General features: G+C 63.6%; 45 protein-coding genes, 2 tRNA genes and 1 pseudogene (1 of these 48 running past the window's edge). 24 read left to right on the plus strand and 24 right to left on the minus strand.

Annotation, left to right across the window (positions count from 1 at the left end; all coding sequences use genetic code 11):
• Positions 1–260: 260 nt before the first annotated feature.
• Complete coding sequence (locus tag GO986_RS14415) at positions 261–1,424, minus strand: FAD-dependent oxidoreductase (RefSeq protein WP_157460014.1); 1,164 nt, start codon at positions 1,422–1,424, stop codon at positions 261–263.
• 158 nt (positions 1,425–1,582) lie between these two features.
• Between GO986_RS14415 and GO986_RS14420 the strand changes: the two genes are divergently transcribed.
• From GO986_RS14420 to GO986_RS14430, 3 genes are all read left to right on the plus strand, one after another.
• Positions 1,583–2,794 carry a SpoIID/LytB domain-containing protein gene (locus GO986_RS14420; protein WP_157460015.1) on the plus strand — a complete coding sequence of 404 codons (1,212 nt, stop codon included), beginning with the start codon at positions 1,583–1,585 and terminating at the stop codon, positions 2,792–2,794.
• Positions 2,791–5,535 (plus strand): LPS-assembly protein LptD, encoded by a 2,745-nt coding sequence (locus GO986_RS14425; protein WP_369409387.1) that lies wholly within the window; start codon positions 2,791–2,793, stop codon positions 5,533–5,535. The genes GO986_RS14420 and GO986_RS14425 overlap by 4 nt, the downstream gene beginning before the upstream one ends.
• A gap of 153 nt (positions 5,536–5,688) precedes the next feature.
• On the plus strand, positions 5,689–6,771 hold the full coding sequence (locus tag GO986_RS14430; protein ID WP_157460016.1) for a hypothetical protein: 1,083 nt from the start codon (positions 5,689–5,691) through the stop codon (positions 6,769–6,771).
• A gap of 516 nt (positions 6,772–7,287) precedes the next feature.
• On the opposite strand, the gene GO986_RS14435 is transcribed toward GO986_RS14430, so the two are convergent.
• A complete protein-coding gene (locus GO986_RS14435; RefSeq protein WP_157460017.1) occupies positions 7,288–8,286 on the minus strand; it encodes a serine hydrolase domain-containing protein in 999 nt (332 codons plus the stop codon).
• A gap of 77 nt (positions 8,287–8,363) precedes the next feature.
• On the opposite strand from GO986_RS14435, the gene GO986_RS14440 reads away from it, so the two are divergent.
• Positions 8,364–8,439: transfer RNA gene (locus GO986_RS14440), tRNA-Asp, on the plus strand.
• Positions 8,440–8,648: 209 nt separating this feature from the next.
• On the plus strand, positions 8,649–10,556 hold the full coding sequence (gene speA, locus GO986_RS14445; RefSeq protein ID WP_157460018.1) for a biosynthetic arginine decarboxylase: 1,908 nt from the start codon (positions 8,649–8,651) through the stop codon (positions 10,554–10,556).
• 45 nt (positions 10,557–10,601) lie between these two features.
• Here the strand turns inward: speA and GO986_RS14450 are convergent, their stop codons facing one another.
• A complete protein-coding gene (locus tag GO986_RS14450; RefSeq protein ID WP_157460019.1) occupies positions 10,602–11,381 on the minus strand; it encodes a hypothetical protein in 780 nt (259 codons plus the stop codon).
• A 189-nt stretch (positions 11,382–11,570) separates the two neighbouring features.
• On the opposite strand from GO986_RS14450, the gene GO986_RS14455 reads away from it, so the two are divergent.
• The 3 genes from GO986_RS14455 to GO986_RS14465 all read left to right on the plus strand — a co-directional run bounded on the left by GO986_RS14455 (position 11,571) and on the right by GO986_RS14465 (position 13,875).
• The gene (locus tag GO986_RS14455) at positions 11,571–11,747 is read left to right on the plus strand and encodes a DUF1540 domain-containing protein (RefSeq protein WP_157460020.1); all 177 of its coding nucleotides are present in this window, start codon (positions 11,571–11,573) and stop codon (positions 11,745–11,747) included.
• Between the two features lie 239 nt (positions 11,748–11,986).
• Positions 11,987–13,219 (plus strand): class I SAM-dependent RNA methyltransferase, encoded by a 1,233-nt coding sequence (locus GO986_RS14460; protein ID WP_157460021.1) that lies wholly within the window; start codon positions 11,987–11,989, stop codon positions 13,217–13,219.
• 257 nt (positions 13,220–13,476) lie between these two features.
• The gene (locus tag GO986_RS14465) at positions 13,477–13,875 is read left to right on the plus strand and encodes a hypothetical protein (RefSeq protein ID WP_369409388.1); all 399 of its coding nucleotides are present in this window, start codon (positions 13,477–13,479) and stop codon (positions 13,873–13,875) included.
• On the opposite strand, the gene GO986_RS14470 is transcribed toward GO986_RS14465, so the two are convergent.
• Genes GO986_RS14470 through GO986_RS14485 form a run of 4 tightly spaced genes read right to left on the minus strand, consistent with a single transcriptional unit; the run spans position 13,860 to position 17,145 of the window.
• The gene (locus tag GO986_RS14470) at positions 13,860–14,324 is read right to left on the minus strand and encodes a hypothetical protein (protein WP_157460023.1); all 465 of its coding nucleotides are present in this window, start codon (positions 14,322–14,324) and stop codon (positions 13,860–13,862) included. The two genes, GO986_RS14465 and GO986_RS14470, sit on opposite strands and share 16 nt — an antisense overlap.
• A 36-nt stretch (positions 14,325–14,360) precedes the next feature.
• Complete coding sequence (locus GO986_RS14475) at positions 14,361–15,182, minus strand: Cof-type HAD-IIB family hydrolase (RefSeq protein ID WP_157460024.1); 822 nt, start codon at positions 15,180–15,182, stop codon at positions 14,361–14,363.
• Positions 15,183–15,193: 11 nt separating this feature from the next.
• A complete protein-coding gene (locus tag GO986_RS14480) occupies positions 15,194–16,720 on the minus strand; it encodes a M48 family metalloprotease (RefSeq protein ID WP_157460025.1) in 1,527 nt (508 codons plus the stop codon).
• Positions 16,717–17,145, minus strand: a complete 429-nt coding sequence (locus tag GO986_RS14485; protein WP_369409389.1) for a 4'-phosphopantetheinyl transferase superfamily protein — start codon at positions 17,143–17,145, stop codon at positions 16,717–16,719. Before GO986_RS14485 ends, GO986_RS14480 begins: the two co-directional genes overlap by 4 nt.
• Before the next feature lie 32 nt (positions 17,146–17,177).
• On the opposite strand from GO986_RS14485, the gene GO986_RS14490 reads away from it, so the two are divergent.
• From GO986_RS14490 to GO986_RS14500, 3 genes are all read left to right on the plus strand, one after another.
• On the plus strand, positions 17,178–17,882 hold the full coding sequence (locus tag GO986_RS14490) for a HepT-like ribonuclease domain-containing protein (protein ID WP_369409390.1): 705 nt from the start codon (positions 17,178–17,180) through the stop codon (positions 17,880–17,882).
• A gap of 576 nt (positions 17,883–18,458) precedes the next feature.
• Positions 18,459–19,592, plus strand: coding sequence for a carbohydrate kinase (locus GO986_RS14495; RefSeq protein WP_157460027.1), 1,134 nt, complete (start codon positions 18,459–18,461; stop codon positions 19,590–19,592).
• Entirely contained in the window at positions 19,589–20,548 is a 960-nt protein-coding gene (locus tag GO986_RS14500) for a pseudouridine-5'-phosphate glycosidase (protein WP_157460028.1), read from the plus strand. The genes GO986_RS14495 and GO986_RS14500 overlap by 4 nt, the downstream gene beginning before the upstream one ends.
• Positions 20,549–20,606: 58 nt before the next feature.
• Here GO986_RS14500 and GO986_RS14505 read toward each other — a convergent pair whose 3' ends face one another.
• Positions 20,607–21,377: a DUF2167 domain-containing protein gene (locus GO986_RS14505; RefSeq protein ID WP_157460029.1), complete on the minus strand. Its 771-nt coding sequence runs from the start codon at positions 21,375–21,377 to the stop codon at positions 20,607–20,609.
• A 220-nt stretch (positions 21,378–21,597) separates the two neighbouring features.
• On the opposite strand from GO986_RS14505, the gene lpdA reads away from it, so the two are divergent.
• Positions 21,598–23,004: a dihydrolipoyl dehydrogenase gene (gene lpdA, locus GO986_RS14510; RefSeq protein ID WP_157460030.1), complete on the plus strand. Its 1,407-nt coding sequence runs from the start codon at positions 21,598–21,600 to the stop codon at positions 23,002–23,004.
• Between the two features lie 149 nt (positions 23,005–23,153).
• Positions 23,154–23,228 (plus strand) — tRNA-Glu (locus GO986_RS14515).
• Positions 23,229–23,299: 71 nt separating this feature from the next.
• On the opposite strand, the gene GO986_RS14520 is transcribed toward GO986_RS14515, so the two are convergent.
• From GO986_RS14520 to GO986_RS14535, 4 genes are all read right to left on the minus strand, one after another.
• A complete protein-coding gene (locus tag GO986_RS14520; RefSeq protein ID WP_157460031.1) occupies positions 23,300–24,166 on the minus strand; it encodes a hypothetical protein in 867 nt (288 codons plus the stop codon).
• On the minus strand, positions 24,112–25,476 hold the full coding sequence (locus GO986_RS23485) for an O-antigen ligase family protein (RefSeq protein WP_369409397.1): 1,365 nt from the start codon (positions 25,474–25,476) through the stop codon (positions 24,112–24,114). Before GO986_RS23485 ends, GO986_RS14520 begins: the two co-directional genes overlap by 55 nt.
• 234 nt (positions 25,477–25,710) lie before the next feature.
• The gene (locus tag GO986_RS14530) at positions 25,711–26,604 is read right to left on the minus strand and encodes a dTDP-4-dehydrorhamnose reductase family protein (RefSeq protein ID WP_157460033.1); all 894 of its coding nucleotides are present in this window, start codon (positions 26,602–26,604) and stop codon (positions 25,711–25,713) included.
• Positions 26,601–27,845: a glycosyltransferase family 4 protein gene (locus GO986_RS14535; protein WP_157460034.1), complete on the minus strand. Its 1,245-nt coding sequence runs from the start codon at positions 27,843–27,845 to the stop codon at positions 26,601–26,603. The genes GO986_RS14530 and GO986_RS14535 overlap by 4 nt, the downstream gene beginning before the upstream one ends.
• A gap of 412 nt (positions 27,846–28,257) precedes the next feature.
• Here GO986_RS14535 and GO986_RS14540 point away from each other — a divergent pair, with 412 nt between their 5' ends.
• On the plus strand, positions 28,258–30,057 hold the full coding sequence (locus GO986_RS14540; RefSeq protein ID WP_369409391.1) for a polysaccharide biosynthesis protein: 1,800 nt from the start codon (positions 28,258–28,260) through the stop codon (positions 30,055–30,057).
• A gap of 196 nt (positions 30,058–30,253) precedes the next feature.
• On the opposite strand, the gene GO986_RS23000 is transcribed toward GO986_RS14540, so the two are convergent.
• Both GO986_RS23000 and GO986_RS23005 read right to left on the minus strand, forming a co-directional pair.
• Positions 30,254–30,640 carry a transposase family protein gene (locus GO986_RS23000; RefSeq protein WP_369409392.1) on the minus strand — a complete coding sequence of 129 codons (387 nt, stop codon included), beginning with the start codon at positions 30,638–30,640 and terminating at the stop codon, positions 30,254–30,256.
• Between the two features lie 8 nt (positions 30,641–30,648).
• Entirely contained in the window at positions 30,649–31,092 is a 444-nt protein-coding gene (locus GO986_RS23005) for a transposase family protein (RefSeq protein WP_369409393.1), read from the minus strand.
• An 83-nt stretch (positions 31,093–31,175) separates the two neighbouring features.
• Between GO986_RS23005 and GO986_RS22620 the strand changes: the two are divergent.
• Positions 31,176–32,146: pseudogene (locus tag GO986_RS22620) on the plus strand (IS630 family transposase); the annotation flags it as partial.
• A gap of 347 nt (positions 32,147–32,493) precedes the next feature.
• On the opposite strand, the gene GO986_RS14555 reads toward GO986_RS22620, so the two are convergent.
• The 8 genes from GO986_RS14555 to GO986_RS14590 form a co-directional block, all read right to left on the minus strand.
• On the minus strand, positions 32,494–34,056 hold the full coding sequence (locus tag GO986_RS14555) for a hybrid nucleoside-diphosphate sugar epimerase/sugar transferase (protein ID WP_157460036.1): 1,563 nt from the start codon (positions 34,054–34,056) through the stop codon (positions 32,494–32,496).
• Between the two features lie 5 nt (positions 34,057–34,061).
• Complete coding sequence (gene wecB, locus GO986_RS14560; protein ID WP_232337820.1) at positions 34,062–35,183, minus strand: non-hydrolyzing UDP-N-acetylglucosamine 2-epimerase; 1,122 nt, start codon at positions 35,181–35,183, stop codon at positions 34,062–34,064.
• 5 nt (positions 35,184–35,188) lie between these two features.
• On the minus strand, positions 35,189–36,223 hold the full coding sequence (locus tag GO986_RS14565) for a polysaccharide biosynthesis protein (RefSeq protein WP_157460037.1): 1,035 nt from the start codon (positions 36,221–36,223) through the stop codon (positions 35,189–35,191).
• Positions 36,224–36,225: 2 nt separating this feature from the next.
• Positions 36,226–37,269, minus strand: a complete 1,044-nt coding sequence (locus GO986_RS14570) for a glycosyltransferase (protein ID WP_157460038.1) — start codon at positions 37,267–37,269, stop codon at positions 36,226–36,228.
• Between the two features lie 98 nt (positions 37,270–37,367).
• Positions 37,368–38,546 (minus strand): glycosyltransferase, encoded by a 1,179-nt coding sequence (locus GO986_RS14575; RefSeq protein WP_157460039.1) that lies wholly within the window; start codon positions 38,544–38,546, stop codon positions 37,368–37,370.
• Entirely contained in the window at positions 38,543–39,853 is a 1,311-nt protein-coding gene (locus GO986_RS14580) for a hypothetical protein (RefSeq protein ID WP_157460040.1), read from the minus strand. Before GO986_RS14580 ends, GO986_RS14575 begins: the two co-directional genes overlap by 4 nt.
• Positions 39,837–41,285: a lipopolysaccharide biosynthesis protein gene (locus GO986_RS14585; RefSeq protein WP_157460041.1), complete on the minus strand. Its 1,449-nt coding sequence runs from the start codon at positions 41,283–41,285 to the stop codon at positions 39,837–39,839. The genes GO986_RS14580 and GO986_RS14585 overlap by 17 nt, the downstream gene beginning before the upstream one ends.
• A gap of 27 nt (positions 41,286–41,312) precedes the next feature.
• Positions 41,313–42,941, minus strand: coding sequence for a polysaccharide biosynthesis tyrosine autokinase (locus tag GO986_RS14590; RefSeq protein ID WP_157460042.1), 1,629 nt, complete (start codon positions 42,939–42,941; stop codon positions 41,313–41,315).
• A 248-nt stretch (positions 42,942–43,189) separates the two neighbouring features.
• Between GO986_RS14590 and GO986_RS14595 the strand changes: the two genes are divergently transcribed.
• The 7 genes from GO986_RS14595 to GO986_RS14625 all read left to right on the plus strand — a co-directional run bounded on the left by GO986_RS14595 (position 43,190) and on the right by GO986_RS14625 (position 49,383).
• A complete protein-coding gene (locus GO986_RS14595; RefSeq protein ID WP_157460043.1) occupies positions 43,190–44,248 on the plus strand; it encodes a glucose-1-phosphate thymidylyltransferase in 1,059 nt (352 codons plus the stop codon).
• Between the two features lie 179 nt (positions 44,249–44,427).
• Positions 44,428–45,033: a DUF177 domain-containing protein gene (locus GO986_RS14600; protein WP_157460044.1), complete on the plus strand. Its 606-nt coding sequence runs from the start codon at positions 44,428–44,430 to the stop codon at positions 45,031–45,033.
• Positions 45,030–45,506 carry a cyclic pyranopterin monophosphate synthase MoaC gene (gene moaC / locus GO986_RS14605; protein ID WP_439648714.1) on the plus strand — a complete coding sequence of 159 codons (477 nt, stop codon included), beginning with the start codon at positions 45,030–45,032 and terminating at the stop codon, positions 45,504–45,506. Before GO986_RS14600 ends, moaC begins: the two co-directional genes overlap by 4 nt.
• 65 nt (positions 45,507–45,571) lie before the next feature.
• Positions 45,572–47,215, plus strand: coding sequence for a polymer-forming cytoskeletal protein (locus tag GO986_RS14610; RefSeq protein WP_232337815.1), 1,644 nt, complete (start codon positions 45,572–45,574; stop codon positions 47,213–47,215).
• 163 nt (positions 47,216–47,378) lie between these two features.
• On the plus strand, positions 47,379–47,990 hold the full coding sequence (locus GO986_RS14615; protein ID WP_157460045.1) for a deoxynucleoside kinase: 612 nt from the start codon (positions 47,379–47,381) through the stop codon (positions 47,988–47,990).
• A 97-nt stretch (positions 47,991–48,087) separates the two neighbouring features.
• Positions 48,088–48,711 (plus strand): deoxynucleoside kinase, encoded by a 624-nt coding sequence (locus GO986_RS14620; protein WP_157460046.1) that lies wholly within the window; start codon positions 48,088–48,090, stop codon positions 48,709–48,711.
• A 54-nt stretch (positions 48,712–48,765) separates the two neighbouring features.
• Positions 48,766–49,383 (plus strand): hypothetical protein, encoded by a 618-nt coding sequence (locus tag GO986_RS14625; protein ID WP_157460047.1) that lies wholly within the window; start codon positions 48,766–48,768, stop codon positions 49,381–49,383.
• 531 nt (positions 49,384–49,914) lie between these two features.
• Here the strand turns inward: GO986_RS14625 and GO986_RS14630 are convergent.
• Positions 49,915–53,232: an ATP-binding protein gene (locus GO986_RS14630; RefSeq protein WP_157460048.1), complete on the minus strand. Its 3,318-nt coding sequence runs from the start codon at positions 53,230–53,232 to the stop codon at positions 49,915–49,917.
• Between the two features lie 41 nt (positions 53,233–53,273).
• Here GO986_RS14630 and GO986_RS14635 point away from each other — a divergent pair, with 41 nt between their 5' ends.
• Positions 53,274–54,731: a UDP-N-acetylmuramoyl-L-alanyl-D-glutamate--2,6-diaminopimelate ligase gene (locus GO986_RS14635; protein ID WP_157460049.1), complete on the plus strand. Its 1,458-nt coding sequence runs from the start codon at positions 53,274–53,276 to the stop codon at positions 54,729–54,731.
• A gap of 11 nt (positions 54,732–54,742) precedes the next feature.
• Here the strand turns inward: GO986_RS14635 and GO986_RS14640 are convergent, their stop codons facing one another.
• The gene (locus tag GO986_RS14640) at positions 54,743–56,098 is read right to left on the minus strand and encodes a phosphotransferase (protein WP_157460050.1); all 1,356 of its coding nucleotides are present in this window, start codon (positions 56,096–56,098) and stop codon (positions 54,743–54,745) included.
• Positions 56,099–56,364: 266 nt separating this feature from the next.
• On the opposite strand from GO986_RS14640, the gene GO986_RS14645 reads away from it, so the two are divergent.
• A protein-coding gene (locus GO986_RS14645; protein WP_157460051.1) for a DUF3160 domain-containing protein crosses the window boundary here: on the plus strand, positions 56,365–57,671 show its 5' portion. The gene runs 730 nt beyond the window's last position; 1,307 of the gene's 2,037 nt are visible here — the first part of the coding sequence; the start codon lies at positions 56,365–56,367; its stop codon lies off the right edge, out of view.

A 57,671-nucleotide genomic window follows, 5' to 3' on the forward strand; every position in this document is an offset into this window, starting at 1 on the left:
TAGGTCAGGCAGACACCAACGGCCTTCTCTTCCGCTGAGACGGACGCCGATTGAATCGGGCAGAATGCCGGGCGGAATCTGAGCAGACTTGGAAAGCGCCGCAGGAGAGCGAGAAGGAAAAGATGCGGATTCCGCGATATGGAAGTGCAGACAGTGCCTGTCTCTGCTGTGCTGCACTGACTTCGTCTAAAGCGTCCTCAAGACCAGTCATCCATCCAGGCCTTGCCCTCTCCAGCCTGGGTTCTTCGTGCCAAATAAAGTCAAAGCGCTGCGGTCTGGCCGCCCAGCGTCTGCGCGAGGGTGCTGGCCAACTTATACGCCGTGTGTAGGCCCAGGGTATCAGCCTGTGGGCCGCCCAGCAGCAGCCAGGTGTGGTCGTCCAGCGGCTCGAAGGTGGGCCGCCCCGCTGGGGTGCCGCCTGGCAGGGCCAGCCACGCGCCGGGAACATCGGACAGGCTGCGGCCCATGTGCAGGGCCTCCGAGGCCAGGACCGGCAGCTCGTCCATCTGCGCCACCAGGTCTTCCAGCGTCTCGCGGCGCAGGCCGGTGGGCACGCCAGTCAGCTGCCCCCCGGCCGGCTGGTAGCCGTGGGGGTCGCGCCAGTGCAGCGGCGGAATCAGGGTGTAGGCCCCGTGCTGGGGGCGCAGGGTCAGGCCGGCGGCGCGCAGCACGGGGCTGGTGTCGTTACTGGGCGCGGCCAGGTGAGGCATCTGCCGGTAGGCGCGGGCGTGGCGGGTATGCACCCCCAGGGCATGTTCGGCGTGGTGCGGCGCGTCGGCCCCGGTGGCCAGGATGACGGTGGGGGCGCCCTGGCGGTGCGTCTCGTGGGTAACGATCTGGTGGGTGTTGGTCACGGTCAGGCGCTCCAGTTGCACCTCACCGCCCCCACACAGCGCCGCGCGGGTGTTCAGCAGCAGGTCGGCCCCCAGCGCCACGGCCTGCTGCGCGGTGCGCAGGGCCAGGCTGCCGGGACGGTAGGTCGCCGCTTGCGGGTCCACTTCAGCCCAGGGCAGAGCGGCTGGGTCCAGCAGGGCCAGGCTCTGCGGGTGCTCCCTGAGCGCCTCCTCAACGGGGAGGCGGCCCAGCCCCGGTGTGGGGTGCAGGGTGACGTGCGGCCGGGCCTGCCACGACACGTCGCCCAGGGTCTGCGCCGCCTCGCGCGTCCAGTGGGCGGCGGCGTGGTGGGCTTCAGGCAGGCCCGCCAGCGTCCAGACCCCCGGCGCCAGGATGGTCGCGCCGTCCTCGTTGGGCAGGCCACCCTCCTCGATCAGCAGCAGGCGAGCCTCCGGGGCCAGCTGGCGCAGGAACAGAGCGGCGGCGCTGCCCATCCGCCCGGCGCCGATTACCAGCACGTCGTAGGCGGCCGGCTCAAATGGCTGGCCCACATGTGCCCACACGCGGCCAGGTGGGGCGGGCGGGGTCATGGTCGCCCTGGCATCATGGCCAGCCTGCCGCAGTTCGGTGTCATGCTGGCCATGATGCCGCGCCTACAGGGCTGGGCGCGCCCTGTCCAGCGGCGCGACACTTCTCACGCGGCTGTCAGGCGGCGCGCAGGCACACGCACGTATACTCGGGCTTAATCATGCGTTTCCTGGTGCGCTGCGGCGCTGTAATGGGCAGTCTGTGGCTGCTGAGCGCCGGAGGGGCGGCGCTGAATGTGCGGGTGCTGGTGGCCAGCGCGCCGCAGCTGACTGTGCGCCTGCCGGTGGCGCCCGCCGCGCCCGCAGGGCCGCTGAGCGCGCCGCTGCCTTCCACTCTGGCGCCTGCGCCGCTGCCCACCCAGACCTGGACGGTAGGCGCAGCGGGCGGCGGGCTGACCCTGAACGGCCAGCCCACCGGCAACGCCAGCCTGTACCTGCCCCCTGCGCCGGGCCAAACGGTCGAGATTGCAGGCAAAACCTACCGGGGCGGCGTGCAGGTGCGCGTACAATCCGGCGGCGTGCAGGGCATCAACGTGGTGGATGTCGAGGACTATCTGCGCGCCGTCGTGCCGGCCGAGATGCCCGCGTCCTGGCCCCCCGCCGCCCTGGCCGCGCAGGCCGTGGTGGCCCGCACCTACGTCGCCGCGCGCCTGAACCCGGCCGCGCCGTACGACACCTGCGCCACCGAAAGTTGTCAGGTTTACCCCGGCCTGAGCGCCGAAAAGCCGCAGACCGACGCCGCCGTGAACGCCACCCGCGCCCAGGTCGTGGCCTACGGCGGGCGCGCGGCCAGCACCTACTTCAGCAGCGATTCAGGCGGCTTTACGGCATCGAGCGCCGAGGTCTGGGGCACCGACCTGCCGTATCTGGGCGCCAAGACCGATCCCTTTTCGGCCGGTGGGCCGCGCGCGCGCTGGCGGCTGGAGGTGCCGCTGAGCCGCGTGCAGGCCGCAGCCGAGCAGTACGGCGCGCGCGGCGCCCTGCGCGGCGTGACGATCAGCAAACTCAGTGCGTCGGGGCGGCCCACCGAACTCACGCTGACGGCGGCGGGCGGCACCTTGAAACTGGGCGGGGCCAAAGCGGGCGGCTTTGTGCGGGCGCTGGGGGCGCCGGGCACCCGCCTGACCCTGGGTGGCCTGTCCCCGCTGGTCATGGAAGGCAGCGGCTCGGGGCACGGGGTGGGCCTGTCGCAGTACGGCGCGCTGGGGATGGCCAAGGCCGGCTATACCCACCTGCATGTGCTGGGCTTTTACTACCCCAGCACCAGCCTGGGCACCCTGACGGCCAGTGACCGGGCGGCGCCCGTGCTGGCACAGGGCCCGGCGCTGCCTGGGCTAGACCTGCTGGCTGCCACCCCCGGAGCCCCGCAGTGACCCGCCCCCAGCGCCGCGCCCGCCGCCGGCTGGTGGGCGCGCTCCTGGCCCTGGGGCTGCTGGGGGGTGCCCAGGCCCGCACCGTCAAAATCATCAGCGCCGACACCCTGGAACTGCGTCAGGTGGACGGCCAGGAACTCGTCATCATCGCCGGCGAGAACGTGGAGTTGCGTGTTGACGAGGACATCGTCAAGGCCAAACGGGTCGAATTTAACCGCACCCGCCGCACCCTGACCCTGGTGGGCGCGGCCAGTTACCGCAGTGCCAAAGACGCCCAGGACCTGCGCGGCGAGAATCTGGTGGTCGAACTGGGCCAGGAACAGGTGACCGGCGAGGACGTGCTGATCAGCGACGCGGCCCTGGAAATCCGGGGGGCCGAGGTGGAGCGCATTCCGGGCCAGCTGCGCGCCACAGGCGGGTATTTCACCACCTGTGCGCGCTGCGGGCGCACGCCCAACGACTACGCCTTCCGCGCCGAGCGCCTGATCGTGTATCCCGGTGACCGCCTGGTGGCCTACAACGCCCAGGTGCTGCTGGCCGATATCCCGGTGTTTTTTCTGCCGGTGCTGGTCCTCCCCCTGAACGATAAAGAGCGCCAGCCGCGCCTGGAAATCGGCCGGGACGCCACAGATGGCTACACCGCCGAAGCCGACCTGCCCTTTTCCATCGGCAGCAGCACGCTGGGGACCACGCTGCTGCGTTACTACCAGAACCGCAGCCCCAGCCTGGGCGCCGGGGTGGCGCTGCGCTCGGTGGCGCCGCTGCCCTTCGTGGACCGGGCGACCCTCTACACCCTGGCCAACCCCAGACCCGTGGGCCAGAGCGGCTACGACCTCGACCTCGATTTCAGCGTGCGCGGGCGCGTCCCGCTGGTGACGGCCACCCGCGACTTGGACTACACCTTCACCGTTAACCAGCGCGATATCGGCAGGGCCGCCGATGACCCCGGACGCGGCGTGACCAACGTCACCTTCGGCGCCAAGGCCGAGTACCCCCTCTTCAGCGCCGAATTCAACTACGTCGGCCGCTTTGGCCCCGAGCCCACCACCGCCCTCGACAGCCCCCTGAAGACGCCCGAGGTCATCATTGACCCCAAGGTCTACACGAACGGGGGCTTCAGCGCCGACTTCCGGGTCTCGGCGGGGCGCTACACCGGGCGCCGCAATTTCTTTTCCCGGAATGCCCCCGGCGAGGGCCCCAACACCACCACCAGCCGCCTGGAAGAAAGCCACACCCTGGCCTACACGGCCCAGCCCTGGCGGGACGCTGACCTGAGCCTGAGCAACTCCTTTACTGGACGCTACTACGGCAACGGGGCCAGGACCGTGGACCTGAAGCTGAGCGCGCAGTTGACCCAGCGCTTCAACACCACCAACACGCTGACCCTGCGCAGCGAGTACAACCGCCTGGAAGGCACCAGCCCCTTTGCCTTTGACGCCCTGTATGGCCGCAGCCTCACAGCGCCGGTCAGCCTGAGTCTCAACACGGTGCCCGTCAAGGACGTGACGTTTGGGGTGAGTTACACCCGCGACCTGTTCAAGAAGCCCGAGGAGCAGGGGCCGCTGGGGCTGACCCTGGGGGTGAGCCGCGTGCCGCTGAACCTCTCGGCCTCGGCCAGCGTCAACCTGTACACGAAAGAACTCGACAGCCTGAACTTCAGCGCCACCCTGAGTGACCCCAATTCGGGCACGGTGACGGTCACGCCGGCCCAGCCGGCCACGGCGACCACCCCCGCACGCCCCGCCGTCACCACCCGCAGCAGCCGCTGGCCCGCGCCGGGCCTGGCCCTGAGCGCCTCGGGCGGGTACACCAAGGCGGGTGGCCTCAGCCCCCTGACGGTGACGGCCACGGTGACGGGCAGCGACCGCACCAACACCTTCTCGGTGTCAGCGGCGCACAACATCCGCACCCCCGACATCAACTCAGTGGCCGTCACCTATAACCTGACCAGCACCCGTGACAGCGTGCTGAACAGCCTGCGCCTGAGTGGCCGTGAAACCCTGCTGCCGCCCACCGGGCAAATCAGCGGGGACGCCACCCTGACCTGGCGGGGCCAGTACGAACTCAAAACAGCCCACAGCCTCTTTCTTCAGCGCCCGGCAGGAGCCACGGACAACGGCCCCATCACCTTCAGCGTGGGCACCGTGGGCGGCGCGGCGACCAACTGGAACGTCACCTACGGCGGGCCCTACGACCTGGTGCGGGGCGACTGGACCCGGCCCACCCTCAGCGCCAACTTTGCGACCACCCGCCCCGGCCAGACCCTGCGCCTGGGCGCCACCGCCAACGTGCCGGGCCTGGACCAGCCGCGCCTGGAACTCACGCGCGCCGAGCTGGACGCCGCCTGGAACGCCGAGCGGGTGGCGCTGGCGGGCCGCGCGCTGTACACCCGCACGCGGGTGGGCACGTTTCCGGACGACAAACCGCTGGACACCCTGACCCTGGACCCGCTGCGGTTCAGCCTGGGGCTGGGGCGGGCGGGGCAGCCGCCGGGCGCTTACGTCACCGCCGGGCTGCGCCAGACCTTTACCTGGCTGGACGGCGTGCGGCAGAACCCACAGCCGCTGTCGCCCGTTCTGGGCCTGACCATTGACCGCTGCTGCTGGGCGCTGCAGGCCGAAGCCGACCTGGGCCAGCGCCGCTTCCGGGTGGCGGTGGGCCTGCCGGGCCAGACCGCCTATCCCCTCTTTGACCTGGAGCGCGAGCGCGTGAACGTGCCGCTGCTGCCGACCCTGCCCTGATACGGATTCCGTCTGTTGCGCCGACACATCGGAAAAGAACCGATATGCCAGCTCCACGCCCGGAACCCGTTTTTCTCCCCCCCCGCCCCGCTCCGATTAAATCGCTTTTGCAAGCGATTCAATCGGAGTCCGTATGACCCCCGGAGGTTCTCCATGCGCCGCTTGCCCTTTCTCTCTCTGGCCCTGACGGGCCTCCTGGCCGCCTGCACCGGCACCGAGGAAACCACGCCGGCCCTGCGCCTGATCGTGCTTGAAGGCGCGGCAACCCTGCGCGGTATCACGGTGACGAACGCCACCACCTCGACCTCGCCGGCGGCCACACCCAGCAGCCCCGTCAGTGTGACGGGCGGCGTCAGTGTGCACCCAGGCGCCGACGCCCGGCGCTTCGTGCTGGTGCGCACCGAGGCCGCCGAGACCCGCACCCCGGAGCTGGCGCTGGAGAGCACGTTCCCGGCCCCAGGCTTTACGCCTGTGTGTTACGTGCGCGCGGCCCAGAATCCAGGCCTGAGCCGCCTGCTGGTCCTCAGCGACTGTAACGGCGTGCAGCGCCTGGCCCTGTACCGGGACGCCGCGCTGCTGTGGCAGGTCACGCTGCCCACCTTCCTGCCGCCGGCACCGGGCAGCGATACCCCCCCGGTGCGCCTGGCGGTCCAGGGCGAGGTCGGCCTGGTCACGCGGCCCCGGCTGGGCGGCGGCAGCGAGGTGCTGCGCGTGGCCATTCCGGTGGGCGGCAGCGCGGCGCAGGTCAGCGAGCCGCTGCCTATCCCTGCGGTCTACGACCTGGCCGCCTATGGCACCGAGGTTTACGCGGCCACCGACAGCGGCGTGCAGCGCCTGAACGGCGCTGGAGCACCCGAAGCCACCTCGACCGTGGCGGCCCTGGGCACCGGCCGCTACGACCGCCTGTGGGCTGGTCCTCTGAACCAGCGCCTGCTGGCCGCGTGGCGCAGCAACGTGCTCTCCGGGCAGGCGAGTACGCCACTGCGCGTCTGGAACGGCAGCAGCACGACTGCTGGCAGCGCCGCCACGGTGACCACGTTCAGCGACCTGCGAGACCTGACCTTTACACCCGACGGCTACCTCTACACCATCACGGGGACGGCCCTGGCCCAGCACGACACCCAGCGCGGCCTGCAAAGCGGCACCTGGAACAGCGTCACCCTGCCGGTGGCCCTGAACGACGCCCGCAGTCTGACCTGGACCCTGGCGCCCGAGCAGGTGCCCACAGCGCCCTAAGGCCAGCGTTCAGGAGGCTTCTTCACACGAAGCGAACACTGAGAGCCTGTTGAGGTGCCGGATGCTGAGCGGCGCCCAGAGCAGTTAGAGGCGTGACTCTCCTCCGCGCTGAGGCCCATGAATCGCGTGTCGGCATCAGCCTGGTCCGAAACTCATACGGACTCCGAGCTGACTTGAAAAGCTGCGCCGTAGTGCGAGTAGGAGCACAGCGGGTTTCGGGCGTTGAGGGTGCAAACAGGTGCTCCCCCGGTTTGAAAACAAAACAGACGGAATCCGTATCAGGTAAGCCGGAAGCGAGCGGAGCAACCACGACAACAGACGGGGCTACAGCAATGGAAAAGCGGAGTCGCCCCGTCTGGGGCATAGGCAGAGGAGGACCGTCCTTTGCGCCCAGACTGCAGCGGGCCGCCGCTGCCTCGCGCCCCTCATCTGGCTGTTCCATGCCCAACTCGGTTCCGGCTCAATGTGAACCTTCTGCCCTCGTCTCACCTGCACAGCATCCTTTGCACCAACGCTTCAGTTCGCATCACCTTCCAGCAGCGCCAGCAGCAGCGCAGACACGGCGCTGCGTGGCCCCAGAAGTGGCAGCCCGCCACGGGCCAGCACCGTGACCACCGCGCCCGTCTGCGCATGAAAGCCCAGGGCAGTGCGGGTGCCGCGCGCCGCGCCGTCATGCCAGCGCACGGCGCCGCGCGCAAACCAGCCGGGCGCCACGCCGCTCAGGGCTGGGGGTAGCCCCGCTGGCCGCTGGGGCACGGGCCAAGGCGTGACCACCCCGCCACTCAGATGCGCCGCCCCGAACGTCAGCAGATCGCCCGCCGTGCCGAAAAGGCCGCCTGCCCCCGCCAGCGGGCCAAAGCCGGTGGTCTGGCCTTCCCAGCCACCAGGGCGCACCAGGGCGCTGGTCGGCATCAACGTGACCTCTACACCTAATCTCCCGGTGACCCAGACCTGCAAGGCCCCCCCATAGCCGGCTGCGCTGAAAGCTTCGCCCGCCGCATACGCCGAGGCGAGGGCCAGCAGCCCCGCGCCCAGGTTGGAATACTGGAAACGCCCACCCGGCCGGGCCCAGCGCCGGGCACTGGCGACCACGGCGGCTGGGCTCATGCCGCCGTAAGGGTCGTGAAAGCGCGTGAAGGTCGTGACCCCCACCCGCGCCGGGTGCAGGGGCAGCCCCGCTGTGTGCGTGGCCAGGGCGCGCGGCGTGACGAAGGCCGGCACCCCCCGCAGCGGTCCCCCCAGGGCAGCCAGCGGCGCGTCCCAGTCCAGCCGCGCGGCCTGCACCAGCGACGCGGCCAACGCGGCAGTGAAGGGTTTGGTCACGCTGGCCAGTTCAAAGACGCCCTCGGCGGGCACGCCCCCGAGGGGCCGCAGCACCCGCTCCTCACCCCGCGCGGCTCCGACGACCCCACCGTGGGCCAGGGCGCGCCGCAGTGGCCCCCGCAGTGGCCGCAGGTCACGGCCCAGCACCTCGCCGAGGGCAGTCAGAGCCGCAGAGGCCGGGTCACGAAACATGCCTATGAGCGTACCTTTCGGCGCGGACCGGCCGGGCGCTTGACATGGCCCCCGTCTGCCCTTAACCTGCTGGCGCTGGTCCGGTAGTGTAGCGGTTAGCATATCTGCCTGTCACGCAGAAGGTCGCGGGTTCAAATCCCGTCCGGACCGCCAGCAAAAAGAGGGAGCCTGAGAAGGCTCCTTCTTTTGTCTTGATGTTCCCGGTCAGAGAGCAGCCCAATGCAGCCCGCGTGACACCTGGCCGGCCGCGCTTGCCGTATCATGCGCCCCGGTTTCGCACGGCGTCCGTGAGCTTCTCCCGCACAGCTCCGAACCCCGCGCACGGCGAGCCTATCCCCATATCCGGAGGAGGACGCCCCTCAATGACGACCGCGAACACGTTTTCTACCACTGACGCCGCCGAACTGTACCAGGTGCCCAACTGGTCGGGCGGCTGGTTCCGCGTTTCAGATAAGGGCCAGGTGGACGTGACCCCCACGCCAGGCCTGCACGCGCCGCTGCGCGCCATCGTGGACGAGATTGTGGACCGGGGCGAGAGCCTGCCGGTCATCCTGCGCTTTCCCCAGGTGATTACCGGCCGGGTCAAGCACCTGAACGAGGCCTTTGGCAAGGCGATTGCCGAATACGGCTACACCGGCCACTACCAGGGCGTCTTTCCCATCAAGGTCAACCAGCGCCGGGTCGTCGTGGAATCGGTGGCCGCCGCTGGCTACGACTACGCGCACGGCCTGGAAGCCGGCAGCAAGGCCGAACTGGCCCTGTGCCTGGCCCAGAAGATGCACCCCGACGCCCTGCTGTGCTGCAACGGCTTTAAAGACGACGGCTTTATCAAGCTCGCACTCTGGGGCCGCACACTGGGCAAGAACGTGGTCATCACCATCGAGAAGTACAGCGAGCTGGACCGCATCCTCAAGCAGGCCAAGGCGCTGGGCGTCAAGCCCGCCATGGGCGTGAGGTTCAAGCTCCATGCACGCGGCTCGGGGCAGTGGGAGGAGTCCGGCGGCGACCAGGCCAAATTCGGCCTGAACGCCTACGAACTGCTGCGAGTGGTCGAGCGCCTGAAAGAAGAGGACATGCTCGACAGCCTGGTGATGCTCCACACGCACATCGGGTCACAGATCACCGATATCCGCCGCGTCAAGGTCGCCGTGCGCGAGGCCACCCAGACCTACGCAGGCCTGATTGCCGCTGGCGCGCAGCTGAAGTACCTCAACGTCGGCGGCGGCCTGGGCGTGGACTACGACGGGTCCAAGACCACCTTCTACGCCTCCATGAACTACACCGTGGGCGAGTACGCCGCCGACGTGGTGTACACCGTGCAGGAGGTTTGCAAGACCCGCCAGGTTCCCGAGCCCGTCATCGTCTCCGAGTCAGGCCGGGCGCTCACCGCCCACCACGCCGTGCTGATTCTGCCGGTGGTGGACGTGACCGGCCCCACCCGTGACCTTGAGGACCTGCCACCGGCCAACGAGGACAGCCACCAGATCGTCAAGGACATGGAAGAGATTCTGGGCAACATCACAGGGCGCAACTACCGCGAGATGTACAACGACGCGGTGGGCGACAAGCAGACGCTGCACAACCTGTTCGACCTGGGCTACGTCACTCTGGGCGACCGGGCCCGCGGCGAGGCGCTGTTTAATGCCATCCTGCGGCGCATCGCCAAACTGATTCAGAACGAGAAGTACGTGCCCGACGAACTGGAAGACTTGCAAAAGGTGCTGGCCGACAAGTACATCTGCAACTTCTCGCTGTTTCAGAGCCTGCCGGACAACTGGGCCATTCAGGCGCTGTTTCCGATTGTGCCGCTGGACCGCCTGGGTGAGAAGCCCACGCGGCAAGCGACGCTGGTGGACATCACCTGTGACAGTGACGGCAAAATCGAGAAGTTCATTGACCTGCGTGACGTGAAGGCCACGCTGCCCCTGCACGAGCCGGGAGGCAAGCCCTACTACCTGGGCGTGTTCCTGATGGGCGCTTATCAGGACGTGCTGGGCAGCGCGCACAACCTCTTTGGCAAGGTCAGCGAGGCGCACGTCACGGTGCGGCCCGGCGGGCGCTTCAACATCGACCTCTTCGTGCGCGGTCAGAAAGCGCGGCGCATGATTGAGAGCATGGGCTACGAGGAACCCATGCTGCGCGACGCCATTGAGGATCAGGCCGACGCCGCCCTGAAGGTCGGGAGCCTGGCCTCCGGTCAGGAGCAGGAACTGCTGGACGATTACGGCGAGGAACTGCTGGGGTACACGTACCTGGAATACGAGAACTGAAGCCAGAGACTAGAGGGGCCGGGCAAAGATTAGCCCGGCCTTCTTTCAATGCCCCTCTTCTAAAGGCCAATCCCAGCTTTCTGCCTCATGTGACCAAATCGGCAGTCTTTGGGCGCTGAGACCAAGTCGTTTGCTCGGCTCCTGCCACTGCTGAATACCGCCCTCAGCGTCCACCGCCCAGACCTGCGCTTCATACCGCTGTCCAAAGGCCACCGTCCGCAATCCTTCAGTCGTCAAGAGGTCAAAGTCGCCCAGGCCAACTCGCGTGACATGTCCCCGGAGTATTTGCTGCGGGGTTAACCAGTTCATTTCCATCACCCTGTCCCGCGCGCAAAGCAAGAAGGCCACCCAGGCGCGCCGAATCAAGCTGTAGTGCGCGGGCGTTTCTCTTGACCATTCCTCGTTGGCAAATTCATGCGGACAATCCACCCGGTCAGGGTGCCGGGCAAACTCAGGACGGTCAATAAACAGGGCGAAGAACCGCTCCACTTCGCCCAAATCGTCTGAGAGGAAAGAGGAGAAAGCGCTCAGCATCAGCAGGTCCCAAGGCTCAATATCCAACTGCTGCTCCTCATAGACTTTCAACGTCCAGAACGAGTCCAGCGTGACCTCCAGATGCTGCACTTCGTAAGCCCATTTGGCTGGCCGCCACTCCGGCAACCACACCTGCCGGACAGAGACCCAGCCCACCCGGTCTTTCGGTGGGCGCTGAACGTAGGCGGCCAGCCCAGAACGGTTAAGGGTATTGACCTGCTGAATACTCAATTTGAATCGAGGAGCAGAACTCATATCTTCACCGTAACGAGCGAAAGAAACGGCCTGCATCGGCAAAGTGGCTCACACTAGAAAGCAGCTCAGGCAGGGCTCTGTGAAGTTGTCCTTTCAAGAGGACTAAGCCCCAAGATCTGCATGAACATCAATTCCGACTAAACCACTCCGATTGATAAAAGTGATGGGTTTACATGACGCAGCAGCCTACTTTCAAAGGAAAGCACTTCATTTACAGTCAATGGCATGAACGACTCGACCACCATTGTCAGCCGCTGCGACGCCACGACCTGCCGCTTTAACAGCGATATGGCCTGCACCGCCGGCCAGATTGAAGTGAGCCTGAGCGCCCAGCAGGCCCAGTGCCTGACCTTCAGCCCGGCCAGCGACGCCCAGAGCGACCAGCCCAGCGCCCAGAACTAAGCGACACATCTGCGAAGGCCTCCGGTGACACTGGGGGCTTTTTTGATGGCTGACATTGCCCCTTCAGGGTGCAGATATGCGGAAGCCCGGAATACCTGATGCCTCTTTCCGTTAGTGGTTGCGGCATTGGCCAGCAGCGCCGCAAGCGGCAGACACAGAGGTCTCCCGAACCGCCTCCCTAACGCCAGGCGGGCCGGCGCGGGTCATTTCTTCATCCTGAACGCGCTACCCTGTTCTCTATGTCGGACGCTCTCCTTACGCTGGAAATCGAGAAACTGGTCGCCGGAGGTCTGGGGCTGGCCCGTGACGAATCCGGCGTGGTGCTGGTGCGCGGCGCACTGCCAGGTGAGCAGGTTACCGCCCGCGTACGCGCAGGCAAGGGCGTGCGCCAGGGTGAAGTTGTGGAGGTGCTGCGCCGCAGCCCCCAGCGCGTGGACGCCCCCGAGTTGCCCACCGCCGACCTGGCCCACGCGACCTACGCCGCGCAGCTGGAATACAAGCGCGCCTTCGTGGAAGAGGCCCTGAGCCGCATTGCCAAGGTGCGCCACGGCGTTTCGCCCACCGTGCCCAGCCCGGACGCCTGGGGCTACCGCAACACCGCGCAGTATCTGGTGACGCCGCAGGGCCTGGCCTACCGCGAACGCCGGGGCAAAGAGCCCCTGGTGGTGCAGCGCGATCCCCTGGTCATGCCCCAGATCCAGGCGGTGCTGGACAAACTGGACCCTGCGCAGCTGGACCCCGCCACCGAGGTCGCCTTTCGTGCCAGCCGCCTGACCGGCGAGGTGGTGGCTGCCCTGATCGGGGCCGGCGAGCCTAAACAGTTCCTGCGCGCCAGTGATCACCTGATGGACGCGGGCGTGGTGGGCGTCTCACTGGCCCAGCCGGCCGGGCGCCGCTTTAGCGCCGGGGTGCGCCTGATTGCCGGCGAAAGCGAAATCCGCGAGCAGTTTGGCAACGTGCAGGTGAGCGTGTCGGCCACCGGCTTTGCCCAGGTCAACCCCCAGGCCGCTGGGCTGGCCTACCTGCGCGCCGCTGAACTGGCCGGCGAAGGGGAACACGCCGTGGACCTGTACGGCGGCGCCGGCGCCATCGGGCGGCACCTGGCCCCGAAGTTCCGCCGCGTGACGGTGCTGGACGCCGCCCCCGAGGCGCTGGCCCGTGGCCGGCAGGATGTGGCCCAGAGCGGCGAGAAGAACGTGACCTTCCGCAGCGGCGACGCCGCGCGCTTCTCCGAGCTGGGGACCGATGTGATCGTGGTGGACCCGCCCCGCGCCGGCCTTGAGGAAGGTGCCCGCGACCATATTCATGCCAGCACTGCGGACCGGCTGGTCTACGTGTCGTGCGACCCCGCCACCTGGGCGCGCGATGTGGGGGACCTCGTGCGCCGGGGCTGGAAACTGGCTGAAGTGGTGCCCCACGACTTTTATCCGCAGACCAGTCACGTCGAGATTGTCAGCGTCCTGAACCGCTGACAGCGGGACTTAGACGGATTCCGTGTGTTTCGTTCAAACATCAGCTCCCTTCCGATGTTCAAACTCCACGCCCGAAACCCGTTTTGCTGCTGCTTCCTCTCATCGAATTGACTCGTTGAGAACGAGGATGCAATCGAAGTCCGTATCAGGACAGTTGAGGGACGTGCTGCGACCCTTCAAAAGAACGGGCCACCCCTGTGCGAGCCGTAAAGCTGCGGTTCATGGCTAATTCACGGCGGGGCATTAGGCTGCGCCGCGTGAAGTGGCCTGCCCTCTTTGTTGTGCTGCCCGCCCTGCTGTGTGCCTGTCAGGATCAGGAGGCCCGCGCCCAGAACGCCGCCCTTCAGGCGCGGGTTGAGGCCCTGGAAACGCAGGTGCGCGCCCTGCAAGACACCGAGGTCACCGCCCTGCCGGCCGACGTGGGCAAGGTCACCGCCCAGGCAGCGGCCCAGAACTGTGCCAACAGTCTGACGCGAGAACTAGAGACTTTTCGCCAGAACAGCCTGGACCGGCGCTACCCCACCGCCGCGCAACTGGCGTTGCCGCCTGCCTGCACCGACCAGCGCGTCAACTGGGTGGCGCGCGGCGCGCAGGAGTACACCTTCACGATTACAGACAGCGGCGGCCTGGAACTGGCCCGTCAAAGCGGGTCGTAGCCTCGCCCCGCGACCGGGTCGTCGGAGGTTTCATCTTCCAGCACAATGCCAAAGGTGGTCACGCGGGTGCCAGTGAAGCCCACCACCAGCGCCCAGACGGCCTGCGGGGCTTTTTCAAAGGTGGCGCTGCGAACATAGAAGGTCTCGCCCTGATTGGTGAAGGTTCGCTCGCCCACCACCTGCCGCTCGGCGCCGTAGGTGATCACGCCGGCCTGGCGGTAGGCCCGGAAAGCCGCCAGCGACCCCCACTGCCCCTGCACATCGGTGCTAAAGGCATTCCACAGGCCGTCCAGCCGGACCGCGTAGAACTCGGTCAGCAGGGCGCGGCCACGGGTCAGGGCCGTGCGCTCGGCGGCGGTGCTGGTGCCCGTCGGCGGGGGCGTGCCCTGCGCGGCGGCCGGCACCAGCAGCGTGAGGCTTAGGGCGACCGAACGCAGCAGGGCAGTCATGGCCCAGGGTAACCGCAGAGGCGGGCCGGGCGGATGTCAGGCAGATAAAGACCCGGCCAGCAGCGCTTCAAGCACTACCGCCACGCCGTCCTCATCGTTGCTGAGGGTCACCTCGCTGGCGGCCTGCCGGGCCTCGGGGTGGGCGTTCGCCATCGCCACGCCGCGCCCGGCCCAGGCCAGCATCTCGGCGTCGTTGGGGGCGTCGCCGAAGGCCAGCACTTCGTTACGGGCAATGCCCAGGTGGGCGCACAGCCGTTCCAGGCCCCAGGCTTTGCTGACGCCTTCGGCCAGCACCTCCAGAAACGGCGCGCCGGAATGGGTCACGGCAAAGCCGGGCAGCCCCAGGGCCCGCACCTGCACGAGCAGGTCGTCCGGATGCAGGGTGGGGTGGCGCACGATGAGTTTCAGGCTGGGCTCGGCCAGCACCTCGTCCAGCGTAAAGGTGCCCATGTCGGCGGGTTCGCGGTTGTGGTCGCTCAGGCGCGCCAGGCCCGCGTAGCCGTCCTGCGCCACAAAGACCTCGCCGCCCTGCCGCACCGAGACAAACAGCAAGTCCGGCAGCCGCTCGCGCAGCGCCCCGGCCAGGGCCCGCTGCACGTCGGCCGCCACATGGGCCTCGAACAGCACGTCGCCTGTGGGCAGATGCACCCCCTGGGCACCGTTGCCACACAGCGCCCAGGTAAACCCCAGCGCAGCGGCGCTGGGCCGCACGCTGCGCGGCTGGCGCGCAGTCACCGGCACTACGGGTATGCCCGCTGCCCGCGCCGCATGGAGGGCCGCTCGGGTGCGGCGGCTGACCGTCTTGGCGCTGGTCAGCAGCGTGCCGTCCAAGTCGGTGGCGATGAGGCGAATGGGCATGGGCCCGCGCCTCACTCGCCGTCCAGCAGGAGGCTGTCCCGGAGTCCTAAGGCCGCCATCTGATCAGGCCACGCGGCGCGGGCCGCAGGCTGCATCACCATCTGCCAGAGCAGGGGTTCCGGCGTCAGGGTCTGCCCGTGGGCCTGCGCCGCCCAGGGATGACCAGGCTGCACGTGCGCGCATGCTCCCTGGCGCAGCGCGGCCAGCAGAACACCCAGGGCCAACCAGGCCACCAGGGCATGCCGCTCATCGCCTCCTACCCCCTCGTACTGCAGCTGCGTGAAACGCACCCGCAGGTGGGCATTCAGGTCGGCGCAGATGACCGGCACGTCCAGCAGCGTCACGCCGCGCAGCGCTGCGCGCACAGTCTCACTCTGGCTCAGCGCCTGCCAGTGCGGGGGCCAGTGTGCCGTGTTCAGGTCATCCCAAAGCACGGGCCGCAGGGCCCTGACCGACGCCGGAACGTAAAAGGCTTCGCTCCAGCGGTCAGCCTGACCCAGCAGTGAGCTTGGCTCTGCGGGCGGCCAGTCCTCAGGCAGAGGGGCTTCTAACCTGTCCAGGCGCGCACGCAGCGATGGATGCGACAGGGTCGCCTCACGCTCTGGAAGGTCCTGCGCCGTCCAGCCGCGCAGCCGCTCGGCCTGCTCACCCCTGAGGAACATCTGAAAGCCCTCAGCCAGCGGCACGCGGAAGCCCGCCTGTGCCAGCGGCACCACCTCCTGCGCGACATAGGCGTCAAACAGGTGAGCCTCAACCGCAATGCGGCGCAGGGCAGAGTGGGCGGCGGCTGCCCCCGCCACGCGCTCTGCAGCCTGGTCGGCGGCGTGCTCCTGGGCGTGATTGAGCCGCTCGCTCACCCGCAGGTAGGCGCGTGCCAGGGCCGTCATGGGCAGCGCCAGCAAGTTGCCCAGCAGGAGGTACAGCACCACGGCGGTAGACAGGCCCTGCGGCAACAGCTCAACGGCCCGCTCTGGACTCCCCTGGCGCAGGCTCAGGGCTGTGCGGAACATCCCCGATGCCAGACCGGCCAACCGCCAGGCCCGCGCCGCGTCTCCGCCGCCCACGTGGGCCAATTCATGAGCAATCACGGCCTTGACCTCTGCGCCGGACAGAGACAGCAGTAGGGGCAATCCCAGGCCCAGGGTGGAGCGGCCCCCCTGCACAGACATATACGCATTCATGTCGGGCAGCAGCCGCACTTCTGCGGGCATAGGCACATTCAGCGCGTGGGCGACGCTCTCAATGAGCGCTTTCAGGTCTGGCTCACTGTCAAGCGCAACAGGGGTTCCGAACGGGGCTGGGCGCCGCCGAGGAAATGAGGTCCACCACAGATGAAGGAGCAAACCTGCCGGCATCAGCAGCGCGCCCCACCGCAGGAGGGCTGGCAGCCCCGACCCAGCCAACGCGATGATCACCCACAGGAGAGCGGCACTCACCAGCATGAAGAAGATCCAGTAGCACAGCAGTATCCCCAGAGCCAGGCGACTGTCGCGCTGGATGATCTCGGGGTGAAGCAAGACTGGAGAAGCAGAAGTCACGGTGTCACTGTAATGGGCGCAGCACTTTCATGGAGACGAATCTCCCGCGCCTCCAGCACCACCACCGCTGAGGCGTGGTCCTTGGTATGGGTCAGGGTCAGGTGGGCCACCCAGCCGCGCGCGGCCAGTTCAGCGGCGATCTCAGGGACAAAGCCCAGGACCGGCGGCGCAAATGGAAAGGGACCGTCCGGGGTGCGCTCACGCTCTACCCACACGTCTCGCCAGCCGTGCGGACGTGGCCAGACCTTCTGAAAGGCTTCCTTGGCCGCAAAGCGCGCTGCCAGACTGGGGGCCGGGTCACTCAGCCGGGCGCAGTAGGCCAGTTCGGTAGGCGCAAACAGCTTCTCGGCCCGGCGTCCCTCTCGCGCCAGCATCCCCCGGATACGAGCAATTTCAATCAGGTCGTGGCCCACCGCGACAATCACGGTTCCCAGCATACGTGCCCTATCCTGGCCGGGTGACCCAGAGCGCCGAGCCGCTGTTTCCCGATCTGCGCCTTCCGACCATCGCGGCGGCGCTGCGGGGCGCCCAGCCGCTGTGGACCGCCCTGGGGGTTAGCCGCGTGCGCGTGTTCGGTTCGGTGGCGCGCGGTGAGGCCACGCCCGGCAGCGACATTGACCTGCTGGTGGACTGGGCGCCCGGCACGCCGCGCGGCCTGCTGGACCTGATGCGGGTGCGCGAGGTCTTTGAGGATGTGCTGGGCCGCCGGGTGGACGTGCTGACTGCCGCCCCCCTGCGTCACCCGCTGAGGGGCGAGATTCTGGAAGACGCGGTGGACGTGCTGGCCGTCCCCAACCCCGCCCCACGCACCCACCGTCCCAAACGCTGGCGCTGGCGCGTGTACGACCTGCTGGCGGCCATTGACCGAATTGCGGCCTACACGAGCGGCCACTCGCTGACGACCTTTACCCGCGACGAGGCCGTGCGCGACGCCGTGCTGCACAACCTCGCGCGCCTGGGCGAAACCACCAAGTTCATTCCCCAGAGCGTGCAGGACCGCGCGCCGCACCTACCCTGGGCGCTGCTGCGTGACATCCGCAACCTGGTGTCCCACGATTACTTCGGCATTGAGCCGGCGCTCATCTGGCATACGGCGAGGGTGGAGTTGCCAGCGCTGCGGCCGGCGCTTCAGGCGTTGGCGGATGGGAAAGCGGGGCTATAGGGGCTGGGCATCGGTGGGGAGGTTGATTTAAGCCTTCGTCACCCCACCCCCCAGCCCCCTCCCCCAGAGGGGCAGGGGGAGCAGCGCTGCGCTAGGCAGGGATAGGTGACGCGCCGTACAAGCCACCTTGTTCTGCGCTATGGACACCGTGGCCCACCTGCCGCCCATCGTCCCACGCCCGCGCGCTGCGCGCACGACGGCTTCCGTTGCTTACCTTGTAAAAGTGGCAGAGAAGAACGCTTCAAACACGAGGTTCTACTTTTAGAAGATGCTGGCGCAAAAGCTTTTCAAGAGTAGAACCTCTTGCACGCGCCACGCCTTCCTGCCACAGTGCCGCCCAAGTCCAGGCGAGGCCATTGTGCGCGCAGCGCGCAGGCCCTTCCGCTGGGGCAGCGGATGGCGTCGAGGCCAGACACGAAAACGGACAGAGCAAGCCGACCAACGCCAGTAGCAACTCTTGCCCAGTGCCCCCCCAGCCCCCCCTACCCCGCTGGGGTAGGGGGGCTGGGGGGGGGTGGGGAAAAGCAACCTAGCCACCTTGCTTATCACAATAAGTGTCTTTACCATAGAAAAACTATGTCCCTGACCGAAACCGAAGCTGCCCTGCTCGCCCTCATCCGTGCGGCACCCCAGGCCACCCCCGAGGAACTGGCCCGCCGCCTCGGCTCTACCCGCGCCGCTGTGAATGTCCACGTCGGCAATCTGGTAAAGAAAGGCGCCCTGCTCGGCCGGGGCTACCTCCTCCCGCCTGACCTCGGCCCTACCCGGATGGTCGTGGTCGGCGGCGCGAATGTGGACGTGAAAGCCCGCACGCTGGCGCCAGCACTGCCAGGCACCAGCAACCCCGGCGTGACCACCCAGGCCCCCGGTGGCGTGGCCCGCAACGTGGCCGAGAACCTTGCGCGGCTGGGCGTGCCGGTCACGCTGGTGTCGGCGGTGGGGCGCGACGCCCTGGGCGACTGGTTGCTGCGGCAGACCGAGGCGGCGGGTGTGGATATCCGGCAGGTGCTGCGTGCGCCGGATGTCGCCACAGGCACGTATACGGCTGTGCTGGACGACAGCGGCGAGTTGCTGGTGGCGGTGGCCGCCATGGCCGCCACCGACGCCCTGACCCCCGCCGCGCTGCAAGAACGGCGCGGCACCCTGCGCGGCGCGGGGTGGGTGGTGGCCGACGGCAACCTGACGGCGCCCGCCCTGGCCCACCTGCTGACCCTGGCCGCCGAGGCCGGCGTGCGGGTGGTGTTCGAGCCGGTCAGCGTGCCCAAGGCCGCCCGCCTGCGCCCAGCCCTGGCGGCTGGCCTGCCCCCTTACGCCGTTACCCCCAATGTCGCCGAGCTGGGCGCGCTGCTGGGCCGTGAGGTGCCGGACGAGCCCCAGGCCCTGCGGACGGCGGCGGCCGAACTCCACGCTGCGGGCATCACCCTGGTCTGGGTGCGGCGCGGCGCCCAGGGCAGTTTTCTTTCGGCTCCAGACGGCGAAGACAGCCTCCCCGCCCTGCCCGCCCAGGTGCGCGACGTGACCGGCGCTGGCGACGCCATGCTGGCCGCCTTCCTGGCTGGCCTGGCCGCTGGCCTGCCCCCGGCCGAGGCCGCCCGACACGGCCACGCCGCTGCCGCCCTGACCCTGGAAAGCGACCTCGCTGTCTCCCCCACCCTGACTCCGGCCGCCATCCGCGAGCGCGCCGCCCTGATCCCCAAGGAGTCCCCATGACCACCCCCACCTCTTTTCACCCCGAAGCCGCCGCCTACCTTGACCTGCACCCCGAAGTCGCCGCCGCCCTGAAAGAAGGCCGCGCCGTCGTGGCGCTGGAAAGCACCATCATCAGCCACGGCATGCCCTTTCCCCAGAACGTCGAGATGGCGCGCGGCGTGGAAGAGGTCGTGCGCCAGCACGGCGCCGTGCCCGCCACCATTGCCGTACTGGGCGGCCGCCTGAAGGTGGGCCTGACCGAGGGCGAACTGCACCTCCTGGCCACTGACAAGGGCGTAGAAAAAATCAGCACGCGCGACCTGCCCGTCACCATCGCACTGGGCAAACACGGCGCGACCACCGTGGCCTCCACCATGCGGATTGCCGCGCTGGCGGGCATTCGCGTCTTTGCCACTGGCGGCACGGGCGGCGTTCACCGGGGGGCCGGGCAGAGCATGGACATCAGCGCCGACCTGCTGGAACTGGCCCAGACCGACGTGTGTGTGGTCAGTGCCGGGGTCAAGAGCATTCTCGACATCGGCCTGACGCTGGAGGTCTTAGAAACCCAGGGGGTGCCCGCCATCACGCTGGGCAGCGAGGAGTTTCCGGCCTTCTATTCACGCCAGAGCGGCTTCGCCTCGCCCCTGACCGTCCAGACCGCAGAAGAGGCGGCCCGCGTGCTGAAGGCCAAGTGGGCCCTGGGCCTGTCCGGCGGCGTGCTGCTGGCCAATCCCATTCCCGAGGCCGCCGAGATCCCCGCCGCCGACATTGGCGCGCACATTGACCAGGCCCTGACCGACATGGACGCGCTGGGCCTGACTGGCAAGGCCACCACGCCTTACCTGCTGGGCCGCGTGGTGGAATTGACAGGCGGGCGCAGCCTGGAGACCAATATCGCCCTGGTGCGTCACAACGCGGCAGTGGCGGCCCAGGTGGCGGTGGCCTACGCTGAGCTGACCCGGACCACCACAGGCTAAGGGCAAAAGCAGGAGGGGCGGCGGTCTGACTTCTCCGCCGCCTCTCGCCTTAGCGGCGTTATCCCCTGGCCCGGCGGCCCAACAGTCGGCCGAGGCCGCCCAGCGCCGCCAGCACCAGCACCCAGCCTTTTTTCAGGAACAGCAGCGCGCCGGCCAGCAGGCCCACCTTCTTGGCCGCCGCCACCCCCAGCAGGCCGGCAAGGCCGTAGGTTGCCACCTTGTCCGTCCCCGAATTGAAGTCCTCGTAGCGTGCGCCCGGCGTAAACGACACCTGCTTGAGCACTGCGGCCATGTCGCGCTTGATCTGCGGCAGCTGAGCCATTCCGGCCACGGCGTTCAGTTCCAGCACGTTGTCACGGCCCAGCACGCGCACGGCGTAATTCAGGGTGTGGTCGCCTGGGCTGTCACTGAAGGCCAGTTCCTTGGCCCAGTACATCTTGTGGGTGGCCGCGTCGTAGCGGGGCTGGTCGGCCCAGCCCACCAGGCTCACGGTGCCAAAGCCGGCTTCCTCGCGCGCCTGGTTGTCCTCAGCGGTGGCCGCCTGCATGGTGCGCATCAACTCGTCGTACTTGATGCCGGCTGCGTCTTTGTCCGAGACATGACCGTCCTTGCTCTCGGTAATGACCACGCCCCAGCCCTGCTTGGTGCTGGGGTCCAGGCCGGCGGGGACAATCATGCCCAGCACGTCCTCGGCGGCCTCCGGGGGGTTGCCCCACTGGGACACGATGACCTGCTGGGCGCCCGTGGCGTCCAGGTAGCGCAGGCCCGCGCCCGTGTTCAGCTGGGCCTTGCCGCCCAGCAGGCTCACCTGACCGGTTTGATACCGCAAAGGGGCCTCCGCTTCCTAGGCCCCTGCCACCGACAGCCCACCCAGACCCAACATGACCACCATTTTCTTCATCATGTTCTCAGCTTAGAAAGCGTTGGCCAGAGACATTGCCACACTTGTGGTGTCCCCCACCGGGGGCAGGACCCTGGCCGCAGAGTGTCCCCGACACAGGAACGCGCCGCTTTTGCGCGCAGAGGCCGGTGGTACGCTCAGAGACGCTATGGATTCTTACGACGTGTTGGTCATCGGCGGCGGCCCAGCAGGCTACGTGGCCGCGATTCGCGCCGCGCAGCTGGGCTTTAAAACGGCCTGCGTGGACGCCTTCGAGCGGGGCGGCAAGGCCTCCCTGGGCGGCACCTGCCTGAACGTGGGCTGCATTCCCAGCAAGGCCATGCTCGATTCCAGCGAGAAATTTGAAGTTATGCAGCACGACTTTGCCGACCACGGCATCAACGTTCAGGGCGCCACCATTGACCTGGGCAAGATGCTCGGGCGCAAGGCCGCCGTGGTGGACAAGCTGACGGGCGGCGTGGCTTACCTGTTCAAGAAGAACAAAGTGACCTCTTTCTTCGGGCTAGGTCGCCTGGTGCGTCAGGACGAGGGCGCCTGGGTTGTGGACGCCGCCGGCACCGAGGTGAAAGCCAAGCACGTCATCGTGGCGACGGGCAGCAGTCCCCGCGCGCTTCCGCTGGCTCCCTTCGGTGGCCATGTGGTGGACAACAGTGGCGCCCTGGCCTTCGAGGGAGTTCCGGGCCAACTGGGTGTGATTGGCGCCGGCGTGATTGGTCTGGAACTGGGCAGCGTGTGGCGCCGCCTGGGCGCCCAGGTGACGGTGCTTGAAGCCCTCCCCGGCTTCCTGATGGCCGCCGACGACGCCGTGGCCCGTGAGGCCCAGAAGCAGTTCCAGAAGCAGGGCCTGGCCTTCCACTTTGGCGTGAACATCAGCAGGGTCGAGCAGGACGACACTGGCGTCAGCGTGACCTACACCGAAAAAGAGCAGGAAGTCACGGCCCGCTTTGACAAACTCATCGTCTCCATCGGCCGCGTGCCCCATACGGCGGGCCTGGGGGCCGAGGCTGTGGGCCTGGCGCTGGATGAGCGCGGTTTCGTGAAGGTGGACGGGCACTTCCGCACCAACCTGCCCGGCGTGTACGCCATTGGCGACGTGATTGGCGGCGCCATGCTGGCCCACAAGGCCGAGGAAGAGGGCGTGGCCCTGGCTGAGATGCTGGCGGGGCAAGCCGGGCATGTCAACTACGACGTGATTCCCTGGGTGATCTACACCAGCCCCGAAATCGCCTGGGCTGGTCTGACCGAGAAGCAGGCCAAGGAGAAGGGGCTGAAGGTCAAGACCGGCCAGTTTCCTTTCAGCGCCAACGGCCGCGCCCTGGGCCACGGCGACCCGCGCGGTTTCGTGAAAGTGGTGGCCGACGCGCAGACCGACAAACTGCTCGGCGTTCATATGGTCGGCCCGAACGTCAGCGAACTGATTGGCGAGGTCGTGGCCATCATGGAATTTGGCGGCAGCAGCGAGGATCTGGCCCGCACCGTGCACGCCCACCCCACCCTCAGCGAAGTGGTCAAGGAAGCGGCCCTGGCGGCCGATAAGCGCTCGCTGCATATGTAAGACGCTGGCCGGGGCAAGGAAGGAACGTGCTGCCTCGCCCCGGCTTGACGAATTCCAGAAAACCCAGTATCTTTCTGTGCGTGCCGGAAACGGCGCCCCTTGAAAGGCAGTCAGCGGCGGCGAAAGCCAAAGCACAACTGAAGTGGTGTGGCCCCATCGTCTAACGGTTAGGACACTACCCTTTCAAGGTAGCGATACGGGTTCGAATCCCGTTGGGGTCACCAGAATGCTCGCCTCTGCAATTGCAGAGGCGAGCGCTTTTGTATGGTGTATTTCTCCAGCGTCTAGCTGTTCCTCATTTTAAAGATGCGTTGGAGGCCGGAAGAAACTGTACCCGCTCGATAAAAAGGTTTCGGTACTTCACCACACGGCCAGCGAAATTTGTGACAGCCAGATGCACAGCGGCTGTACTCTCCAGAGGGAGGCGCAAAGAAACACGGCCCCGAACTTGACGGTCAAGCAAGGTACGTTTGCCTTGTGTTATCCGGAACTGTGGACCAGCGCCATTGACGACAGGGCCACTGACAGTCAGATAGAGGACGCCAGGCATGCAGGGTTCTAGGCGCTGGCCCCGTAGGTCGTGAACAGCACCTGTAATCGAGCCACTAAATTCAACTCGCTTATCGCGTATTAAAGCAGACGCGCAACGCTGCTCGCCTGCAAGTATCAGCCGCTCAATGGTAAGAATGCGGTAAAGAGCGTCCGTCTCGTCATTGGGAAAGGCCAGAGTCACCCGGCCGTCTTGCCCAACCGGAATAGACAGCGTCTGTGAAGTGTGGACGAGGACTTCACGTCTGGTCTGTGTGGTCTGAGCAATCAGTAGGGGGGCGCCGCCGTTACTGGAGAGCTCACCACGTGCCTTGAGAATCAGCCGGCCAGGCTGACAGTACGACAGCTCCAGAACACCTGGAATAGCAAAAAAGCCGCGCTCGCCCGTCCATTCGCCGGGCAGTGCAGGGGGGAAGGCACTGGTAAACCTTACTTCTCCGGCCTGACAGGGAACGGCGATCTGAGCAGCCACCAGCGGTGGTTGCTGTGGCAGAGAGAACAGTCCTAAGCCCACTAAGCCCAGACTCATCAGAAATCCAAACAGAGGCCAGTGCCGCATCATGGCCGCACCATTACGTTCCAGGTGGTAGCCGCTATGGGTCGCGTCCGCCAAGGCACACTTTTTCCGAGCCAAAGCCGCAGTTCGAGACGGTAGACCTGCCCACCACTGCCGCCTACTTGACGGTGGCTGGGCAAGGGGCCAATCAGCCACTGCCAGTCTGGGTGTGGCACTGCGGTGGAGAATGACCGAGTGGCGATAGTCACGCAACTTTGCTGGCAGGCTCGCAGCTGCACCCTGTATGTGCCGGAAGGTGCGCTAAACCGGGCTGCCGCTGCGTAGGGTTCATCACCACGCCACTGCTCAGGCGCGACAAGGCCAGTGACGCCCAGTTGACGACCTGGCTCGACAGGCAAAAACTGTGTCCAGAGGGGAAACGACATGATGAGCAGAAGCGCGCCGCCCCAGCCCGCCGTGGCCGGCCAGGAAACAGCTGGGGCACGTGACAGCGCGCTGCCAGCCGCTAGCCAGAACACCACAGAAAAAAATGGCCCAGGCAGGAGCGTTACGTTGTCGGTCAGGTCGCCCACAAGCAGGGCGAAGACCATCGCGACCACCATTGGAGAGCTAGCTCTCGCTGCGACCAGCACCCCGCCCAGCAACAGAAAAAGTCCCGCTGTGCCTATTAGTCCGGTCTCACCCAGGGCCTGAACCGCTCCGTTGTGGGCAAACACCCACATGTTATTGATCTGCTCCAACGCGGTGGGACAACCGACTCCGCGCACCTCCAAAGCCTCGAACCACGTGCAAGTGTCACCGGGCGGCGCAATACGTGGTCCCAGCAAGAGAGTTCCAGCGCCGCCCCACGGCAGAGCCTGGGCCACACTGAGAGCGTCGCTCCAAATGAGATCACGACCAGTTAGATCGAGCGTGATCAGGCGCGTCAACGGCTGATCTTGAAGCCGTCCACCCAGTACCACCAGCGTAGGCAGAGCCGCCAGCAGTGCTAGCGGTAAGGCTCGGCGCAGCCACGCGCGCCGACTGCCCAGCATCAGCGCGGTGCCGACTAGCGCAACAGCTAGCGGCCCCCGGCTGCCGCTCAGAAGGACTGTTAGCAGCGCCAGGCCACCCAAGGGCAGCCGCCAAAGCAGTCCTGAGCGCCAGGATTCGCCGGGCTGCACATCCATAGCCAACCAGATACCCAGAGCTCCAGCAATGCCCAGCGATACTGGGGGAACATAGGGATGACTTAGGCGCAGTTGCGTGAGTTCCCAGCCTTGCAGCGCCAGACCACTGACCAGCGCTGTCAGGTATACCACTATCAAGCCCCAGCGCAGAACACGGAGCTGTGAGGGTCCTCCCAACGACGCGCCCAGGCCCAGAAGCCCCAGTATCAGGCCTGCGCGCGAAAAACTCGTCCCCATGGCCAGCACCGGTTGGGGGCTGAGCAGCCCCGCTAACACCTGAGTACCGAGAAAGACTCCACAGAGCAGCAGCGCTGCGCGCGGTAGGTCACGCCAGCGGCGCAGACCCAACAGACCGAAAACCAGCAGAGGCGGGCACACGGGCAACAGGGCCAGCCAGGCCAGCCACCCCCGGCGGGCCGAGAGATCATTGGCTGTGACGGTCACCCGCCAGAATCCTCGTCGCCTAACACGTCAGCGCTGACCAGCAATCAGAGGAGATTGCCGTTCATCAGCCATTTGCTGCTGCGCTATTTCCTGAATCATGGCAGGCCAGGCAGGCGGCTGATACTGAAACTCCTGACGAAACCGTGTGGAATCTAGACTGCGGTCAATCGTCACTTGATCGTCGGCGGTGATTTCTAGGGAGAGCCCATATGCTTCACGAATCAGATACAGCAGGTCATACTTGTTGATCGGCTCACTGGACACCTGATAAAGACCAGCCGCCTCCGGATGATGGATTAGAAGCCGCTCAATGACGCGCGACAGCTCTAGAGTCGTGAAGCCGCTGAAAATCGCCTGACGAAAACCCTTGACCTGTCCCTGCTGAGCCAGTACCCACTCTAACAAACTAGTTTTGCGAGCAAGTTCCGGTCCAATAATTGAAGTTCGTAGGGTCAGAGTGTGACTGTCAGCTACCTCCCCCAGATATTTGCTACGCCCATATAGGTCTTCCGCGTCTGGGAAATCTGTTTCCTGATACATGCCTTTGCGCCCAGAAAAGACGCAGTCGGTGCTTAGGTGAACGAGCCGAGCACTGCAGAGCTGGGTTAGCTCGCTCAGGCGGTGTGGCAGAAGCGAGTTAATTTCCAAACTGGGAATACTTTCTTTGGCCGTGTGACGCTGCTTCACAATGCCAACAGCATTGATAACCACCTCGGGCCGGAAATCGGCCATCACTTCTATGAGCCGGTCTCTAGAGCGTACATCAATGCCTGTATATGTCCGCTGACGTTCAAACAACCCGTAGCTTTCGTAAGCCGCAAAGTCTTGACGAACTGTGACCCGCACGTCATGGGTATCGCGCATGTACCGGTAAAACTGGTGCCCGAACATGCCGTCCCCACCGAGGATAAGTATTTTCATGCTTGATGCTCCTTTGCCGCGCGCAAGCTGAGGTCGCTGAGTACCACTGTTAATTGTCCCAAAAGATATTCACGCTCGAAATGGCGCAGAAAGTAACTTCGTCCGCGCTGTCCCATCGCTTCCCGCTGAGCGGCTGGCAAAACGGCAAAGGTCCGAACCGCCTGAACTAGTGCTGCTGGGTCTTCGGGCGGCACCGTTAACCCTGCGCCGGCGTCTGTGGTCACGCGCGCGCCCTCGCCCTTGAGCATGGCCAGCACTGGCCGAGCACAGGCCAGATAAGACTGCAATTTTGAGGGAATGGTAGCTTCGAAGGCCAGGTCATCTTTCAAGCTCACCAGCAGGGCGTCGGCGAGAGCGAAGAAGCGCGGCATTGCCTCTGCTGGATAGCTACCCAGGAGATGAATCTGGCCTTGCAATTCCCGGCGTCGAATTTCCGCTTCCAGCCAAGGCCGCTGCCGTCCATCACCCAGAATCAGCCAGCGCACAGGCTCACTGCGTAACTGCTCTGCTGCACTCACCAGGGTTTCAAGGTCCTGGCTCACCCCCAGATTGCCAGCAAACATCAGATTCAGTGTGCCGTCTTGCGGCACCAATTGCCTTTCTGGCGCATCTACTGGAACAATCACTGGGCGATAAAACGCCTCCGCACTGTTGGGCAGATACTCGATTCGGCTCAGTGGTACGCCGTGAGCGACCAAGGAACGCGTGAAGGCTCTCGACTGCACCAGAAGCGCGTCACACCGGCTATAAATCCAGGCGACCATGCGACTCACCAGACTCAGAATTTGCTTGTTGCGCACCGTGCCAGTGGCCGTGAGACTTTCTGGCCATAAATCCTGCACCCAAAAGGCGACCGGCGCACGAAAGACCCGGCGCAGTAAGGCGGCTGGGATTCCGACAGTAACAGGTGAGGGTTCAAAAACCAAAATCACATCGGGTTTTCTGATCAGAAAAGCCCCGATTAAAGAGGCGCTCAAGGCAAAAGACAGATAGTTCAGCAGCAGCCGCCCTCCTTTGCCATGCCCACGGGACACCAGTGGCACGCGACGAATCTGGATAGCACCTAGCCGCTCTGTCTTGGGGCGGACTGACCTATAGCCTGCGAAAAATTGCCCTGAGGGGTAATTAGGAAAAGCAGTGAGCACTTCAACCTGATGTCCGCGCTCCTGAAGCCCCTGTGCCACGTCATTGATGCGAAAAGTTTCAGGCCAAAAATACTGACTGAGAATCAGAACCCTCAAAGAGCTGTCCCAGAGAACAAGGTGCGTGCGTGAACCATGGCTCCTAATTTACCTGCTAGTGGGCGGTAGTGACGAAATACTTCTACAACATCGCGTTGAAACAGGACACTGACCTTTTCTTCGATTACTCTGACAGACGCTATGTCCATGGCTGCGACACCTAGAATCACGATTGGAAAGAGTGCACATTGATTGGCATCCTCCACCCCCGAGCTACTGAGCCCAGTCCAATGACTCAGCCTGAACCCTATATCTGGCCAGAGTCTAAGCTGGTCTGCAGCAGGGTCAGCCTCCCAATCTTGCCGACTCTCACACTGTCAGCTGGGTTGTCGCATCACACGACAGAAACCTAAAGTGTTCCCTGACATCCCCAGGAAGTGAAAGGACTATGACGTCTACACTCAGCAAGTTCGTGATCGACCTCGCGTTATGGTTATTGGCCGCCCTACTGGCTTATACCTTCCGAACGCCGTCACTTATTCAGGGGGGCGCACCCACCACCATCTGGATTTATGCACTGCTGAGCATACTGATTATGGGCTCAGTCATTCTGTATTACCGTTTGCACCGCCAACTGTGGCAGCGCGTTAGCGTGCCTGACCTCCTTACTTTGGCTCGCGCCGTTACAGCAGCTACACTCATTATGTTTGCCTTGGGCTTCATCTTGCGCGACTGGTTGCAACTGGCACGAAGTGTGCCGCTGCTGGCCGGCGCATTGGGTTTTCTCCTGATGGGCGGCGCGCGTCTTCTGTTCCGCATGGTGAAAGACAGAGTGCGTCAGCAAGGCTTACCACAGCGTCAGCGCGTCCTCATTGTGGGAGCAGGCGAAGCCGGCGCCCTAATTGCCCGGGAGATACAGCGTCATCCCGAATCTGGCCTACAGGCTATTGGCTTTCTTGACGACGAACCCAGCAAACATCAGCAGTCTCTTCTGGGTTTTCCGGTATTTGGTAAGGTGGACGACCTCTTGGAGGTCGCACACCGCGAAAAGGCACAGCAAATTTTGATTGCTGTGCCTTCAGCAGAGGGCAATTTTATTCGCCGCGTCGTTGAGCTCGCGCAGACCGCCAAATTGAGCTACCGCATCATTCCGGGGGTCTTTGAGATTCTATCCGGCAATGTCACCATCAACCAGATCCGGGAAGTCAATCTTGAGGATCTGCTGCGGCGACCGACAGTTCAATTAAATACAGCCGAGATCGCAGGGTATCTCAAAGAACAAGTAGTGCTGGTTACAGGCGCCGGGGGCAGTATCGGTTCCGAGATTGTCAGACAGATCTGTAGTTATCAACCAACGCTGATTTTGCTGATAGGCAGAGGCGAAAACAGTATCTTTACCCTTCAGCAAGAATTGATCCACACTCTTCCACACATTCGACACCTTGGCCTAATTTGTGATGTGAAAGACAAAGCAAGGTTGCGCGCCCTTTTCGAAGAATATCGGCCTAGCGTTGTATTCCACGCGGCGGCCCACAAGCACGTGCCACTAATGGAGCAGGCTCCGTCAGAAGCCATTTTGAACAACGCATTGGGTACTGCCAACGTCACGCAGCTCTGTATAGACTACCGCGTCAAACGTCTTGTCAACATTTCCACTGATAAGGCCGTCAATCCCACAAGTGTTATGGGCGCGTCTAAGCGAGTGGCAGAAATGATTGTTTCTGCTGGGGCTGAACGGGCTGCACAGGAACAGGCATTCGTATCAGTGCGCTTTGGAAATGTCCTGGGCAGCCGTGGCAGTGTGGTGCCGACATTCATGAAGCAGATTCGGGCCGGTGGGCCAATTACAGTCACCCATCCCGATATGGTCCGGTACTTTATGACCATTCCAGAAGCGGCTAGATTGGTCTTGCAAGCGGGGGGCCTAGCAGAGAACGGCAAGGTCTACGTCCTAAATATGGGCAACCCAGTTCGTATTGCTGATTTAGCGCATGACGTAATTCAACTCTCCGGTGCTCAGCACGTTGAGATCGTGTATAGCGGCGTGCGCCCTGGCGAGAAACTTTATGAGGAACTGCTGACCAGTAGTGAGGGGACAGACTCAACCTCGCACCAAGAAATCTTCAGCGCGCGCCTGGATAGCATAAATCCAGACGATTTGACAGAAGAATTGTTACGGCTTCAACACTATGCCGAGCAGCAAGATCACGCCGCCATTCGCCTTAGTCTGGCACGCCTGATCCCAGAGAACAAGTTTGGCAGTCTCGGTTGATTTGGCGGTAACGGGCACACACACCACAGGCCAGCACAATGACACCAGCAGGAGCAGGGCCTGTCAAAGACGGATGCCGGCCCCGCTTCGCATGGACCAAATGGTTTCTGCACCCGCTTACGCCGGCAACCTTCGGAGCAGAATGGGCCTTTCAGTAAAAGAAGCGTGGTGACTTGCAGTAGACCTCCTGCGAAAGTCATGGGAGAGTTGCTGAGGAGTGATTACAGAGGGCAGCAATGAGGTGTGCACGCAAAGCAAAGCGCCGTCTTCGATGGCGATAGATCTCTTTGAGCACGCGGAAGATTTTCAGCTGCCGGATCACATGCTCGACCCGCAAGCGAGTGGAGGTCAGCACGCGGTTTTCATGCCGTTCGGCTGCACTCAGCGGCCTGTTCTTCGAGGCTTTGTGCGGTGTGATGGAATGGCCGTGCTCAGCCCAGATGCCCTGGTAGCCCGCATCGCCAATCAGCGCGGTCTCGCGGTGGAGACGAACCTTGGAGTGCCGGTAGAGGCTCAGGTCATGCATGGACCCGAAGGCGGTGGCAACACACATGATCATGTGTGTTGCCACGTTGATCACCACCTGGGTCTTCAGGGTGTGGCGTTTTTTCTTGCCGCTATACCAGGGTCGCTGCTTTTTTTGGGACGCTCACAAGGCGTTTCGGCCGCGTCAACCGCGATGATCTGGAAGACGTTCTCTTCTGCTCGGAGTGTCTTTTTCCCTGGGAGCCGAAACTGCGCACTGGCGATCAGGGCGGCTTCGACCCGTTCCACCGTGCGCTGCACGGTGGTTTCATGGATGCTCCAATCGTCGCCCAAGTGCGCAAAGGTCCGGTACTCTCGCCAAAACTCCAAGGTGAGCAGCAGTTGTTCAGCAGGGCTGAGGGCAGCAGGTCGCCTCGATGTCTTCTTGCGCCTTTCCCGCTCGACCAGAACAGCTTCCATCAGCACGAAGGTTTCCGGATAGATTCCCGTACGACGTTTGAATCGACTCCGACTCATCTTCAGGGTGCGCGCCAAACGCTCGCGACTCACTCACCCAGCATAGTCCGGCACTTTCGCAGGAGGTCTAGTGTTATATTGATAGCGGCGTAAGTATGGGCTGATAGGCTGGCGGCGTGGCCGAATGGCATCCTTCCAAGTACTCCCGTGCCCAGCTGGAAGAACGCCGGCTGGCTGCGACGCCGTGGCTTCAAAAGGGCCAGCATTCACAGCAGGAGATTGCCCAGCACTTCGGGGTTTCGGTGCACACCGTCAGTAATTGGAAGAAACGCCTGAAACGCATAGGGAGTCTTCAGGCCACGGTGACGACCGGACGGCCTTCTCGACTCACGGCCACCCAGCTCGAGCGCCTTCGCACCCTCCTGCGGGAGGGTGCCTTGCAGCACGGCTTCCCCGACGAGACGTGGAGCACTAGGCGAGTCACGGACCTGATCGGGCGGCACTTTAAGGTGTGGTACCACCACGACCATGTCCGGAAAATCCTTCGCCAGTTGGGCTTCACGCCTCAGATGCCAGATGGACGGGCGGCTGAGCGCAATGAACTCCGGATCGCGTCCTGGCGGGAACAGGTGGCGCCGGAGTTGGGAAAAAAGGTCACTGAGGGCGCGACGCTCGTCTACCTGGATGAGGTCGGCTTCTCCTTGAAAGGTGTGTGGAGACGGACGTGGTCGACCAGGGGCGTCACGCCCCTGGTCACGCTCCCGGCCAACTGGGAGAAACTCTCGACCATTGGGGCGATCACCTCGGACGGGAGATTCTTCCAGCACACGAAATCAGGGGCGATCCGGAGTGGGGAGGTCAACAGGTTCTTCCAGCATCTGCTGCGCCATGTCCAGGGGGAGATCGTGGTGGTGCTGGACAACGCGAGTATTCACCGCTCCAAAGTCACCCAGGCGTTCGTGGATCTCCACGAACGCCTGTCACTGGTGTTTTTGCCGCCCTATGCCCCGGAGTTGAACCCAATCGAGCTGGTGTGGGCGTATGTCAAACGGCATGTACCTTCTGTGCCCGCTCGGTGGCCGTGCTGAAGGCGAAGCTCGTGGTTGCCTGGCAGCGGGTCCGATACATTGACCTGCCTCGCCAACTGATGAATTCCAACTTATGCCGGTATCAATATCTGGCTCGGAAACACATTGCCCTAGCTCTTTCAGTTCACTCGGGCAACTACGGTTTAATGCGGATGTCGTCTACTTCGTCTATAAATTGGCACAGTGCCTCTCTTGCACACGCCAAGCCAGTTAGCTCCTTATCCTTCCGTTGGATTGAATCGTTTTTGTAAACGATGGGGTCGGAGTTCATACTAAGCTGATCAAACTGGCAGGACAAGAAAACAGACTTGACTCTTTACAGAGTCATGTCACCACGACACCATTATCTTTTGACATTGCATTGTGGAAGCGCCCAGAGTGCAAGGAGATGCCGACCTCCTTACGCCTAGTATGTTCCCCTCCCTCTAAATACGCTACGCAGGGTAGACCACACAATAAGCAAATCAGTCAGCAAATCCACATGCCTCAGATAGGTGACGTCTCGCTTGACCTTCTCTTCGTCGGCTAAGTCGTCGCGTCCAGTGACTTGAGCAAGCCCAGTGATACCTGGAGGCAACTGATCGACCCCGTGCGCTGCCCGTCCACTGAGGACTGGAATTTGGGTCAATAGTGCAGGCCGCGGGCCAACAAAGCTCATCTCGCCGCGCACCACGTTCAGGAGTTGAGGCAACTCGTCAAGACTGGTGCGGCGCAAAAACGCGCCAAAGGGCGTTACCAGGCTTAGCCCCTGACGCCGCATGTCTTCTGTTGACAGCTCCGGCGCACCGGCCCGCATAGTCCGGAACTTGAAAATCGTATACGGCCGGTGTCCACGTCCAGCCCGAGTTTGCAAAAACAACACCGGCCCCGGGCTGGTTACCCGGATACCTAGAGCAATCAGCAGCAGCACGGGCAGCAACCACAGCAGCAGTACACCGGCCAGGAGCGGCTCAGTAACGCGGCGACCCTTGAGATACACCCGTTGCCGTATGGTTAATCGCCAGGGCTGGGCAGTGGGCTGCGGCGTCACCAGAGCTCTTACTGTGGCGCTAAGGCCTTCTTGTGCAGTAAAAGGGGGTTGCCATCCTAGACGGCGCAGGCGAGCAGAGTCCACTTGTAAAGAATCGGTCAGCCGCTGCACCATGGCCTGACGTCCCAGCAGCTGACCAGCAAGCTTTAGGGCGCTGACAGAAAGAGGCCACAGCCGCGCAGAGCGACCCAGCGACTGAGCCAATCCCCGAACTACATCGGGGGTTGAGAGATCCTGTCCGTCTGTGACGAAAAACACCTGCCCGCTAGTACTTGATGTACCCAGCATAAATGCAATGGCGTCTGCAAGGTTACCTACATACACCATACTCCTAGCGTTCTGAACGGCAGCTAGCGGTAGAGGAACTCCACGGGCAACGGCCCACGCCAACTGTAAGAAGTTGGCCTTGACGCCCGGTCCATAAACCAGAGGGGGCCGTAAGATACTGACAGACAAGCCAGTCTGGGCACCCAGGATGAGCAGTTGCTGCTCTGCCTCCCATTTGGACTGACCATAAGAGTCGGTGGGCACCGGAAGGTCATCCTCTGTTAGTGGTCTCACACTGGCCTCACCGTTGACCTTAACAGAGCTAAGATAGACAAAGCGGTGGACTCCTGCAGGGGCAGCGGCGCGTGCCAGTGCCACAGGAGCTGCCGTATTCAGGGCACGGTACGCTGACAACGGGTCAGAGAGTTCATCGTTCATGACATGAACCCGGGCGGCCAGATACACCACGTGGCTCACGCCGTGAAGTAGGGGAAGCCAGTCTATCGCGCCGTTCAAATCTGCCAGTGGCTGGTGGACGACACCGGCTGGAAGATGGTGCCCAGTGCGGGACGCCGCTATGACCTGGTACCCCCGGTCCAACAACACCTGGCAGAGTGTTCGGCCGACGAAGCCGCTGGCGCCGACAACCAGCACCGTTTCAGGTTGGGACATGTCCTTTACGCCTTGTGCCACACGTACCGGTTAACATAGTCTGTATAACTCAAAATCAGGCGCAGCACTTTGTCCGAGACGTTGGGCATACTGTAATCCGCCACCAGCCGCAGGTGCCGGGCGTCATCCCGCCCCTGACTGTCAAGCACAGCGACCGCCTGCACCACTCGCTCAGGGTTCAGGCCAGTCATTATCACTGCAGTTTCTTCCATGCCTTCAGGCCGCTCGTGCGTGTCACGCAGCGTCAACGCTGGGAAGTTCAGAATAGAAGCTTCCTCACTGATAGTGCCGCTGTCAGACAACACAGCCCGCGCGTGCATTTGAAGATGAACGTAGCCGAAAAACCCCAGTGGTTTCATGATTTCCACTCTGGGGTCAAAGGTGAGACCCGCCGCCGCAATTCGCTTCTGAGTACGAGGATGTGCTGAGAAGATAATCCGCTGTTCGTACTGCTGTGCTAGGGCATTAAGAGTGGCAGCCAGCGCAGCCAGACGCTCGGGCGCGTCTACATTCTCTTCTCTGTGAGCACTCACCACGAAATACTCACTGCGCTTGAGGCCCAACTCAGTCAGAATGGCCGAGGCATCAATTTGATTGCGGTAGTACGAAAGCACTTCAAACATCGGACTTCCTGTCTTTATGACCCGGGCCGGGTCAAAGTTTTCCCTCAAAAGATTCTCGCGCGCAATATCACTATAAGGCAGATTAATATCGCTTGTGTGATCAACAATCTTGCGGTTGGTTTCTTCAGGGACACGCTGGTCATAACACCGGTTGCCCGCCTCCATATGAAAGATAGGAATCTTGCGCCGCTTGGCAGGGATAGCTGCCAAACAGCTATTTGTATCTCCAAGCAGCAACAACGCCTCTGGCTGATATTCTTCCAAGAATGGATCAACCTTGATAAGCACCTGGCCTATCGTTTCTGCGGCGCTGCTCCCAGCAGCATTCAGAAAGGCGTCTGGTCGACGAACACCCAGTTCATGGAAGAAAATCTCATTCAGCTCGTAGTCAAAATTCTGACCGGTATGAATAAGCACATGATCGGTGTGCTTATCTAATACAGCGATAACGCGGGAAAGTCGGATGATCTCTGGACGAGTGCCCACAACAGTCATCACCTTCATGCGTTTCACTGGCGTCCCACCAAAGTCAGCTCGCGCTGTACATCAGGCAAAGACAATAGCAGTTGTTCTATCTGAGGTACTGTCAGACGCTCAGTATTGTGTGAAGTGTAGTCCTCCACAGCTTGCTCGTCGGGTTGACCCTCGGTGAAGTATTTTGCGTAATTCAAATCCCGATCATCCATGAATACACGCAGATAGTCGCCCATATCTTCGGCCCGCATTAGCTCGCCGGCCGTAGTCAAGGTTTCAAAGAGTTTCTCGGCGTGGCGAGTGCCAATGACTTCAATCGGCACGTCAGATTTGAAAAGATTTTTCAGCGCCTGAGCAAGGTCCTGAACTGTGCTAGCTGGCGCTTTTCGCACAAAGATATCGCCCTGCCGAGCATTTTGAAAGGCAAATAAGACCAGGTCGATAGCGCTGCGCAATGACAGCAGAAACCGGGTCATCTGTGGGTCAGTGACAGTTAGTGGTTGACCCTGTTTCATCTGATTGATAAACAGCGGAATCACCGAGCCACGTGAATACATGACGTTGCCATAGCGCACACAGCTAATCTTGGTCTCACCTTCATTCAACTGTCGAGCCGCTGCTTGCGCTACTTTTTCCATTAAACCTTTGGTCATACCCATCGCATTGACGGGCAGCACAGCCTTATCCGTACTCAAGCAAACCAAGGACTCAATCTGATGATTAATAGCAGATTCGACCACATTGTGTGAGCCGACCACATTCGTCATAAGCGCCTGCATAGGAAAGAATTCACAGGAGGGCACTTGCTTCAGAGCAGCAGCATGAAAAGCAAGATCAACTCCTCGTATAGCCTGATCTACACTGTCACGCTCACGAACATCACCAATATAGAAACGGATACGTGCATCTTTCAGTTTTAAGCGCATCAGTTCTTGCTTTAATTCGTCACGACTAAAAATGCGAATTTCCTTAACATCGGTTTCGCGGATTACGTCTAAAAATTCGTGACCGAAAGACCCTGTACCGCCTGTTATGAGGACGGTCTTACCTTTAAAATCTTGAGCGTTCATTTTTAACCTCTTCTGAATGGTTGAGAGAAAAGCTGAAGGTTCTGTTCACGAACCTCCTCCTGGCCTTCTACTGCACGTGCATAGGCAACACACCGTTCAGCCCTGACCTGCCGCTCATCAGCGGAACAGTGCAACAAAGCTTCAATGGCCTGGGCAAATCTCTTGGGCTGATTGAGGGGTATGACATAGCCTATGCCAGCTTCCTCTAAATCTTGCCAGGGTGTTTGATCACTGAGAATTACGGGCGTTCCTGCCGACAGTGCTTCAGGAATAACATGGCCGTAATTTTCGCCTTGGGTGGGAAAAAGAAACGCGCTGTATTTAGCGAAAGTAGGGCGCACCTGGTCATATTCTAGAAGACCACAATATTTCACAGTTATATGCGGTGGCAAAGCGCTGATCTTCTGCCGACATAGTCTCCAATAGGCTTCATCCTCAATCGGACCATAAATGTCTAAGCTGACCTCTTGCTTGCACATCGCAAGACATTCCAAAGAATAATGTAAGTTCTTTTTCGGAGTGATGCGTGATATGTAAGCTAAGTCATATAAGTGATCCCCCACTACAAATTCGCCCAACATAAAAGGGTCCGGTGCCACAAAAATATCCTTTACATTTCCAATAACATGCCTAATATCCTCTAATTCATGAGAAGTTGAAGCATGCCAATAAATATTATCTAATATTTTCATCTTATTTAAGACTACTCTATATATATCTTTTTTCCACTTTTTTATAGAATACGCACCAAGAGAAAATTCACCTCGCGGTGCTAAAATGAGCTGCATCTTTATAACACCTAAGCGACGTAATAGTAGAAATGAGAAGCTTAGAGGCGAGAAGAAAGAATTTAGATATACTGTTCGCGCCCCAGAGATTTGGGCATATTGCATTAAGTCCCGCAGAGATAGTTCCGGCTCATCTAGGTATAGGACGTCAGCCTGCCCCACCCGCGTCACTTGCCCTGCTGGTAGATGTTGGTAGACCGTTCCATCAATATCTTTGCGGCGCGTTAAAATGAGGAAGCGTAATTGGTCTCCCAGCAAGGTCGTGAGGTTAGCAATAGTGGTGACTGGCCCACCAGCCTTATGGCCGGGCAAATAGTAATCTAGTACTATTAGAACGTCATAGTTCAGTGTTGTCTTCAAAGGAAGCCTCTCAGGAAACCCAAAATACGTTGGCCTTGAAATGACCAGGCCTTCTGCTTGTGGACGAACGTTTGTGCGTTTTGTGCCCGTAAGCGGGCCTCTTGATTTGAGATCATCACCTGCTCAATGGATTTTGCCAATGCATCTGGAGATTCGTCAGGTATCAGATGCAGAAAGGGTAGATAGTCCTTTGGTAGGCTTCTAAAGTGCGTTGAGACAACAGGCAGGCCCAGAGCTAGATATTCGATGAGCTTGGATGGAAAAACATACCGGCTGTCAAGGCGTTTATCGCTGCGGTGATTCACTAATACGTCACTGCGTGCATAGAGTTGACGCAGTCCATCCATATCCAACAAACCGTGATACAAGATGCGACTATCGCGCGCGGCCGCAGTCTGCACAGCGGTCTGAAGTCGGCCTTGACCTGCCACATGTAGGCGGACATTTGCAGGAAGCCAGGCCAAAGCGTCTATCATAACGTCCACACCATTGTAAGCTTCCAGAGCACCTGCAAAAACAATGTTGAATGTGTCATCACTGGCTACTACTTCCGGCGCATATTGCTGCTGCTGCCAGTTCAGTCCACCTTCTACCACCAGTGTGGGCCGGTCAGGCATCAATTCACGGCTAATGAGTTCCGTTCCTACCACAGCCCCAGCCAGCTTTGGTAACACGCGACCAGCCCACCAGTATTCCCCCCGCTGGAACAGGCCATTGGCAACAGTGGCCCCAGGAACATCGACATCGTAGACAACTGGAATGTAAGGAATTCGCAGAACTTTGGAAAGTACGATGAGGGGCGCCGCCACAAATGTGTTGACGTTATAACTCATCAGAACCTGGGGCCGACTACGCCTGCTGAGAGCATAAGTGCCAGTCAGGATGCCCCCTGCCAGCGAGAGCTGTTTTGCGTAAGGCAGATTGACGAAGGAAATGAGGCGCTGCTGATGCCTTCCACCCAGCCAACTTCCCTGAATCCACAGTTGTTTCCCTCTAGGAAAAGCAGGAACAGGTTGAAAGCCAAGCACGGTCAATTCGGCTCCCTCATCTGCCATGCCGTCAAGCAAACCTTGTTGCGCCAGATTGCCTGCTCTTGAAAAAGCAGACGTACGGTACATGGCTGTGTCAGGTACGACACTGCCAACAAACAGAATTTTGATGGGGCGTTGCGTCATGTCAATCTCCGACTGGCCATAGTAAAGCGTATACCCTGACGGCTCACGGCCCACATGAAGAAAATGGCGAGATACGTCCAGAGCGCTTCACCACTCTGTCCTATCTGATTATTCGACGAGAAATAGAACAAAACGGTGACGTGCAAGGCAACAAGATTCAGAGCCCAAATATTTCTAGATTCTATAGTGTCACGCCAAGTCGTGTAGAGGACTATTCCAAACAAAATGCAGAACAGAGGAATTCCCCAAAATCCCAGATCGGAAGCAAGCCAGAGATACATAGATGACCAGTACCTCTCCTTTAGCCAGCCATATTTCTCTATCCTCGCAGGATAGGTTTGTTCTTCGAAATCATGTATGCCCGTAAGGGTCTCGTACTGACGCAAAATGAATGGAGATGTCCCCAAACCATATAGAGGTATGAAAGGTTCACGCAGAGCCAAGCCCATAGCGAAATAGCCTTGGGTAATGTAGTTTGAAAGGCCGACTACTAGTGTTCGACTTGCCTCCGGCACTGCTTGGAGCAGCGCATTCTGTGGGTCTACCCGTGTGTTGCCCGGCGGAAAATAGCCAGAAACAATGGACGAACCTGCCCTCGAACTCATGGTGGCCGAGAAGAAGCTAGTGAAAATGCCTGCCAATACCAATATCAAGAGAACGCCAAATACTATACGCCTTACGGTAAGCTTAAGAAGTCCCGCAGCTACAGCAGTTAATAAGAGAATAGGTATAGTGACGGCATAATCACCTATTGCTTTATTCGTACCCATGGCCACAAACAGAGCGATATTCATCATAATTAAGATGACAGACCAAAATCGGGTCTTCCGACCAATCTGATTCCAGTAAAATATAGATAGAGGAAAGTAGATGTAAATTAGGGGTCCTAGAAAAATGCGGATATATTCGATGACAGCTCCCGCACCCGTTTCTCTATAAATAAGCGAACGAGCATACGCCTCACCAGGTGCTCTAAGCCCTCCAAAAAAGTCAGGAAGGAGAATCCCTGTACGCGCCAGAGAAGTTAAAGGGAAAATAAGAAAGTTAACGATTAAAGATATCGTGAATACCTGGCGCAGATTTACATCTTGCTTAATAGGTTTGCGATAAAGGACGTGTGCAATGACGTATCCTAATGCAATTGAAGATTGATAAAGCAGAGCAAAAAAGAATATCTCATTGCTATTCTGATTATAGTACTTCCATGGCCCGAACCGGAATAGTAATATAGTCAAAAGCAGATATAGCTCAAATAAAAGGAGTGGCGCCATGAGTTTTAGAAATGACAGCCTACTCACTTTTCGCATCCTTATTGTTTATATAGAGCTGAAGTAGCAGTGAGCCAACAAGGACAACAAACACAGCGAACGACCATTCTATACTCCGTTCTCTAATAAAACCCACTATCACCAAGGCCCCAAGCACAAGTAGCCACTGTCTGTCAGGAGTGTTCAGACGCGTAGCGTTCCTCGCGGACATAATGAGCAGACTCAGCATAGCGACGCACAGACCAATCAGAAGCAGCCCACTCACGCCAAATGCTCGCCCTAACACCAATACTAGGCTTACTTTCACGAGTGCCTCAACCATGAGCACAGCGAACGCCAGCCGAGACGGCGCCATGGCGCGGTTAAGGGTATTGTGCAGATAGGACCGTGTAGTCAAAAACATCTGGATTGCCATGAGGGTATTCACTGCGCCGCCCAGGTAAAACTGGGGGCCAATCCACCATCCCACAAACCACTCGTTTAGCACCACGAAGCTTCCACCAAGTGCCAGCGATAAGACACTATGCAAGTGCAGCAGCCGGCGGTAAGCAGTCTGGCTGCCGTCTGCTCCATGCCGTGCAAAGAGGTGTGCAAAGCCCGCGAAATTGGCCGCCCCTAATGTCTCAATAACGCTTCTGGCTACATCGGCTGTTCGCCTCATGGTATTGAACTGTGTTGCGATGTGGGCACCGAACAAAGACCCCACAAGAAAATTATCGCTCTGATTGCTGACGGCGTACCCCAGCGCACCCAGACCACTGTAAGGCATCACCGCCAGGCCTTCTCTGAGCTGGTGGCGGCCTGGCGGCGCCATACGCACCAGCCGCTCACGCTGAAAGAGCCCGAAGGCGATTATCCCTCCTATCAGCCCTATCAGTGCCCTAACGAACATGCCATAAGCAATGGCCCGAATGCCAGCTCCATGCAGTAGAGCCCACCAACTCATACCCATGCCCAGGACACTGCCACAGACCACAGCACCCATGGTGATCAAGGGAGCCTGTAAGGCCCGTGCGAGGCCAGTGAACGCATAGGTCACAATCGTAAGCGCCACTGCCCACAACCCCCACACAAAGGCTGCCGCCAAGTCACTTTTCGCGGCATTATCTAATTGAAAAGGTTGGTATACGAGGTCTGCTCCCAGAGAGCCGATGACAACGACGACGACGGCTAAGGTAAGCAGAAGGACCAGTGTGCTGGAAAACCAAGCACTCAGCTCCTGCGAATCTTCTTGAGCATAAGCTGTACTCATCTTCTGAATCGCATAATTGGTCAGGCCAAAATCAAAAGCCTGAAGCCACAAGAGCAGGTCCCCTGATGCTACCCACGCGCCATTAAGTTTGGTTCCAACAGTACGAATCAGAAGTGGCGTAAGAAAAAGAAGTTGAAAAGTCAGGACCGAGAAGTTAAGAAGTGTGCCGGCAAAGGTAATCCTTGACGCCCGACGCAAATGGCGCTCACTAATGGTCATTGCACTCTGGTCCCCGTTGGTATAGCCTCACGCCCTTTCGGCAGGGCTGTAAGAGTAAGAATAATTGTAAGTGCTCTCTTCACGAAGGTTAGCTTTATTAATCACCGAGCCAATTACCTTGAGGCCGGCCCGCTCGGCTCTTCTTAGCGCGTTCGCAGCGCCGTGAACGTTTGTCTGACCATATTCCACAACCATAATTACAGCATCTGTGTAAGGGCCTAGAACCAGACCGTCAGCCAACGCCAGGAGCGGCGCCGTGTCAATCAACACCACATCGTAATATTGCCGCCACAGCGCCAGCGCCTGTGCAATATCTGCTTGGTTAAATACGCTCAAACTGTTGGCCGTTCCAGGCCCAGCAGGCAAAACATCTAGGTTGGGCTCGACTTGCAGGACTTCCACTTCGTGCGGTCTAAGCAGTCCCTCCTGGGTGGTGCGGATACCACCACTACTCCCCAGGACTTTCCACGCGCCAGTTTCGTCGTATTTCTTCCAGACAGCGGCCTGAGTCCCCCGGCGCAAATCAGCATCCACAATCAGGACTCTCTGGCCACTGGCCGCCATGCCATCGGCTAGGGTAGCAGTCACACTGCTTTTGCCTTCGCCAGGAGCCGTACTAGTAATCATGATCACAGGCTGCGGACGGTTGGCCAGAGCGGCCATCAGATTCACCTTCAGGAACCCTACCGCTTCGTATAGACCAGCCTGCCGTGCTGCCCGAACAATGCCGCGCAGCAGAACGTCCCGCTGCCGCATGCGTGGCAGAGTGGCAAGTGTGGGAAGGCCCAGAGGCAACAAGTCCTCTTCTGTCCTTACAGTCCGGTCCGATACACTGACCAGGCCAGCCCCAGCTACGCTGAGGAGAAGACCAACCAGGCCTGCTAGCACGGCATTTCGCAGCGGTTTAGGTGAAACCGGGAGTCGCGGCGTTTGGGCTGTAACCAGCGGTGCCAAGACACCAACAGCAGAATTTTCCAATATGGCCAACTGAACGCGGCTGTCCTGAATACGTGCCCGACGAGTAGAGAGAGTTTGCCGCTCCGCAACGCTCAGGGCCCCACCATTAAGTTGAGTGGTGATTTCATCAAGCTGCGCATCAAAGCCTTGCAAGCCACGCCTGATGGTCGTAAGGCCTCGGCCACGGTCCCAATCCACTAGCGCCTCGCTGGTGAGATTTGCCAAGGCCTGCGCCGCTTCTGGAGTGCGTGCTCTTGAGGACACAGTGTAGGTTCCATTACCACTAAAATCTAACCGGGACGTCAAACTCAGGGTTCTCAATTTTTGATCCTGTATTTCCCGCCTGATACCCTGCACAAGACGTGCGCGCTCTTCTGCAGGAATAGTGTCGTCCTGTTCTAACAAACGAAGAACAGGGAATAAAATTTGCTCACTTTGAAGAGCCTGCGCCAAAACACCCTCTGGCAACGGCGGCGCACTGACAGTCGCTTGACCTGCCACTGTATCTGGCGTTGTTGAAGTGTTGCTGGCAATTAGGGTAGCCGCCGATTCATAGGTGGCAGCCTGCTGACGACTGAAGGCAAAGGAGGCCAAAGCAAGCAGGGCTGGGATGGCAAGTACCCATATCAAATTGCGTTTAAGGGCCCGCCAAAGAAAGCTAATGTCGATCTCTCTGATTTGAGATTCCTTGTTATTCATACCCTGCTCCTATAAAAAACCGTCCGCTGCCCAGAAATACTTTCTGAGAAGGGACGGCTCTATGTGCTTCTCAAACGTCACGCCGCCCTATAATAATCCCAAAAGATGACTCAGTTGATCGCGCGCGGCGCAAATTCGCCTCATTAAGCCGCCGCTGATGATTGGGTGTGGTCTCTCTGGCCCCAATGCTGCGCGCCACGGCGCCTCAGTACAGAACGCGCCCTGTGAGGGTGATCTAGAGTAAGCTCATGAAAGCCATCATCCCCGCTGCCGGCCTGGGCACACGTCTACGTCCCCTAACCTACACCCGGCCTAAGCCTGTGCTGCGCGTGGCGGGCAAGCCCATCATCCAGCACGCGCTGGAAACGCTGCAAGCAGCGGGGATCTCTGACATCGGCATCGTGGTTTCTGATATTACCCGCGACGAGATTCAGCACGCCATAGAACATGTCTCGCAGGTCAGGGTCACCCTGATTAACCAGCACGAGCAGCTCGGCCTGGGCCACGCTGTGCTGACGGCCCGCGACTGGGTAGATCAGGACGACTTCTGTGTGTATCTGGGCGACAACCTCTTTGAGTTTGGGGCGGCGCCCTTTGTAGAGCGCTTTCAGGCCGAGCGCCCCAGTGCCCTCATTGCCCTTGTGCAGGTGGAAGACCCCACCGCCTTTGGGGTGGCCCAGTTGGACGGCACCCGCATCACGCGGCTGGTCGAGAAGCCCAAGAACCCGCCCAGCAATCTCGCCGTGGCCGGGTTGTACTGCTTTACACCTGAGATTTTCTCTGTACTAGACGGCATGCCGGCCTCGGCCCGTGGTGAATACGAGATTACCGACGGGATCCAGGGATTGATTGAGCGGGGCTGCGCCGTGACAGGGCAGGCCGTGAAAGGTTGGTGGAAGGACACGGGCCGTCCCGCTGACCTGCTGGACGCCAATCGCCTACTGCTGGAACGCACCGAAACCAACATTCAGGGTGAGGTCAGCGCGTCGCAGATTACCGGCCGCGTGGTCATTCCCGCCTCGGCACGGGTCGTTCGCAGCAAGATTGTCGGTCCCGTCATGCTGGGGGACAACGTGGTCATTGAGGACGCCTACATAGGACCTTTTACGAGTATTGGCGACGGCAGCGTGGTGCGCGGCGCCGAGGTTGAGCACAGTGTAGTGGACGAAGGTGCGCGCATCGAGAATGTGAACCGGCGGCTGCAAGACTGTCTGATTGGCGTGCGTGCACAGGTGCGCGGCGGGCACACCATCCCGCGCGCCCACAAGCTGACCATCAGCGACGCCAGCGTGGTCGAGCTGGCCTGAACGCGGTGGACAGTGCTGGCGGGCAGGGTTCATCCGCCGGTTCACACCCAGCGGCCAGCGGGGCCGCCGAGACTGAGGCTGCCGAGCGGCTGTCAAGCTCCGCTCGGGTTTCAGGTTCCGGGGCCGGGCACCGTGCCGCCGCCAGGGTTCTGTGAGCCTGGGCGCTCTATCATGACCGCATGACGGATTCACCTCGAATTCACCTGGGGTCGGTGCTGCGCGCCTCTTCGGACGACGCGCATGCCCAGGGCACCCTTGATGACCTCCAGTATGAGCAGGGCGGCGAGAAGCTGACCTTGCGCTTTGCCCAGCCCGCACCGTTCGAGGTCAGCGTCAATGCCCTGGGCGGCCATGAGCTCTACTTGCAGGGGTCCTTCGAGCCGGTGGTGGTCATGGAGTGTGCCCGTTGCCTGCGCGACGTGGCGGTGCCCCTGGACCTGACCCTGGGCACCCTGATGCGCCACGACCCCAGCGCCGACGCGCCTTACCTGGAAGAAGCCGAGTCCGGTGAGGAGGTCCTCGTCTTCAGCTCACCGGAGCTGGACCTAAGCGCCTACCTGGCTGAAACCACCCTGCTGGCCGCGCCGCTGAGCGTGCTGCACGACGAGGCGTGTAAGGGTCTGTGTCAGGTGTGCGGCCACGACCTGAATGAAGGGCCGTGCGCCCACATGGCCCAGGTCCCGGTTGAAGAAATTGACGACGCCCTGGGCGCCCCCGAAGGCTCACTGCACGCCAAGCAGAACCCGTTTGCTGCCCTGGCAGACCTGAAGGTGCCCGAGGAGTGACCCAGCTCACGCACTTTCAGGGGGGGCAGCCGCGCATGGTGGACGTGAGCGACAAGGCGGCCACCGCGCGCGAGGCCACCGCCGAGGCGTGGGTGCGCCTGCCGCCCGAAGCCCGACTGGCCCTGGAAAGCGGCGCGGGCCCCAAGGGCGACCCGCTCGTGGTGGCCCAGCTGGCCGGGTTGGCCGGCAGCAAACGTACGGCCGACCTGGTGACCCTGTGCCACCCCATCCCGGTCACGGGCGCCGAGGTACGCGTGACGCTGGAAGAGGGCGGCGTGCGGGTGTGGGCGCGGGTCCGCACCACGGCCCCCACGGGCGTCGAGATGGAAGCCCTGACTGCCGTGACGGTGGCCGCCCTGAACGTGTACGACATGCTGAAAGCCGCCAGCAAGGCCATCGAAATTAGTGGCGTGCGCCTGCTGAGCAAAACCGGGGGCAAGAGTGGACCATATACGGCGTCAGACACCTTCTGAACGGGTTGCCGGTCTGAGGCGACACGGCGGGAACCTCTGGCGACCTTCCACCGTAGAGGGGCCGTATGGGCGCGGAGACTGACATGTTCAGGGCAGGGCCGCCGTGGCTCCGCCTCCTTCACCAGGAAGCGGACGGTGACCTGACGCCCGCAGAGGCGGCGCTCCTGGCGGCTGTGCCGGACCAGACCGAGGTGGCCCGGCAACGGGACCGGCTGGCCGCAGCGGCCCACGCCCTCACGGTGCTCCCTCCCCTGCCCCGCAGTGTGGCAGCGGCGGTGGCCCAGGACATCCGGCTGCACGCGGCGCTCCGAACCCCTCTGCCTGTGGCCCCGACCTCGGTGGCGGCAGCCGTGGCAGCCGAGGTGAAGCTGGACTGTACGCTGGCGCTGACCGCCCCCCCAGCCCTGCCGCGCAGCGTGGCCGCCCAGGTCTCGCAGCTGGTGAGGGTCAGCCACGCCCTTCAGACCGGCCCCGCGCTGCCGCACTCGGTGGCGCCACAGGTGGCCGCCGAGATTGCCACTGCCGCGCGGCTTCAGGCCGCCGCACCAGTCCTGCCGCGCAGTGTGGCCGCGCAGGTCAGCCAGCGCCTGGCCGAGGAGCAGGTTCTGACGCGCACTGGCTCCGCGCCACTGCCTGTGCCCTCTGCCGCCGCCGCACTCATTGGCACGCAGCGCAACCCTGCGCCCCTGATCCTGGTGGGGTCGCTGCTGACGGCCCTGACGGTGCTGGCGGTCTCCAGCGCCTGGCCCAACCTGACGGCAGGGGCGCTGGTGCTGCAAACCCTGCTGGCCCAGGTGTCGCCGCTGGCCGGGGTGGGCCTGGGGCTGGCCCTGCTGACCAGCCTGCTGGTGGCGTGGCGACCAGTCCCGGCGGCGCAGCGGTACGGAGGTCTGGCCTTTGCCCTGAGCGCCGTGCTGACCCTGCCGGCCCTGTACGCGGTCACCCAGAGCGGCACCATCCGCTTTGGGGAGGATGTGGTCGTCAGTGGTCCGGTGAGAGGCAACGTGATTGCGGTGGGCGGCAACGTGGAGTTGCAGCCCAGCGCCCAGGTGTCAGGCGAGGTGGTGACGCTGCTGGGCGACGTGCGCCGCGCGGCTGGGGCCCGCGTGCAGGGGCGCGTGAACGCCCTGCTGGGCCACGCCCCTGGTGACCGGGAAGCCCTGGAAACGCCGGTGCCGCCTGGCCTCGGGGCGGTGACGGCCGCTGCTTTCCGGCCCGTGCTGGGCTGGCTGGGCGGCGCCGCCTGGCCGCAGGTGTTCGTGACGCTGACGGGCGGCGCCCTGCTGCTGCTGTTTGTCTCGGGGCTGGCGCCTCTACTGGCCCGCCGCCAGCGGCACGCCCCGGTGCGGACGCTGGCGCTGGGCGTGCTGGCACTCTCGGCCCTGCTGGGGCCGGCGGCAGGGCTGGCGCTGGTGGGGCTGCTGGGGCCAGCCATGATTGCGCTGGCGCTCTCGGCGCTGCTAACGGCTGTGGGCCTGAGTGTCAGTGCCTACGACGCCGGGCGGGCGCTGGCCGTGCGCGCCCGGCTGCCCCTGCCGGATGTGGTGGGCGCCATGCTGGGCCTGAGTGCCGTGGCCGCCAGCATCAGCCTGCCGCCGCTGGCGTTCGCCGCCGCGTTGGTGGGCGGCTGCTGGGGTGCAGGAACCCTCCTGCTGACCCGCACCGCCTCTGACACTGAGGCGCCGGCCCCACTGCCAACGGCGGCCTGATCAGAGCGCTAAAACAGGAAGACAGGCAGGCCAAGGCTGAACCCGACAATTCTGTTCTGAGGTCTAAACAGGGCAGACGGCAAGCCATGGCACCCGGCTCTTAACTGTCAAGCGCCTTCATCCACCCTTGAGGAACGTGGGGGGCGCTATGCTCTGGCCTGTCATGTACGTTGTCGTCGAAGGCCCCATCGGGGTGGGAAAAACAAGCCTGGCCCGGCGGCTGGCCGCGCGCCACAGCGCCGAGCTGAACCTGGAAATCGTGGAGGAAAACCCCTTTCTGGCCCGGTTCTATGCCCAGCCGGAAGCCTACGCCTTTCAGGTACAGGCTTTCTTTTTGCTGTCGCGCTTCAAGCAGCTCTCGGCGCTGTGGCAGCCCGGCCTCTACCGCGACTCGGTGGTCAGTGACTACCTGTTCGACAAGGACTTCATCTTTGCGGCCATGAACCTGAAAGACGCCGAGTTTGCACTGTATGAAGACCTGTACAGCCACCTCTCGCCGCGTCTGCCCACGCCCGACCTGGTGGTGTACCTGCGCGCCGACACCGATGAGCTCCTGCGCCGCATTGCCCTGCGGGGCCGCCCCTTCGAGCAGGACATGAAAGCCGAGTACCTGGCCGACCTGACCGCGCGCTACGACGACTATTTCCGCAGTTACCCACACCCTCACCTGACGGTGGACGCCGCCGGGCTGGACTTCGTGAACAACCCCGACGACGAGACCCAGTTGCTGGCTGCCGTGGACGCGGCGCTGGGCGCGGGTCAGGCGGCCGACTGATGAGCAGGCAGTGGTCAGAAGTAGGTGGGGAGTGGAAAGAACCAGTTTGTCCCACGCCCTCTTCCCCACTCCCCAGAACCGCAAGCGGAGCGAGCTGATGTACCTCGCCGTCTCTGGCAACATCGGCAGCGGAAAAAGCACCCTGACGCGCATGCTCGCGGCGCGCTACGGCCTGCGGCCGGTCTACGAGCCGTATGCCGACAACCCCTACCTGGAAGACTTTTACCAGGACATGCGGCGGTACTCGTTTCATTCGCAGGTGTATTTTCTGTCGCGCCGCTTAGAGCAGCATCTGAATCTGGTGACAGGAGCGCGGTACGTCATTCAGGACCGCACCGTCTTTGAGGACGCCAATATCTTTGCGCGCAACCTCTTTGAAAGCGGGCAGATGGAGGCGCGCGACTGGGCCACCTACTGCGGCCTGTATGAGGGCGTGCGGCCGGCGCTACGGGTGCCGGACCTGCTGATTCACATTGACGCGGCGCTGCCCACCCTGAAGCGGCGCATCGCCCAGCGCGGGCGCACCTACGAGCAGGACATCCCCGAGGCTTACCTGGGCGGCCTGAACCGCCTGTACGACAGCTGGATTGCCGGGTTTGACGCCTGCCCGGTGGTGCGCGTTCCCGGCGACGAACTGGACTTCGTGGCTGACCCAGAGGCCTTCGAGTGGGTGTGCGCCCGGGTGCAGGCGCACGGCTTTGGGCTGCCGCTGCTTCGGTAAAGGGCCGAGGGGTCGCACCCGGCCCTGTGCCCTGGGACGCGCTACCCTGACCCCATGCGCCGCCTCTTGCTGCTGAGTGCCGCCCTGCTGTCTGCGCCCCCAGCAGCCGCGCAGGGAGCGGCCGTCAGCACTGGTCCTACCTGCACAGCCCTCTGGGACGGCCTTGACCCGGCCACTCTGCGGCCCGCCCGGGTGACGGCCCGCCGCCCCCTCCTGACCTTAGCCAGCGGCGAGCTGCACCCCACAGGCGTCATGACGGGTGACCTGGTGCTGCAAGCCGCCAGCGTGGGTGGGCGGCGCTGCACCTATGTACCCGGCGACGCCTCTCGCACGGGCCTGCTGCGCGACCAGGAGACGCAGCCTCTGACGGTCAGCACCCTGACCCCCGGCACCTGGGAGCGGGACGCCAACGCGGGCCTGACCCTGACCCGCCAGGCCAACCAGTTGAGGCTGACCGGCATGGCCCTGTTCCCCACGGCGGGCGGCAGTGTGAACGCGGGCCATCTGAACGGCCCTCTGCGCCGCGCCGGAACGGCCGCCCCCTGGCTGTATGCCGATGGCGACTGCACCGCCGCCCTGTGGCCGGTGGGCACCTGGCTGCTGGTGCTGGACAGTGGCACCTGTGGCGGCCTGAACGTGAGTTTCAGTGGGCTGTACCGCCGGGTGCGGTAGAGGGATGACGTACCCAGGTCTACACCTTCCCTCTGGAGGCAGGTTCAGGAGCTGCATGTGTGTATGTCCTCTGGGTGGACCTCTCTGTCCCAATCCCATCAAGGAGCCGGAACCATTTCTGGCGACCTAGGGCGTGTCCTTTCCTGAGGAAGTCCTCTTTCTCCCTTTTGCGATTCAGGGCTGCATTTGCAATGCCGGGCGGTATGGCCACAGCGAGAAGCGTTTTTAGAATTTCCTTTGAGCAGGAGGCTATTCACTTTTAGAACACGCCAGCAGGTCCGCTACGCCAGGCGGAGAACTGGTGGCTAGAAGCTGGGCCAGCGAAGCCGCCCGTCCTCTCTTTGCACAGCTCGTTCTCGGGCAGTGGCCCACCCGCCTCCGTGCCTTCTGGCCAATGCGGCGAGTGGCTTTACGCCGCGCCTGAGCGGTCCAGCGCATGAGGCCGTGGAAACCGTTTGACAGGAAGTCAGCGTTAGCGACGACAGGAAATCCTCAGCAGGAGCTTGAGAACCAGCGGCACGCAGACCAGCGTTATCCAGCCACTGCCGTCAGCTCGGGGGGAATCTCGCCCAGGGCGGCGTGAAAGAGAGTCTGGGCACGTCGCAGGGCCCCCGCACGGGTTTCCGGCTCGCCCAGGCGCTCGTGGGCGTCTAGCAGGGCGCGGGTGGCCGCCACATCCAGCGGGTCGTGGGCCAGCAGGCGGCGCAGGTGCGGCAGCCCGCCCTGGGGGTCGTGGTAGGTCAGGCGCAGGGTGACCTCGCGCCAGCGGGCGTGCAGGGCGTCGCGCAGTTCGCCTGCCGCTGGCAGGTCGAGGTCGCCCAGAAACGGCCCCGCGTACGCCGCCGCCGCCTGGGCGTCCTGCCCCGCGTGCAGCGCCGCCAGAAAGTCGTCAAGGTCGGCCTGCACCCCAGCCAGCGCGTACCCGTACGCGGTGCGGGTCAGGGTGGCGGCGCCGCCCAGCGCCTCGCGCAGCCGGGTCAGGGTCTTGCGGAAACTGGCTTCGGCGCTGGCCTCGTCGGCGTCGGGCCACAGGGCCAGGGTCAGGCGCTCGCGGGTCAGGGCGGCCGGGTGACCCTCGCCGTAGTGGGCGCACACCAGCAGGCCCAGCAGTTCCTTGACCTTTCTGGCCCGCCAGGGCCGGACGCCGCCGGGCTGCTCCACCGCCACCGTGCCCAGCAGCCTCAGGCGGGTCTGGGCCGCCGGCACTGCGGCCGCCGGCCGCGCGTCCAGGGCCGCAGCAGCCTGCGGAAAACAGCCGCGCACGAACATCAGGTGGCCCTGCCCATCTACCGCCTGCACCCCCGCCAGGCCCGTCTGCCACGCGGCGGCGCCGTCCTCGTCCTGCCGCACTTGCCAGACGGCGCGGGTCAGGTGCCATTCGGCCAGCACGCTGCGGTGCTGGGCCGCCTGCGCGTGGGCCAGGGCCACCGTCAGTTCAGTGCCGGCCTGGCCAGGGTCGCCCCGCACCAGCTGGGCCTGCGCGCGAATCAGGGCGGCGCGCGCCTGCAAGCCAGCGCCGTCATCGGGGCGCAGGCGGGCCACCTCGCCCAGCGCCGCCGCCGGGTCCCCCAGCAGCAGGTGAACCCGCGCGCGGGAATTCGGGTGGTCAGGGTAAAAGTCGTGGTCGGGCAGGGCCAGTTGCGCCCGCGCCTCATCCAGGCGGCCGGCCAGGGCCAGGGCCTCGGCAAAGTCGCTGGGGTTGGCGGCCCCCACGCTGGGCCAGATCTCGCAGGAGCGCTGCATCAGGGTCAGGGCCTCGCCAGGGTCGCCGCGCCACAGGCGGCAAATCCCCAGGTTCCACAGCAGGGCGGCCTCCACCCGCGCGTTGCCACTGGCCACCGCGCGGTGGTACTGACGCCAGGTGCCGGCCTCGGCGCTGGGGTAGTCCCCCTGCATCAGCTGCAAATAAGCCACATTGCCCTCTACGACCATCAGGCTGGCGACGTGGCCTTGGCGCACGATCAGGTCATGGGCGGCGCGCAGGTGCGTTTCGGCCTCAGCCCACAGGGACATGTGAATAGCGCTGGACCCGGCCGACATCAAGGCCCGCCAGTGGCGCCCGGCGCTCACCCCGTCCGCCGGAGGCTGCCCGGCAATCAGGGCTGCCGCCTCGCGCGACAGGTGCAGGCACAGGTGGTAATCACCGCGCCGCTGGTGCAGCCGCGCCAGGATGTCCAGCAGGTGCATGCGCCGCAGCGGGTCGAGGCTGCCGGCCAGGGCCGATGTCAGTCCGGCCTCGGCCTCGTCCAGGTGACCCTGGTGAAGCAGGGTGCGGTACAGCACGTCTTCCAGCATCAGGTGCGGGGCGGGGGCCAGTTCCCCGGCGCGGGCCAGGCCCAGCCGCGCCGCCGCCAGGGCCTGCGGCAACTGTCCGCGCTCTGCCAGCGCCTGGGCCCGGAAGGCCAGCTGGGTCAGGGGCAGCGTGGCCGGGTCCTGGGCTGTTTCGGTCAGCACCTCGTTCCAGTGGCCCAGGGCGTCCAGGGCGGCGACCAGCGCCGCCTGCGCGGCGGCGTGGGCTGGGGCCATCTCCAGCAGCGCGCGGGCCTCGCGGATCACCTCGTGCGGGGCGGCGCGCTGCTGGGCCAGGGCCAGGGCCTGTTCGGTCAGGGCGCGCGCCTCTGGCAGGGCCGCCAACCGGGCGTGTCGGGCACGGGCCAGCACGTCCAGGTCGGCCTGCGCGGCGCGGGCGTGCAGGGTTTCCAGAACGCCCCAGTCCAGTTCGGCGCGGACCAGCGGCGGATACAGCGGATGGGCGCAGGTGTACTCGGCCGGCTGACCTGCGCCGTGCAGCCGCACCAGGTCGCGGTGCAGCAGCCAGTCGCGCGCCTGAGCGAAGGCCTCGTGGCCCAGACCCGCCACGGCGCGCCACGCCGGCTCTGGGGTGGGGACGTCCAGCACCGCCAGGGCACTCAGGGCGGCCCAGGGCGTGCGGGCCGCCTGGACTGGGCGCAGCCGCTCGCGCAGCACGGCCCCCAGCGAGCCTGGCAGCGACCCGGCGGGCGGCGGACAGAACTGCCAGTGGTGTTCGTGGCGGCTCAGGGCGCCGCGTTCGCGCAGCACCCGCAGCAGTTCGGCGCTGCGCAGAGGGTGACATTCAGCGTGGTCACGCAGCCACTCCAGCAGCCCCGGCGGCGGGTCCCCTCCCAGCGCGGCGCGCAGCAGCACCTCCAGGCTCCCGTCTGCCAGGGGCGCGAGGGTCAGCGCCGTGACCTCTGACCCGCTGGCGGCGCGGGCCAGCTGGGCGCTGCGGCCCAGTTCCTCGGCACTGCGCGCGGCGTCCGGATACTCGGCCAGCGGGCGGGTGGTCAGCAGCAGCAGGGCGGGGCGCTCGTCCAGCAGCAGCCGCGTCCAGAGGGTGTTGAGAAAGGCGCGGGCCCCTTGCGGCTGGTCGTGCAGGTCTTCGGCAATCAGCAGCAGCGGGCGCGCGCGGCCCACGGCCCCGGCCACCGCGCGGGCCAGGGTGGCCGCCGGATCACTGGGACCGGCCGGCGGCGGCACCGTGGCCGGCCAGTCGCGGTTGAGATGGGGGCGGGCCGCCGCCAGAAACGCCGGGTCCCGCGACGACAGCAGTTCGGGCAGGGCCAGCAGCAAGGTGCCGATCAGGCCGCCCGGTGCCGCCAGGGCGACCGCCGCCTGCGGGTCCCGCGCGGCGTGGTCAGAAAGCGCGCGGGCCAGGTGGCTTTTGCCCAGGCCCGCCGCGCCTTCCAGCAGCACCAGTTCAGGCCGCCCACCGGCCTGGACAGCGGCCCAGAGGCCCTGCAACTGGGCCTGAATCTCAGGATGAATCGGCTCGGACACGGTGGGGGCGGCCTCCTGGGCCTCAGTGTGCCGCAGGTCAGCAGCCTCCACAAGCCGCCGCCGGGTGGCCGACTTCTGGCATGATGCGCCCCATGCGCCTTGCCGAGCTGGCCGCCGCCCTGCATGTTCCTGCCCCCACCGCTGATCCAGAGGTGCGGAGCGTCACCCACCAGGCCGACTGGGTGCAGCCGGGCTCGGCCTTTGTGGCCATTCGCGGCGCGCGCTTTGACGGCCACCAGTTTCTGGCGCAGGCGGCGGCGGCCGGAGCCGTGGCCGTGATTGGCGAAGGCCTGCCGAGCGGCGTGACCTCGCCGCTGCCTTATCTAGTGGTCCCGAATGCCCGCGCCGCTCTGGCCGACGCGGCGGCGGCCCTGGCCGGGCACCCCAGCGGGCAGCTGCGGGTGGTCGGCGTCACCGGCACCGACGGCAAGACCACCACCAGTTGGCTGACCCGCCACCTGCTGCGGGCGGCCGGCCTCAAGACCGGGCTGCTCAGTACGGCGGGCTACGAGTTGCCTGACGGGGTGCTGCGGCACTTCCCGGCGCACTTCACCACCCCAGAAGCGCCGCAGGTGCAGGCCACCCTGACCGAGCTGGTGGGCGCCGGCGCCGACGCCGCCGTGCTGGAAGCCAGCAGCCACGCTCTGGCGCTGGAGCGGGTACGCGGCGTGCAGTGGAGCGCGGCCATCTGGACGCACCTGAGCAGCGAGCACCTGGATTTTCACGGCACCCTGGACAACTACTTTGCCGACAAACGCAAGCTGATTGAGCGCACGCCCTTCGCCGTGCTGAACGTAGACGATCCCTGGACCGCCCAGCTGCGCGGCGTGGCCCCCGCCGAGACCACCTACTCGGCCGAGGGCCAGCACGCCGACTGGCGCGCGGGAGGCCTTGAGGAGCGCTCTACAGGCCTGCACTTTCACGTGGTGTCGCCACTGGGCGAGTTTGACGCGCAGCTGCCCATGATCGGCCGCTTTAACGTGGCTAATGCTCTGGCGGCCATGGCGGCGGCGGCGCACCTGGGGGCCACGGCCGAGGACTTGCAGGCCGGGCTGGCCTCCTTCGCTGGGGTGCCGGGCCGCATGGAACTCGTGCCGGACAGTCGGGGGCGCCGGGTCATCGTGGACTTTGCCCACACGCCACCCAGCCTGGACAAAGCCCTGAGCACCCTGCGCGCGACCACACCGGGGCGGCTGCTGGTGGTGATCGGCTCGGCGGGGGGGCCGCGCGACCCCGGCAAACGCGCGCCGCTGGGCGAGGTGGCCACCCGCCTGGCCGACCACGCGATCTTTACGGAAGAGGACTGCCGCGATACCCCGCTGGACGACATCCTGACCGAAATGGAGCGCGGCGCCCGCGAAGCCGGCCGGCACAATTTCGAGCGCGTGCCGGACCGCCGGGACGCCATTCGCCGCGCCGTCGCCCTGGCCCAGCCCGGCGATACGGTCCTGCTGGCGGGCAAGGGGCCAGAAGACACCCTGGAACGGGCCCACGAGACCCTGCCGTGGGACGAAACCGGCGAGGCGCGGGCGGCGCTGGCACAGGAGTAGGCCTCCGGCGACTACCCCCCAAGCCCATCCAGCTCGTTCAGCAGATCGTGGAGGGCGAACTGAAGCATGCCCTCCATCTCCCACCGCGCTTCCAGGGCGGGCAGAATCCGTTCGGCATACAGCCGCGCCGCGTGCAGAGCCGCCAGTGGCCGCGACAGCGCGTAGGCCCGCCGCAGGGTGGCTTCATCTGCCAGATCTGACCAAGCCGCCAGGTAGGCGCTAACGATCTGTGCCTGAGCGTACGGCTCTTGAGGCAGCCACTCGGAGAGGTTGGTCAGAAACAGGCGCAGGCTGAAAAACGGGTGCGTGATTGTGGCGTCTGAAACATCGAAGAACACAGGATTCTCCCCGCGCATAGCCACGTTGGTGGGCCAGAAATCGCCGTGTTCCAGGGTGTCGGGAAGGCCGCACGCGGCGAGTTCCGCACACAGCGCCTGTAAGCGGGGGCCTGCTGCCCGCAGCCGTTCCAGGTGCGCCGGCTCCAGCGGCACCGCGAGGTCCTGAATGGCGCCCAGCAGGGTGTCGAAAGGTTCAGCCAGCCCCGCCGTCGGGTAAAGCGGCAATTCCGGCAGATCATGAATCAGCGCCCGTTGAAGTTCACCGTAGCGCCGGGCTGCGCGCCTGAACAGCCTCAGATCGGCAGTCTCGCTGAGTGGCTGGGCGCAGAGGTCGCGCATCAGAACGCCGCCGCGCGCCGGGTCCTGGGCCACCACCTCGGGCACCTCACCGGGAAAGCGCTCCGCCAGCCAGGCCAGTAACGCCCCCTCACCGGCCAGTGGGGCGGGCGCCGCCTTGTAGTACAGCGTGCCCTGGGTTGTGGGCAGACGCAGCAGCGTTGAGCGTTCCCAGTTGCGCAGTTGTTCGGCCTTACCCAGCGGCTCGGCGCCCAGGTGCCGAGCCTGAGCGGTCATCCAGGCCTCTACCCCGGCAAACCAGCCAGGCCGGGCCCAGGGCCGGCGACCCAGCGGCCGCCCGTCGCGCTCCTCGGCAAACCAGGCGTGCATGGCTTGCCTCTGGTCTGGGTGGGTGAGTGGCACGTCTGGAAGGTCCGCCTCCGTTACCCAGCGGCCCCCTGGCGGGCCCTCGTCAGCAGCACTCAGGTTCTCCAGTTCGTAGAGGGTGTTCACGCAGATAGCTTCCGGCGACCAGTCATCGCCCAGGCAGCACAGGGTCGCCACCCGCAGGCCAAACAGACGCTGCGCGGCCGAGTTGATATGGTCCACGACGCCAAAGTGGCTCTCCGTGGGAGTGAACTGCGGCCAGGCCCAGGCGTCGCCGGTGGGCAGCATCAGTAGGGCGGGCTGGGTGGGGTGAGGCACCAAGAGGTGGTGGAGGCGGTGAATGGTCTGATGGGTGGATTCGCTCATGCCAGGCTCCCTGAAGGTAAGAAGAACAGCCCAGGGAAGACGCCGGCAGACACGCCGCCTGCCAGCATCGTCCCTCACGAACAGCGCGGCCACTCAGCCGCCGCAGTCTGCGGCGCTGTAGGGCGCAGGCGTGAGGGATTAGAGGCGTCTATGCATGGTGGTCTCTGGTTGAGGTGTCTGGCGAGCGTACTCACCCCCAGGGCTGCCGTCAAGCCTGCGACGAGCCTCCCCAACCCACCGCCCAGGCCTGTGGTATGACCTGAGCCATGCGACCTCTCACCCTGACCCTGCTGCTGGGCAGCTTCAGCGCCGCGCTGGCCGCGCCGACCCCTTACAGCCTGCCCGTCAACTTGAGCGTCATCAAGAATCAGGAGGTGCTGCGGTCCGACCCCGAAGTGGGGACCAGTGGCCTCAGCCCAGCTCAGCGCGCCGCCCTGAGCAAGAACGGGTTTGTGATCAGCCCCGGCACCTGGACGCACTTTGATGGGGTCTACGAGGCCACCCGCTACCTCAACCAGCCGGTGTTGGCGACCACCGACTCCATGCTGCATGTGTACCACCTCGTCTTTGACAAGCTGCTGCGCGACCTGGAACGGGAAGCGCTGTCGCCTGCGCTGCGCCGCCTGACCACGCTGCTGGTGGCCGACGCCCGGCGGCAGCACGCCGCCCTGAAGGGCACGCCGCTGGAGGGCGACGCCCGCCGCGCCCTGGCGTACCTGGCGGTGGCCGCCAAACTGATTGACCCCGCCACCACGCCGCCGGCTGAGGTGGCCAGCCTGGTCACTGCCGAGCTGAAACTGATTGACGCCCACGCCGGCCGCGCCACCTCGCCTATTTTTGCGACCACTGAACTGGAAGAGGATTACTCGCAGTACGTGCCCCGGGGCCACTACACCCGCAGCGACGCCCTGAAGCGTTATTTCCGCACGATGATGTGGCTGGGGCGCGTCAACCTGCGCGTGCAGAGTGCCGGCGAGACCCGCACCGCCGCCCTGCTGACCAACCTGCTGACCAACAATGCCGAGGCCCAGAAGCTGTGGGCGCGCCTGTATGACCCCACCACACTGCTGATCGGCGCCAGTGACGACCTGAATTACCGCCAGTACGCCGCCGCCCTGAAAAGCGCTACAGGTGGGCAGGTGCGCCGCCTGGCCGACCCCGCCGTGCTGAAATCCTTCCAGGCTGCTCTGGCCAAACTGCCACCGCCGCAGGTCAACAGCGTCTTCGTGGAAGCGAAACCCGGCGAGGGCCGCGAGGTGCGCGAGCGCCAGACGCTGGGCTTCCGGGTGATGGGCCAGCGCTTTACCCTGGACGGCGCGGCCTTTCAGCGCCTGATTTACCGCGAGGTGGGCACCCTTGAAAAGCCCCGCGAATTCCCACGGGGCCTGGACCTGCTGGCCGCCCTGGGCAGCGACGCCGCCCTGAACGAACTGCGCCGCACCGGCGAGGCCGGCTACGCCAACTACCTGCCCCAGATGGCGAAAGTGCGCGCCAGTTTTGCTGCGCTGAAGGAAAAGGACTGGACCGCCAACGTTTACAGCGGCTGGCTGTACGCCCTGCAGCCTCTGGCCAA

Source organism: Deinococcus arboris (genome assembly GCF_009755355.1).
Taxonomy (GTDB): Bacteria; Deinococcota; Deinococci; order Deinococcales; family Deinococcaceae; genus Deinococcus; species Deinococcus betulae.

Coding starts and splice junctions, on each gene's coding strand:
- GO986_RS14415 (WP_157460014.1), bottom strand. CDS start 1,424: ATGACCCCGCCCGCCCCACCTGGCCGCGTGTGGGCACATGTGGGCCAG.
- GO986_RS14420 (WP_157460015.1), top strand. CDS start 1,583: ATGCGTTTCCTGGTGCGCTGCGGCGCTGTAATGGGCAGTCTGTGGCTG.
- GO986_RS14430 (WP_157460016.1), top strand. CDS start 5,689: ATGCGCCGCTTGCCCTTTCTCTCTCTGGCCCTGACGGGCCTCCTGGCC.
- GO986_RS14435 (WP_157460017.1), bottom strand. CDS start 8,286: ATGTTTCGTGACCCGGCCTCTGCGGCTCTGACTGCCCTCGGCGAGGTG.
- speA (WP_157460018.1), top strand. CDS start 8,649: ATGACGACCGCGAACACGTTTTCTACCACTGACGCCGCCGAACTGTAC.
- GO986_RS14450 (WP_157460019.1), bottom strand. CDS start 11,381: ATGCAGGCCGTTTCTTTCGCTCGTTACGGTGAAGATATGAGTTCTGCT.
- GO986_RS14455 (WP_157460020.1), top strand. CDS start 11,571: ATGAACGACTCGACCACCATTGTCAGCCGCTGCGACGCCACGACCTGC.
- GO986_RS14460 (WP_157460021.1), top strand. CDS start 11,987: ATGTCGGACGCTCTCCTTACGCTGGAAATCGAGAAACTGGTCGCCGGA.
- GO986_RS14470 (WP_157460023.1), bottom strand. CDS start 14,324: ATGACTGCCCTGCTGCGTTCGGTCGCCCTAAGCCTCACGCTGCTGGTG.
- GO986_RS14475 (WP_157460024.1), bottom strand. CDS start 15,182: ATGCCCATTCGCCTCATCGCCACCGACTTGGACGGCACGCTGCTGACC.
- GO986_RS14495 (WP_157460027.1), top strand. CDS start 18,459: ATGTCCCTGACCGAAACCGAAGCTGCCCTGCTCGCCCTCATCCGTGCG.
- GO986_RS14500 (WP_157460028.1), top strand. CDS start 19,589: ATGACCACCCCCACCTCTTTTCACCCCGAAGCCGCCGCCTACCTTGAC.
- lpdA (WP_157460030.1), top strand. CDS start 21,598: ATGGATTCTTACGACGTGTTGGTCATCGGCGGCGGCCCAGCAGGCTAC.
- GO986_RS23485 (WP_369409397.1), bottom strand. CDS start 25,476: ATGGGGACGAGTTTTTCGCGCGCAGGCCTGATACTGGGGCTTCTGGGC.
- GO986_RS14530 (WP_157460033.1), bottom strand. CDS start 26,604: ATGAAAATACTTATCCTCGGTGGGGACGGCATGTTCGGGCACCAGTTT.
- GO986_RS14555 (WP_157460036.1), bottom strand. CDS start 34,056: ATGTCCCAACCTGAAACGGTGCTGGTTGTCGGCGCCAGCGGCTTCGTC.
- wecB (WP_232337820.1), bottom strand. CDS start 35,183: ATGAAGGTGATGACTGTTGTGGGCACTCGTCCAGAGATCATCCGACTT.
- GO986_RS14565 (WP_157460037.1), bottom strand. CDS start 36,223: ATGAACGCTCAAGATTTTAAAGGTAAGACCGTCCTCATAACAGGCGGT.
- GO986_RS14575 (WP_157460039.1), bottom strand. CDS start 38,546: ATGACGCAACGCCCCATCAAAATTCTGTTTGTTGGCAGTGTCGTACCT.
- GO986_RS14580 (WP_157460040.1), bottom strand. CDS start 39,853: ATGCGAAAAGTGAGTAGGCTGTCATTTCTAAAACTCATGGCGCCACTC.
- GO986_RS14585 (WP_157460041.1), bottom strand. CDS start 41,285: ATGACCATTAGTGAGCGCCATTTGCGTCGGGCGTCAAGGATTACCTTT.
- GO986_RS14590 (WP_157460042.1), bottom strand. CDS start 42,941: ATGAATAACAAGGAATCTCAAATCAGAGAGATCGACATTAGCTTTCTT.
- GO986_RS14595 (WP_157460043.1), top strand. CDS start 43,190: ATGAAAGCCATCATCCCCGCTGCCGGCCTGGGCACACGTCTACGTCCC.
- GO986_RS14600 (WP_157460044.1), top strand. CDS start 44,428: ATGACGGATTCACCTCGAATTCACCTGGGGTCGGTGCTGCGCGCCTCT.
- GO986_RS14610 (WP_232337815.1), top strand. CDS start 45,572: ATGGGCGCGGAGACTGACATGTTCAGGGCAGGGCCGCCGTGGCTCCGC.
- GO986_RS14615 (WP_157460045.1), top strand. CDS start 47,379: ATGTACGTTGTCGTCGAAGGCCCCATCGGGGTGGGAAAAACAAGCCTG.
- GO986_RS14620 (WP_157460046.1), top strand. CDS start 48,088: ATGTACCTCGCCGTCTCTGGCAACATCGGCAGCGGAAAAAGCACCCTG.
- GO986_RS14625 (WP_157460047.1), top strand. CDS start 48,766: ATGCGCCGCCTCTTGCTGCTGAGTGCCGCCCTGCTGTCTGCGCCCCCA.
- GO986_RS14635 (WP_157460049.1), top strand. CDS start 53,274: ATGCGCCTTGCCGAGCTGGCCGCCGCCCTGCATGTTCCTGCCCCCACC.
- GO986_RS14640 (WP_157460050.1), bottom strand. CDS start 56,098: ATGAGCGAATCCACCCATCAGACCATTCACCGCCTCCACCACCTCTTG.